Below are 57,671 nucleotides of genomic sequence, written 5' to 3' on the forward strand. Positions count from 1 at the left end.
ACAAACCCTTCATCCGCTTGCGGTAGCAACACGTAAACACTAACATTCTCAGCAGTCTTACGCACCCTGGCAGCCTTACCTCCATTAGCAACACTAGCAGCGCTTACTGTTACAGTAATCGTGACAGAATCCCCGGGAAGATACGACTCCTCAACCTTAGTCTCAGTGGATATGACCGGGTTAGCTTCTAACTCTAAACCTGTCGCAAAACCAGCGGGTGTCTTAGTGTTAAACAAACCCATAGTCGCTGCAACAACATCACGCAACAACACGTTTGAAACACTACGCGCCACCAAGCTAGCAACCTGCGCACTAACAGTATTTGCTGACGCTGCGGAAGAAGCAACGGTTCTAGATGTAGACTGCCCGGTTGTAGACTGGTCAAGCGCTCCCGCCGGCTGCGGCGTAACCAAAACCCCCAACACCAAACCCAACACGAGCATAGTAGACGCGATACTACGCGCCCCGTAAAACCCTGAAACCAATCGTTTCAAAACAAACCCCCCTTAATCAGGAATACCTTACAGCAATTAAGAGTACCCCCCCCCCCCCGAATAAATCAAATCAAAAACCACACACATAAAAAACAGTGCATACAATCTAAACGCAGAGAACCCCTCGAACTCGCACGAACGAATCCAAGGGGTTCTCTGAACTGTCGTGTTAAAGCACAGATACCTTACTACTGCGGCGGCGGTGAGCGGTGATAATCACAACACCAGCTCCCAAAAGAACAAAAACACCACCCAACAACGGTACAACCGTTCCCACGGCACCAGTGTTCGCCAATACCCTACCACCAGTTGTTACACTATCACCCACAGGAGTCTCCGCAGGCACAGGCACAGGCACTACCGGAGTGTCCGGTGTCACTGGTGCTTCCGGCACAACAGGCACAACAGGCGCAGGTGCTGGTGCTGGCTCAGGCGCTGGTGCTGGCTCAGGCGCTGGTGCTGGCTCAGGCGCTGGTGCTGGCTCAGGCATTGGTTCAGGTGCTGGTGGAGTATCCACAACAACCTTCAACCCCACAGTCACAGTAGTAGTATCCTCCGTCACCCTAACTGTCTGCGCAACCGGAACTTGAGTCTCTAGCTGCCAATCCACGGGAGTCTCAACCCCATTAACGGTCACAGTACAAGTGCTACCCTTGTAAACACCCTGGGATAACTGCTTCGCAGTGCTATTGTTTGGGTACTGGAAATCATACTCAAACGTACTGCTAACATTCTCACCACCTGGCACGGTGCAAGTTAGTGTTCCAGAAACCTTAACAATACCGGTCCAAGAATCACTCCCTGTGAAATCAAACACCGCCGCAACAGTAGCTTTTTCCTCTCTAACCTTAAACGAGGTACCAGAATAATTATCTTCCGTTTTAGCATCCTGCACATCTTCAGGAGAAGTGGCAAAAGCACCCGTTAGAATCCTCTGCTCACTCTGCTTCGTTTTCTGCAGACCGGCCTCACCCGTTACCGTGAACACCAAACCACCGCCTGCGGGGATGCTCTCAACCACAGTGGTTAAGAAACCCGTCTCATCATACGACCACTCAGTCGGGCATTCAGCCCCACCCGATGCCATACACGATGGTTTTAATGTTTCACCAGTGCGAATAAACCCTTCCGCTTCTGACGGTAGGAACAGTTGCACATTAACCTTCTTAGCCTCACTACCCTTCACGTTTACCGTTGAAGTGATCGCGACAGCGTCACCTGGAAGATACTCTTTCTTATCCACCTTAGTCTCGGTAGAAACATCGGTTTTAACGGTGACTTTCAACGGCACAGTCACGGTAGTATTATCCTCCGTCACCCTAACCATTTGGGTCACTGGGACTTGAGTGCCCAACCCCCAACCCACGGGAGTATCAACCCTCGTAACAGTTACAGTACAAGTGCTGCCCTTGTAAACATCCCCGGATAACTGCTGCGCAGTGCTATTGTTTGGTGACTGGACATCATACTCAAACGCACTGCTAACATTCTCACCACCTGGCACGGTGCAAGTTAGTGTTCCAGAAACCTTAACACTACCAGTCCAGGACTCACTCCCGTTGAAGTCAAACAATGCTGCAACAGGCACCTGCTGTTCTGTAACGGTAAACGAAGCACCAGAATAATTATCTTCCGTTTTAGCATCCTGCACATCTTCAGGAGAAGTGGCAAAAGCACCCGTTAGAATCCTCTGCTCACTCTGCTTCGTTTTCTGCAACCCAGCTTTACCGGTTACTGTGAACACTAGACTACCCCCTGCGGGGATGCTCTCAACCACGGTGGTTAAATACCCAGAAGAACCTATCTCGCTATACTCCCAATCAGCATCCGGGCATTTTGCGTTACCAGTTGCCGTGCATTGGGGTTTCAACTCTCCAGTGTGAATAAACCCCTCTCCTGCTGATGGTAGGAACAGTTGAACCTGAACCTTTTCAGCTTTCTTTTTTGCTACGCTTACTGTTGAAGTAATCGTAACAGTGTCACCAGGAAGATACGTTTTAGATTCACTATCAACCATGGTTGTAGTTGAAACATCGGTTCTAGCGGTAACTTTCAACGGCACAGTCACGGTATCATTCTGTATTACTCGCTTCTGTACTATCACCGGGTTCACCCCCTCCCACATCCAATCAGCAGGAGTATCACCCTTATGAACAGTCACAGTACAAGTACTACCTTTTACAACCTGTTGCGGATCAACCCATTGCACAGGCCCCTGATCATCACTGTTAAACACAGCAGTTTTATTAAACGAACTATTAACATCACTACCGCCTGGCACAGTACATTTAAGCATTCCATTGAAACCAACACTACCGGTCCAGGGTTCACTCCCGGTGAGATCAAACAACGCTGTAACAGTCACATTCTCCTTTTTAACGGTAAACGAAGCATTAGAATAATTATTCATCGCATTGGCATCATTGCCTACGGCAGCTTCGGCATTCGCTATTATCCCATTTCCATCCTGATTCGTCTTTTGTACGCCAGCTACACCTGTTATCTTGAACTCTAAACTACCGTTAGCGGGTATTCTAGTAGCAGTCACATCCAGCGAACTAATAAGCGCATCATAATTCCATGGAGCATCCGGACATTGTGCGCCACCTGCTGGGGTGCATATTGGTGCTCCTGTTTGTTTAGTAGCAATAAACCCTTCTGAAGCCTGCGGTAATAGCACGAAAACTTTAACATTCTTGGCTTCGCTGCCTGTTGCTTTTACTGTTACAGTGATCGTGACAGTATCACCAGGAAGATACGATTTAGATTCACTATCAACACTAGTCTCGGTGGATATGTCAGCGGCGGTGGGGTTAGTTTTTGATTCTAAACGTGTTGCAAAACCAGCGGGTGTCTTAGTGTTAAACAAACCCATAGTCGCTGCAACAACATCACGCAACAACACGTTTGAAACACTACGCGCCACCAGGCTAGCAACCTGCGCACTAACAGTATTTGCTGACGCTGCGGAAGAAGCAACGGTTCTAGTTGTAGACTGCCCGGTCTGCCCGGTTGTAGTCTGCCCGAATGCTGTCGCTTGTGGTGTAACCAGAAACCCTAACACCAGACCCAACACGAGCATAGTAGACGCGATACTACGCGCCCCGTAAAACCCTGAAACCAATCGTTTCAAAACAAACCCCCCTTAATCAGGAATACCTTACAATAATTAAGAGTACCCCCCCCCCCCCCGGATAAATCAAGTTAAAAACCACACACACAATACAACCCCGCCTACCAAGCGGTAATTGCGAGCAAACAGGATATTGCTCACGGAATGCTGAAATCTGAAAAACCTCTCGGGCGGATCACCTTAAAAAGAATAATTTTTGGTGTGCTGCTTATAACCGCTGTGGTTCTCCTCGCAATCAGCGTGCGCCGTGATGTTCGCTTAGAGAATATTGGCGGCATTGCGATAACTCTAATTCTGCTTGTTCCTGCTATTTTCAACACGCTAGCCCCGCTGACGGTGAAGCTAGTAATGCACACCTGGCTCGCGCCGCTGCGCGGCAACTGGTGGATATGGTTTTAGCTAAGCGCTTTGCGCTCAAAAAAGCCGCAGCAACAACGCTTATTGTGTCACCCCTGGCTTTTGTTATCGGAATTGTATCCGGATACTCCGGGTTTTATGAAACACTACGGGCAGCATTGCAATCCATTGGTAAAAGTTTAGCCACACAAAACTATATTGTTTTGGCAATTATTTTTGATGCGCCGCTGGTTTTGCTTATGGTCTCATCCGTTGCGGGAATTGTGATGACCGGCAGAGGGCGCGAGCTTGATTTCAAGAAGCTGCAGCTGCACGGCGCAAGCAGCACGGGAATTACTGCAACAGCCTTTTTTGAGGCTGTAATATACGCAGTGACCGCAACAATAGCCGGACTGTGCGCGGGAGCATTTGCAAGCCTCACAAGCTGGTGGATTATGCTTGGCAAAGTTCCTGACGCGGTAATCAGGTTTGATCCCGAACCGGTGATATGCGTTGCCGCCGGTGGGAAGTTTGTTCGTTATTATCGCAGCGACCCTGCCAACACTTGTTTACACGTTAAAACACACCTAGCGCACACACAATATTTATTACTAGAATATGTAGCTATGACGAGTAAACGCGCGCGCCTTAATCCGGTCACGGTTATCGGAGAACTCCTGCTTGTTTCCGGGCTTGCAGTGCTTGGGTTCATGCTCTGGCAGCCGTGGTACACAACAACCGTTGTTGCCAAAGAGCAGTCAGCCGCCGCCCGTGAAGTAGCGGCCGAGTGGCAAAAGAAAACACTCTCAGCACCCGCAGTGCCAGCTGCGGAAAACACTGTTATTCCGGTGGCGCGCCCTGGTGGCTACGGCGAACCGTTCGGAGTTTTATATGTGCCAGCTTTTGGCGAAAACTGGGCCAATAAGGTATCTTCCGGCGAGCCCATACTGCCACTGCTCAACGACCGCAACAACGGAGTCGCACACTACAGCGAAACCAACCTGCCCGGCGAATACGGCAATTTTGCGCTCGCCGCACACCGCAGCGGCGGTCGCGCCACCCCGTTTAAAGACATTGATTTCTTACGCGTTGGCGACTCTGTTTACTTTGAAACAGAGGATGGCTGGTACACCTACAAATTCCGCAACTTCGAATACGTGCTGCCCGCAGAGGTCGATACGCTAAACCCCTTCCCCCATTTTGAAGGCACACCGGGGCAGGATTCCATTCTCACTTTCACAACCTGCAACCCCAAGTATTACGGCATCAACGAGCGCATGGTTGCCTACAGCGTGTTTGACAGTTTCACACCGCGAGCCGATGGCCCGCCAGCAGATATGATCCGCGATGTCCCTGCGCTCCAAGAGCAAGCGAGTTCCGCTCGCACAACAGACAGCGCCCCGGCGCATTTAGGGCTTCTGGCGCTAACCGCAATTGCCGGTATTATAGGGGGTAAATAGCTTATGTTCTCACTTATCTGGCGATTTCTACCGGGACCCGCGTGGCTGCGCGTGCTCGTTATTTTAGCCGCGATTGTCGGGCTGGTTTTTGCGCTGGTGTACTATATTTATCCGCTGGTGCAGGAAATTCTACCCGAACCACCAAGCACTGTTGAGGAATGAAACATGACAAAAGTACTCGTAATAGACAACTACGACAGTTTTGTCTACACTCTTGTCGGGTATCTCGAACAGCTTGGCGCAACCACCGAGGTTATTCGCAACGACGACCCCGCCGCAGCAAACATTAGCGAGCTGCTCGCCAAGTATGATGCGGTGCTAATCTCACCCGGACCGGGCAACCCGCAGCAGGCAGGTGCGACAATCCCGATTATCAAGCACGCCGCGGAGGTTGCAAAACCACTGCTCGGCGTGTGCCTGGGGCATCAGGCGCTCGCGGAAGCCTACGGTGCAAAGGTAACTCACGCAGAGCAGCTCCTGCACGGCAAAACCACCCCGGTAAATCACGAGGGTGACGGTTTTTTTGCGGACGTTCCAGCCAAGTTCAAAGCGACACGCTACCATTCGCTGGCCGTTGTGAAAAACACCCTTCCAGACGATCTGCTTGTTACCGCGAGCACCGATGACGGCGTGGTTATGGCCCTAAAACACCGCGAGCTGCCGCTCTACGGTGTGCAGTATCACCCGGAATCTGTGCTCACAGAATACGGCTATCAGCAGCTGGGTAACTGGCTTGAATCTGTTGGTGTTAAAGGCGCTGCGGCAAAAGCAAAAGAGCTTTCGGCAATAATTGGCAGCCAGCAAGATTAGCCCGCGGCAACGCTAACCGGCGAACGTTTACGGCGCACAATCCGCGCCAATAAGACACCCTTCGCCACTAATAAAGCGGATAATAACTGCTCGCACTGTGCTCTCGATGTCACAATACGCAGTGGCTCTAGCGCCCGCCAGCGCAGTACACAATATTAATATCGCTGCGCTGTGGCACATCACCCACAACCGACTGCTCAATAACGGTAACCCCGTTTTCAGGAATCGGGCACGCGCGCGGCTCAAGATTAACGTTCATCGCAAGCTCGTTGAGAATATCGCGCGCAACCTGCAAGCTATGACCTTTAACGTCTGGAACCGTAACTTTGCCGCTGGAGACAGTAACCGTCACAGTGCCGCCGCTCGGCACTGTTGCACCGGCAGCGGGATCCAATGCCAAAACCCGATCCTCCGCTATTGAAGTGTTATTTTCACGCGTGACAGCACCAACTGTAACCCCTATTTCACCGAGTTTCTGCTCAGCTTCCGCGAGCGTTAACCCGATCAGATCAGGAACTTTTTTACTGCTCGGCCCGCTTGAAACATAAACAGCAACGGTGTCACCCTTTACAAGATGAGCGCCAACTGCCGGATCAACCCGCGTAACTTTGCCCGATTCTATTTTGTCGTGCGGCTCATCAATAGGAACTGCAACCAGACCGAGATCGCGCAGCTGTTTCAGAGCATCCTCAGAAGAAACCATCACAATATCGGGAACGGTGCGCGAGTTCGCAGGGAAAAGCTCTTTGGGGGCAAGGTTTACAAGCCAGAACACAACCGCAACAACAACCGTTATCAGCGTTATTATTGATGCCCAGATCCACAAAACCGGCGGTCGAGACTGCGCCTTAGACGCAGCGCCGGCAGCTATCATCCGCTTGGTAGCAGTGTCCAGCTTGCTTGCGGCGGGAGCGGTCAGCGCAATCTCCTTAGTTGCAAGCTCGTGCTGCAGCGACGGCGGCATTTCTCCGTTTGCCGCCTGTTGCAGCGCACGTTTGAAGTCGCTGGCGCTCTGGAACCTGCGGGTGCGGTCTTTTATTAGCGCGTAGTTTACAACCGCGTTGAGCGGCGCTGAAATCTCACTGTTGCGCTCAACAGGAGCCACCGGGCGCTCTGAAACGTGCTGATACGCCACTGCAACAGCAGAATCCCCCCTGAACGGCACAATTCCCGTAAGCAGCTCGTACAGTAAAACACCGATTGAATACAGATCGGTGCGCGGATCCACCATTTCACCCTTGGCCTGCTCGGGTGAAAAATAAGCCGCGGTGCCAAGAATCTGGGTTGTCTGCTGGAGCGTGGAGGATGTATCTGAAACCGCACGGGCAATGCCGAAGTCCATAACCTTCACGTGCCCGGTCTCGGTGATCATAATGTTTGCCGGTTTAATATCCCGGTGCACAATCCCCGCGCGGTGTGAATACTCAAGAGCCGCCAGCACCGCAGTTGTGATGCGGCACGCCTCTTTAATGCTCACGCGGCTCTCACTGAGGTGCTCGCGTAAGTTACACCCGGCAACATACTCCATAACAATAAACGGCAATTTTTTAGGTCCTGTTGCGGTTTGAACTATATCATCCCCCGCGTCAAGCACGCGCACAATAGACGGATGCGCCATTCGCGCCGCAGCCTGCGCTTCCTGTCTGAACCTGTCGCGAAAAGTCTCGTCTTCAGCGAGATCCGCTTTCATAATTTTGATCGCAACCTGCCTGCCTAGCTTGGTGTCAACTCCGCGATAAACGGTCGCCATTCCACCCTGCCCTATAAATTCGCCGAGTTTATAGCGATCACCCAGAATACGACCGTCAATAGTAAAGTTACTCTGTGCCATTTACTCTTAAACTCTGTCTAAAATACCGCCGTGAAACTCTAGTCGCGTGAATCCGGAAGGTTGCTGTCACTGTTGGTGTTCGTGCCACTGTTACTTTCCGAAGCCTGCCTGCTCACGATTTTCACCGTTGTTTCAGCGGAGAACTCTGACTGCCTGTCAGAAATACCCTCACGACCGCACACAACCGCGTACGAAACAGAAACTTTACCGGGAGCATCAGCACGCACTGTTGCGCTCCTACCCGTGCCGGGTTCGCTAACCGTTGTGCCCGATCCGCTCACCTGCAGCTTGTAGCTTGTAACGGTTGTGCCAGCAGGGCACGCGGCGCTCTGGTCTTGCCACCTCACGGTAAACTGCTCGCCCGGAACAACCTGCTCAGGCGCGTGCGGCGCTTCCGCTGGCGCAATTGCCTCGCCGTAGCGGGTGGCAACGCTCAGCACAATCCGCTTGCTCAGCTCAACTTTAGTGCCGGTTGGTGACACGTCGATTACTGTGCCGACCTCTGAATCGTTAGCGGGAGCAGCGTCAACGCACTGCACAGAGGTAAATCCCGCCGCAGCGAGTTTACCGCGAGCCTGCTCACAGTTTAGACCCTTCAGCTCTGTCGCGTTTACCGCACCGGTTTTAACCTCGGGTTCTTTTTTAACCTCGGACTCTTTTTTAACCTCGGGTTTTTTTACCTGGGTTGTTTCATCAGGTTTGGCTTCTTTATTAGCGTTTAACGCCATTACCGTACCACCCGCAATAAGCGCCAGCAACAGCACAAGCGCAACCAGCGGCCACGTCCAGCGGCCACGTTTTTTAGGCTCTTGCGTTCCCTGCGCGACAACCACCGCGTGATCGCCGTGCGCAGCAGCGGCGGCAACTCCAACCCCCGTCTGTGGCATCACGGATGTCGCCTGCAAATCAGCGCTCGCCGTACGCAGCAGCTGGGTTGCGGCATCATCCCCGGTTGCGAGCAACTGGGTTACGTCATCAACCTGCGGACCGAGCACCTGCGGCACATAACCGGCCGCAGTTTGCACATCGCCGCGGTGCAGCGCGGTTGCCGCGCGAGCGAGTTTATCAGCGGATTCGGGGCGATCCGCCGGCGATTTCGCCAGGCACGAATACACCAGATTCCGCACAGGAGCCGGTAAGGTAGGGTCAAGATCCGGTGGCGTATCGTTAATCTGTGCCATCGCGATCGCAACCTGCGAGTCGCCCGTAAACGGCCGCCTTCCCGCGAGACACTCGTACGCAACAACTCCCAGCGAGTAAATATCCGTCGCGGCGGTGGCTGTTTTGCCACTCGCCTGCTCGGGCGCAAGGTACTGCACCGTGCCCATAACCTGCCCGGTTGCCGTGAGCGGCACCTGGTCGGCAATACGCGCGATTCCAAAATCGGTGATCTTAACTCGCCCGTCAGGCGTAATCAGCAGATTACCCGGCTTAATATCACGGTGCACAAGCCCCGCATTGTGAGCTGCCTGCAGCGCCGTGGCGGTCTGCGCGGTAATTCCGAGCACTCTGTTAGCGGGCAATTTACCGTCGCGTTCAATAATCGACGAGAGCGGCTCGCCCGGCACCATTTCCATCACGATGAAAGCGGATCCCTGCTCTTCGCCGTAGTCAAAAACATTAGCAATACCCTCGTGGTTAACAAGCGCGGCGTGGCGCGCTTCGGCTCGGAAACGCTCCAGGAAGCCCGGGTCACCCATATACTCGTCTTTAAGTATCTTAATCGCCACGATACGCCCGATTATGCCGTCACGGGCTTTCCAAACCTCACCCATGCCGCCTATTGCAATACGAGAGCTTAATTCGTAACGTCCGCCAAAAACGATTCCTGCCACTGGTCTCATTTATTCAACACCGCTTCCATTACTTTTTTCCCAATTTGTGTAGGGAGTTGCCCGCTTTGCGCAGAGAAGTTATGCGCGACACCACCGCCCTCCTCAATAGCAACTGCAACCGCAACTTTTCTACCGTCTTTCTCGGCAAAACCTGTAAACCATATCGTATATGGCAAATCTTTACCGTTTTCATCTTTACCAACTTGCGCCGTACCCGTTTTGCCGCCAACGGTTGCACCGGCAATAGCGGCATTGCCTGCCAGACCGGATTCGTCAGTTACCGACCTCACGAGCAGTTCGCTCATTTTCGCGGCAGTATCTTGACTTATCGACCTAGCAAACTCTGTTGGTTTGTGCTCTGCAGTCGTCAACAAATCGGGTGTAATAATTTTATCAACTAAAGTTGGGGACATTTGCACACCCTTGTTTGCGATCGTAGCGCTCACAAGCGCCATCTGCAGCGGGGTAACACGCGCGTCAAACTGCCCAATAGAGGTGAGCGCAAGCTGCGCTGCACCCGTGGGCTGACCAATTGTGCTCGCCGTCACCTTCAACGGGATCTCATACTCGCGCCCAAACCCAAATGCCTTTGCGATATCTGGCAGGGCGTTCGGTGGCAGCTCGTTCACAATCTCGCCAAATGGAATATTGCACGAGCGCACCAAAGCCGTTGCGAGCGTAACCTTATCGCCGTTGTCACAGGCGCGCTGATGATAGTTACGCATAAAATCAACAGATCCGGGAAGCTGCCATTCCGCAGGGTCGGCAACCTCACTGTCAAGGTTATATTTGCCAGATTCCAGCGCAGCAGCGGTTGTCAGCACCTTAAACACCGAACCTGGGATGTACAGGTTACCCGCAATAGCCCTGTTGTACAGGGGATTATTGGTATCCGCTACCAACTCGTTGTAATTCTTAATAACCGTCGCGCTCTCGTTGGCAGACAGCTTAGCAGGATCATAGCTAGGCGTTGAAGCGAGCGCCAAAATCTTGCCGGTCTCGGGGTCAAGCGCAACAATCGACCCCTGCAAACCCTGCAGCTGCTCAAACGCGGCTTTTTGCACCGCATCATCAACCGTCAGCTGCACAGAATTGCCCTGCGGATGCTGATCGCTGAAAATCCGGCTAAGGCGGCTGAAAAACTGCCCGCCAGTGGCACCAGAAAGCTCCTCGTTCAAAACCCGCTCGATGCCAGACGAGCCCTGATAGTGTGAGAAATATCCCGTAATCGGGGCGTAAATTTCGCCGTTTTTATACTCGCGCCCGAACTTGTAAAAGTCATCCCGCGTCACAGAATACGCGATCGGGTCACCGTTGCTGGTCAAAATCGCCCCACGCTCAATATTGAAGGAGTTACGGGTTGTGCGCTCATTAAGCGGATTCGCCCGCAAAGAATCAACATACACAAACTGAATCATTGTAAGCGCCACAAACAGCGCCAAGAACATCACAAAAATCGTGCGAGTAACTGTTTTTAACTGTTTATTCATGAGCGGATCACCAGCTTAGGACGGTTGCGCACCGAGTTTGACATCAGCATTAAGAGCGCGACTATAATCCAGTTTGCCATAAGCGAAGATCCGCCCGCAGCAAGAAACGGGGTTGTAAGACCCGTTAGCGGGATCACACGAGTAACGCCACCTACAACAACGAAAACCTGCAGCGCAATGGTAAAAGAAAGCCCCAGCGCGAGAAGCTTACCAAAATCATCCTGCCCGGCAAAGCTGATCCGCATCCCACGCGACACGAGCAGCAGATACCCCAGCAAAACAAAGGCAACCCCAACAAGACCGAGTTCTTCTGCGATGCTCGGCACAATATAATCACTGCGTGACAGCGGTGTTAGCCCGGGGTATCCAGCGCCCAGACCCGCTCCCGTAATACCGCCGTTTGCCATGCCGAACAGCCCCTGCACCAGCTGGTAGCTTGCTCCCTGCGCATCACGGAAAGGATCAAGCCAGTTCTCAAAGCGCTCGCCCACGTAGCTCAGGGTGCGAGCAGCGATTACTCCGCCCAGCACAAACAGGGAAACTCCGAGTATCACCCAGCTAATCCGCCCCGTAGCAACATAGAGCACCGCCAGGAAAAGCCCAAAAATAAGCACGGATGTGCCCAACTCTCGCTGGAACACGAGCACTCCCATTGCTATCGCCCAGATTACAAACAGCGGGCCCAGATCACGAGCGCGCGGCAGCAGCACCGGCCCGATTTTCTTGCCCACAATTGAGAGCGCGTCGCGATTACGCATTAAATACCCGGCAAAAAATACGGTAAGCCCAATTTTTGCAAGCTCAACCGGCTGAAAAACCAGCGGTCCAATTGAAATCCACTGTTTTGCGCCGCCAGCTTCAAGCCCCAACCCGGGCACGAGCGGCAGCAGCATCAGAACTATCGCAACAATGCCGAAAATATAGGTATAGCGCAGCAAAACCCGATGATTTTTCAGCAGCACCAGGGTTAATCCGGCGAGCACAACCGCGAGCACCGCCCATACCAGCTGCCGCACACTCGCCGAACTAAACCCGATAGGGTCGCCAGTTCCCAGGTCGATGCGGTAAATCAGCGCGATCCCAATACTGTTCAGAAAAACTGCCAGGGGCAGAATCAGCGGATCCGCCTGCGGCGCGATCCACCGCAAAACAAAGTGCAGCACCAGCACGGCAAGCGCAAAAGCGCTTCCTGCAACGAACAGATTGCCCGTCAGCTCACCCCGCACCTGCAGATCGGTGATAATAACCGCCGCCGCGCCGATGCCGAGCGCAACAAGCACCAGCACAAACTCGAGCAGACGCAGCATTCGTGAGGCTTTGAGCGCGTTAATCCGCGCCATAACAACCTCGCTGCGCGCATCGTCAGCAAAACTGCGCTTCTTAGCGATTGCCGCACTCTGGCTAGCCATTAAGGTCACCTCCTAACCGCAACACAATATCTCGCGCCTCTTTTAGCGACTTTGCCGGCAGCGAACGGTGCACCTGCCGCTGCTCGAACGGGTCAAGATCGGTGAGCGGAATGCCAGTGTCTTCTGCAACATGACTTAACTCTATACCAATAATGTTTTGTTTCACACCCTGGTAGATCACAACATTGCCATCGGCGGTGCCCACATAGTAGCGGGTTTGCGTCCACTTATAAGCCAAAGTGCCCGCGCCACACATCAACAACGCCACGAGCAGCAAGCTAGTTGCCCAGTAGAGCCTGCGTTGGCGATTACGCTTGCGCGTTTCCGCGATAAGCTGCGCGAGATACTCATCAACCCGCGGCTGGAACTCCGACTCAGCAACGGGCGTTGCACGTTTGCGCCCAAACTTCAACTTCGAGAGCTTTTGTGATGGCTGCAAACTGCTTGTTGACTGCTCATTGGCAGCGGATCCAACAAACCTGTGCGTTGGCAGCGATTTTGTGTCGGTGGTCTTGCTCTCCTCAGCCGGGCTAGCGACCGCTTCAGCAACCTCAACGAGCGCAACCGTCACATTATCTGGCGCACCGTTATTGAGGGCGCGCTGCACAAGTTTTTCTGTTGTGAGGTCGATTTTCTTGAGATCTTGCAGCTCAGCCCTGATTGCGCGCTCGCTAACGTATCCGCACAGACCGTCAGAACAGAGCAGCCACACATCACCCGGATATGTTTGCTCAACCAGCACATCAACCTCTGGCTCGGTCTCAACATCGCCCAGCACGCGCATTAGTACGCTGCGGCGCGGATGCATCTTTGCTTCTTCTTCGGTTATCTGCCCGCTGTCAATAAGCCGCTGCACAAAGGTGTGATCGGAGGTGATCTGTTTTAGCTCGCCGTTGCGGAAACGGTAGATTCGAGAGTCGCCAATGTGCGCGATGCCGATTTTGTCTGCAATCGTGAAAAATCCGCTAAAAGTTGTTCCCAGCCCGGCAAGCTCTGGGCGCTCGTGCACGGCGTTGGAGAGCACCCTGTTTGCGTCAACAACCCGCTCACTCAGCGCGAATGCGGCGGCATCGGCGGAATTAAAAACCTTGCCGTCTATTTTAGCGACGTACTGCGCTGTTAGCGCGCTGGCAACGTCACCACCCGCGTGACCTCCCATACCATCGGCAACAAAAAACAGGCGCTCCCCGGTGTACCCGGAGTCCTGATTGTTGCTGCGCACCATACCGACGTGCGACAGAATTGCGCTTCGGTAAGAATAAGTCAAACTACGGCCTCAATTCAAAAGTTGTTTTGCCGATGGTCACGGGAACAAAAATTGCCAGCGGCATACTCCCCACAACTTTTTGCCCGTTAACCCTGGTGCCGTTTGTGGAGTCAAGGTCTGTGAGCACCCAACCGTCAGCCTGACGCTCCAGTTTAGCGTGGTGTGTGGATGTGTACTCATCGACTATCGAAAGCGTCGAGTCCGGCGAGCGCCCGATGGTTAAAATATCTTCGTCAAGGATTATTTCAGTGCCGTTGGCCGCCCCCGAGGTGATCATCAGCTTCCTCGCGCTGGCGGCGCTGCCCGCTCCCGGCAGCGCGCTGTCAGAAATTTCTGCACCCCCGGAAGGAGCTATAAAAGCCGGCGTTTCAACAACTCCGACCGCGACACCAGTCTCGCCGCCCGCCTTTATTTTGCGCACTGGGGCGCCGAATAAATCGCTGCGCATAGCATAAACTATGGCGATAATAAATATCCATAAAAGCGCCAGGAAGCCAAAACGTAAAATTAAAAATGTTAGTTCGCTCATATCTCTACGCTCCTAAACTATCAGCTTTCGCGCCGATAACGGGTGAAAACCTGAAGCGCAACGCGGTTTTGCCAATATAAACAACCGTATCGGGCCGCAGCTTGGTCTCTCTAAAACGCTGTCCGTTAATTTTTGATCCGTTAGTTGAGCCCAGGTCGCGCAGCACGCCGCTTTTACCGTGCCACACTATTTCGAGGTGCTTCCTGCTGGCGGCCGCATCCACGATCCGCACATCACACTCGCTGCCGCGACCCACAACCGTAACACCGTGAGAGAGCGGATAGCTATTGCCATCGAGCTGCAAGACTAGCTGCCAGCCCGTTGCCGCATCTGGTTTGCGCGCCTCAATTTCAATTGCGCCGACCGGGATACCGCGCCGGTGCTGCAGCACAACCGCAACCGGACTCAGCAGTTGATAGCTCTGCGCTGCGGCGTACTCTGCGATCATTTGCGCGAGCTCGTCTGTGAGCAAAATGCCGTGTGCTTTTAGGTTTTTTAGGTCTTCTGCCGCCAGATTAACAACGAAAATACTCGGCGCAATCACGCGCTCGCGGTCGAGCGCAACCGCGTTAACATCAAGCTCTCGTTTCAGCGCAGCAGCAACCTCGACGGGCTGCACACCGCTGCGGAAAGTGCGCGCAAACGCACCGTTTACCGTGCGCTCAATGCCGCGTTCAATTTTAGTAATTAAACCCACGTAGCGCCTCCTTGATCATAAATCGGTTTTAGCCTGCTTATTTATTAAATCAACAACTTTACAGGATACATCTCAGAATATGCTACCGACTCTGGCTGAAAGCGTCGCAAATGAACTGTTGTGCCGCCGCGCACACCGCCGGGCGCAGTTCTGCCACCGTGCCAGACAGCACCCGCACCCGCACCCGCGATCCTGCCAGCACCCATGCCAGCATCCACCCCCGCGAACCCGCCAGCAAGCGGATCCCGTATTGCGCTCCACCGCTCCGATCTGGTAAAGTTCTCAACCGAGCTAGAAATCTTTAGCTCGCACGCGCGAGTGGCGGAATTGGTAGACGCGCTGGCTTCAGGTGTCAGTGCTCGCAAGAGCGTGGGGGTTCAAGTCCCCCCTCGCGCACAATAAAACACCGAGCACAATCTCGCTGCACAGCAGGCGATTGTGTGCTGTGTGCAAACAAGCTTGTATTTCAGCTAAAATATTACACATGGTTAAAAAAGAACTAACTGCCCGCAAGCAAGCTAAACTTGCCCGCAAAGAACTTAAAGAAAAAGCTAAACAGTCCGGTCACTTAGCGCCAAACCCAATCTGGTTTAAACCCGTGATGCTGGGTTTCATGCTGCTCGGACTGGTGTGGATTGTGCTCTACTACATCACAAGCGCAACCCTGGCACTGCCGGTGCCGCAGTTTGGGCAGTGGAATATTTTCGTGGGCTTTGGCTTTATTATGATCGGGTTTCTAATGACAACCCGCTGGCGCTAGTGATCCGCTCCCGCATTCACATCTAAAACAACAGATAAAACGTAACAAAAACAGCAATCAGCACCGCGCTAACAGCGCCGTACATAAGCGGTCTGACACTGTTTTGTCGTTGCACGCTGCTACCTGCCCGCCAGCACAGCAGCATTAGCGCCGCACCGGTTATAAAACCGCCCAGGTGTCCCTGCCAGGAGATATTCATGCCCGGCAAAAACGCGATAACCGTGTTGAGACCCAAAAACACGAGCAGCCCCGTAACGTTTATTTTTCGTTTGTAAGAAATAACTATAAACGCCCCGATAACACCAAAGACCGCGCCCGACGCGCCCAGCGTTGCCGTGCTAAACAGCCCGTGATCGAGCAGCGCAATAAGCGTGATTGCCGCGGTTCCGCCGATTCCAGCAAGCAGAAACAGTATCCCGTAATAGCGACGACCAAGCGTTCTTTCGAGCTGCGCGCCAAACAGCCAGAGCGTGATCATATTAAAAAGCAGGTGCATCACACTGCCCTGCGAGTGCGCAAAAACAGAGGTGACTATGCGCCAGGGCTGAAAATCCAGACTGGTGGCGTGCCAGGGAATATACCAGAGCGCGCCGGTGAGCTGCGGCATCAACTGCTGCCCGACCCACACGAGCACGCAGAGTGCCATTATTGCGTAGGTGACAACCGGCATGTCACTGCTTGTCAGGGATTTCACGGCGGATCGCGCTCCGCGCTGAAACCGCGCAACTTTCGGAGGCATCAGCTCAGCAACGCAGGCGGGGCAGATCAACCCTACCGGGCGCGGCTGCTGGCAGTCGTTACAGACGGTATTCCCGCAACGCTGGCAGAGCGTAAAACTGTTTCTGCCCGGATGCCTATAGCAGCTATCAGCATCGCTGTAGTCTGCCATTTCGCCGTACTCTGGTATCCGCACCATTAGTATCTCCCGTTTTGTTGTTTAAAGCGGGTGTGGCAGCGCGCAAAGGCGTGTCACACCCGATTCTAAAAATTGCAACGCTACAGTTTTTCGATTACAACACCGGTGATTGTGACATCTTCTAGCGGACGATCCTGCGCGCCGGTTGCAACAGCTGCGATCGCATCAACAACCTTGCGTGACTCATCATCAGCAACCTCGCCAAAAATAGTGTGCTTGCCGGTTAGGTACATTGGCTCGCTGGTTGTGATAAAGAACTGCGACCCGTTGGTGCCTGCGAGGCGACCGGTCATATCGGGGCGCTTGCCGGCGTTAGCCATTGCGAGCTGGTATTTCTTGTCGAACACGAGCTCCGGGTGGATCTCATCGTCAAAGGTGTAACCGGGACCGCCCGTACCGGTACCGGTTGGGTCGCCACCCTGAATCATAAAGCTTTTAATAATGCGGTGGAAGATCACGCCGTCATAAAAACCTTTTTCTGCCAGGTCGATAAAGTTTTGCACTGTTTTGGGCGCGTGATCGCCGAACAGGCTGACTACAATATCGCCGTGATTGGTTGAAATAGTTGCTTTTGCAGTTGGAATAGTCATGTCTAATATTGTAAACGGTGATCTTAAACAAAACCCCTGGCGACCATTCAGAATCACAGTGTATCGTTTATAATATCCGTACAAATCAATCGAGCATTTGGAGAGTGCAATGTCATTATCCCGCAAAAATAAACGCGAGCTTAAAAAATTACGCAAACTCGTTGGCGTTGTTCTTGATGAACAGCGAGATGTAATTGATCATGCCGGCGTTGTTCTGTCAGAGGCTGGCAATCAGGCTAAAAAATTGAGCAACCAGCATCTTCTGCCACGCGTTGCTAAAGCCTATAAGACGGTTAGTCCAACCGTTGAGCGTGGGCTCGCAAATCTTATCAAGTTCAGTCAGGGGCTAGGCGACAAAATGCCGCCGCTTGCAGAGCAGACGGTTTTGCGCGCAATCAACGCTGCAAACAGCACCGGCAACAAGAATCTTGCTAAGTCTATCCGCAAGTTCGCAGAAAAGAACGGTGTTATCAAAAAGCGCAACACGCCAGGCAAAACCCTCGCTATTCTGGCGGGTATTGGTGTCGCAGCGGCTGTTGGGTACTCACTGTGGCAGTCATTCCGCGACGACGAAGATATTTGGCTAGCTCCAGAAAAACAGTAAGCTAAGCGTTACTAATCCGCGCCTCGTAGTTTTCTAGCTGCCGGGCGCGGACTTTTTATCCCCGGGCAGCCCCCCGGCCACAAATTTCCTAAACAAGAACCGCTTAACCTCGCCGGGCAGCAGGCGGTAAACCATTTTAATTAGGCAATTGCGCACAAACTCCACTGGCGAAATAAACCTTATCTGCAGCATTTTGCGCTGCATTCGCCACTCGGTGCGTAAAACCTGCCATCCGCCGCGGCGCGAGTACGCACCCTGTCCGACCCGGTATTTCACGAGCGGGCGCGCAATGTTATCGACCTTCGCACCAGCCAGCAGCATTCTCACCGCGAGCCAGTAATCTTCCATTGTGCCCATCTCCTGGTATCCGCCGACGGCTTGCACAGTGGCAACCCGGTACATCATAGTAGGGTGGTTAAAAGGTGCGTGAGTACGCGCGTGAGCGCGAATCCGCTCTGCCCCCACCGGAGGCACTCGCAAAGTGGAAACAGTGTCGGGGTCTGATACGAACTCCGCCATACCAGTACCAACAAGGTCTAGACCGTGCTGCTGCAAAAACTGCCACTGCGTTGCGAATCTATCAGGGACGGATACATCGTCGGCATCCATGCGCGCAGCAAACTCGCACGAAACCCGCTCCAGCCCCGCGTTCAGAGCCGCGGCAAGCCCCCGGTTCTCGGGCAGGGTAACGATTTGCACGGGCACCGGGCTGGTTGTCACAAACTCTGCGATGGCAGCTGCTAGCTCTCGCGAAACCGCACCGTCTTTAACGAGTACTATTTCGGCGGGGATCAAGGTTTGCTCGCGCACACAACTGTTTAGCGCCGTCAGCAACAGTTCAGACGTATCGCGGTGATAAACCGAGATCAGCAACGCAAAAGGGGCGCGCTGCGGCGCTGCAACGCCCTCTGACACGCTCACTGTTTCCTCCTGCGCTTTGTAAGCCTGAAAGTATCGGCATCAGAATTTTTGAGCACCTCTGCAATCGCGTGCGGCACTTCAGCATTCTGCAGCGCCTGTGCATTTGTTTCAGGCTTAGTGGTAATACCTTCGCGCAGCCCCTCCAGGAAATACTGCAACAGGGCGGAGCGATCGGTGCTTTTAATAAACGTGCGCAGCCAGCGCCGCACAGACGCCCCCGTGTAGGCGACACGCTCCCAGGGCTGCAGCGCACGCGAGCGCGTAAACACCCAGATTTTATTGCGCACCTCAAACTTAAAACGAGCGCCAGGGTTAGTGTCGCTCGATTTTGCGGTGGCGGTTTTGTGAGTAACAACAGAATCCAGCACGCACAAACCCCGCGCGCCGTTCAGCAGCCTCGCAGAATACTCAAAATCATCATTCCACAGGAAATAAGAAGCCACGGGAAGCCCCTCTTGCAGCACTCTCGATGTGCGTAAAAACGCCGAAACAAAAGAGATCGAGCGGATCTCCATACAGTTGCTTGCCTCAGCCCTGAGCCGTTCAGCCCGCCTCGCTCCTATTTTTGGTTTGGGGGTGTTCATCGGGTGATCGCTGCCGTCCACCCACTCCACACGCGAGCCCATAACCGCAAGATGATCCGGTCCCGCGGCCGCATACTTGGAGTGCGCCCTGACCGCGTTTCCCAGCGCGGTCGGGTGCGGAATTGTGTCATCATCCATAACCCAAATCCAGTCACTAACACCCTGCCTGCTGTTATCGCCGCCGTTGTTTAGCGCGGTGGGAACCAGCGCCGCAGCAATACCCACGGCAAAGCCACCAGCGCCGCCGGTGTTCTCGTCAAGATCAATTAGCTCGACCGTAACCTCGCGCGGCCACAGCCCCAGCGCATCGGCAGCGTACTCAACAGATCCGTCCGTGCTCGCGTTATCAACCACGATTATTCTCTCGGGCCAGACCGTCTGCCGCGACAACGCGTGCAAGCTTTCTTTTAACCGGTGTTTGCGATTGTGTGAAACAATCACCGCGGTAACGCTCACCGTTTCTTTAATTCTGTCTTCTCTAAAACCAATCACTGCTTTTACCCCTCTACTGATGCCCGCACAACACCCTCCCGCACCAAACGCTGCGCCTCATTAAAATCTGGGTATTCCGGGTCAATCGCAGGCGGCGACAACTCCACCCGCACCGGCTCGTGCTCTTTAGCCTTACCAGCCAAATCAACAAAGCGCCCAAACATGGACGACGGAATATCGGTTTCCGCCAAATACTCGCCGCTGTTTAGGATGTCTTGGAAGCGCAGCAGCACGTTTTGCGGGGTCATCTGCTTCAAAATCGCCGTCTGCAGCTCATGCTGGCGTTCCATGCGGTCATAGTCGCCACGAGCGGATCCGTATCTCGAGCGTGCATACCAGAGCGCGTTATACCCGTTCAGCTGCTGCACTCCCGGCTCAATATATCCCTCAACGCCATAGCCGGAAGCGTCACCGCCGATCGGGATGCGCTCTTTAACGTGCATCTGCACCCCGCCGAGCGCGTCAATCAGCTTCGCAAAACCGTCCATATTAACGAGCACATAAAACTGCACTTTCAGGCCCGTCACACCGCTCACAGCGTCTTTTGTTGCCTCAACACCGGGAGATGAGGCGCGCCCGCTAGCATCCGGGTACAGTTCAGGGTTGAAATATTCTGCCTCGGCGTACAGGCTGTTGAGCCAACAGCGACCAGTGTTGCATCCGCCATCAACGCCAAAACCGTTAGGGTGCAGGGTGTACATGGGACTGTCTTGCGGGAAGGGAACATCCGCCATTTCACGCGGCAGACCAATTATTGTAGACTGCCCGGTTTTAGCATCAACGCTGATTAGCGAGATACTGTCGGGACGCAAACCCTCGCGATCCGGGGCTGCATCAGCGCCCAGCAGCAGTATGTTGTAGCGCCCTTCAACCGGCGCAACCACCGGGGCTTTATTGGCAAAAAGCGTGTCGATTAGGTTGCGACCCGCGCCGATAGTGCTTGTTGTCCATGCCGCGGCGCAAACCTGCGCCAGGGTTAAAATCACCGCGAGCGAAGCGATCACGGGACGCCAGTTCACAGCAACCCTGTTAAGCCTTATTAAACACAGCGTGTCAAAGCCTAAAATCAGCCAGACCAGACCGTAAAACACCATCGCAATCTGCAGCCCTAAAAGCGCCCAGGTGTTAGTAAAAAAAGTTAGCGCGAGCGCGCGATCAACCAGGAAAAAAACTAGCGCGCACAGCCCCAACACAACAAACAGCAGCATTGCGCCAAGCCCAAACCTGCCCAGCCCGCGTTTACCCGCGAGAATCTGCGCGCTTCCAGGAATCAGAAACCCCAGCAAAACAAGCCAGCGCGCCCGCTTCGTCATAAAAACCGCAGAACTCACATTCGGATACCGCAGCGGCAAGCGGAGCTGTGCGCTTAGATTCATGGCGTTTCTTGAGCGGAGCCAAGATATCCGCCAGGATTCTGCGATTGCCATTTCCAACTGTCGCGGCAGGCCTGCTCGAGTGACAGCTCGGTGCGCCAGTTTAGCTCGCGATTGGCTTTTGCCGGATTCGCCACCACCTCAGCAACGTCGCCACTGCGCGGCGGCGCTACATCGTAGGCAATTTTACGCCCGCTAACCTGCTCAAACGCGGCAATCACCTCAAACACGCTAGAACCCTCGCCAGAGCCGAGGTTGTACGCGGTAACCCCCGCCTGCGCATGCTCAAGAGCCGCAGCGTGCCCCGCCGCAAGATCCATCACGTGGATATAGTCACGCACTCCCGTGCCATCTTTTGTTTTGTAGCCGTCGCCAAAAACGCTCAATTTTGCCCGCTTACCAACAGCAACCTGCGACACAAACGGCATCAGATTGTTGGGGATGCCGCTTGGATCCTCACCTATCTGACCCGACGGGTGCGCGCCAACCGGGTTGAAATAGCGCAACAGCACCGCTGCAAGATCGCCCTGCGCCACCGCCGCATCTCGAATAATCTGCTCAATCATCGCCTTCGACCAGCCGTAAGGGTTAGTAAGCCCCACACCAACAGGCTGTGTTTCGTCGATCGGCAGCGCCTGCGGGTCGCCGTAAACGGTCGCGGAGCTTGAAAACACAAGTGTTTTAATGCCGCGCTCACGAATCTGATCGAGCACGTTCAACGCGGAATTAATATTAACACGGTAATAGCGGATCGGCTCCGCCACAGACTCACCAACCGCCTTTAACCCTGCAAAGTGGATCACAGCATCCGCATTAAGACCGGCAAATGCCTTAGCAGCTGCGACAGAATCGGTCAGATCGGCCTCTCGCAGCTCAATATTTGCGCCCGTTATCGCGCGCACTCGCTCAACAGCGGCGGGGTGCGAGTTTGAAAAATCGTCAATAATCGTCACAGTGTGCCCGCGTTCTGCGAGCACAACCGCAGTATGAGAACCAATATAGCCAGCACCACCCGTTAAAATTACATGCATAAATAATAGAATAAAACAAAACACTGAATAATAGCGATTAATCAGCCCGGATATGGAAAACTCGGGCGCTGTATCCCTTAAAAGAAACTTCGTTTAGTAGCGTAAACTAATCCCCGAATAGAGCGCAAGGAGCGAAATAAGTGGCTGTGATTAACCTAATAGGTGCTGTTTTTGACGCCGCCGCCGAGCAGGCATAACTTTTGGTGACGACACAGAGCTTGGCGCAAAACTGTGCGAGCTGTTTGCCGCGCAAAGCACCGAACTTAGCCGACTCAAAACACTGGCGGCTAATCGCTCGCAAGTTCACAGCTGGGAAGGCACATCCCGGCTGCTGCGGGAACTGCACGCAACGCTGTAGGAATGTTGCGCTGCGGGTGCGGGTTCGCCGAGCGGATGCTCGGTTACCGTCGCACAGGATGGCTGCGCGGGAAAATTACACCGCTACGGTTTAACGGCGGCAACTTCGCGCTGCGGGCGCGCGCACTACCCTCGCTAAACTCACACTACTGTTGCTCGATTTGCGCCAGCAGTGCCTTTTCTTTTTGCGCCACGGCGGATGCCAGATCCACCGCGTACTCGTCAAGCTTCTGCGACAGCAGCGGATCAAACGCACCGAGCATTTTTGCCGCCAAAATTGCCGCGTTTTTAGCCGCTCCGATTGCAACCGTCGCAACGGGCACGCCCGCGGGCATCTGCACAATTGACAGCAGCGAATCAAGCCCGTCAAGCTGTTTCAGCGGCACAGGCACCCCAATAACCGGCAGCGTTGTGAGTGATGCAATCATGCCTGGCAGGTGCGCCGCGCCGCCCGCCGCCGCGATAATAACCTTAATGCCACGCTCGGCGGCCGATTTGCCATACGCGAACATAACCTCGGGGGTACGATGCGCACTCACAACCTTGACCTCGTGTGCGATGCCGAAGAACTCTAGGGTTGCAACCGCATCCGCCATTACCCGATAGTCAGAATCAGAGCCCATAATCACGCCCACAAGCGGTTTATTGTTTAGATCTGTCATCCTTTAATTCTAGCTACTAAGCGTCAAAAAGCCGTGCGGCGGCGTGCGCATCCGCCAAAACCCGGCTCAGATTGTCGCCCGTGACCGTAACGTGCCCGACCTTGCGCCCGGGTCTGGATGCTTTGCCGTAGCTGTGCACCTTAGCCGCGGGATACTGTGCCAGAACCTGCTGGTACTGCGACAGCATGGATCCGGCAGACGGGCCGCCGAGCACGTTTATCATAACCGCAACGGGTGCGGTCATTGCAACCTCGCCCAGCGGGAGATTACAAACAGCGCGCAAATGCTGCTCAAACTGGCTTGTGACGCTCCCCTCGATTGTAAAATGCCCCGAATTGTGAGGGCGCATTGCTAGCTCATTGACCAGCAGATCGCCGTTAGCGCACTCAAACATTTCAACCGCCACAACACCCACAGCACCCGCGCCCTCGGCAATAGTTTTGCCTATTTGCGCCGCGCGCGAGCTGGTGTCGTACCCGTCGAGCACCGGCGCGGGGGCAATAACCTCTGCGCAAACACCGTTTTTTTGCACGGTCTCAACCAGTGGCCAAACGCGCATTTCACCGTCGGGACGGCGCGCCACCAGCTGCGACACTTCGCGTTTAAAATTAACCAGCTCCTCGGCCAGCAGCGCGTCGCCGGGAGCTAACTCGCGCAGCCAGTCTGCGACCTCGACTACCCCGGTGATAACACGCACGCCCTTTCCGTCGTACCCGCCGCGCAGTGTTTTAACAACCGCTTTACCGCCGCACTCGGCGAGAAAATCAGCAAGCTCAGTCTCGTTTTTGACGGGCATCCATTTGGGGGTTGCAACTTTTAGCTCAACGAGTTTTTCACGCATTAAAAGCTTATTCTGCGCATACTGTAATGCCTGGGGCGGCGGATAAACCGCGTGTCCGCGCGCTTGTAGCTCTGTCAGAATCGTGCCCGGCACATGCTCGTGATCAAACGTTACAACATCGACGTTTGCGGCAAAATCAAGCACCGTTTGCAGGTCGCGATAGTCGCCAACGGCGTCAGCCGCGCGAGCGGCGCTCATGCCTTCAGATTCTGCCAGAACTGAGATTTCAAGCCCCAGGTGCAGTGCGGGCGGAACCATCATACGCGCAAGCTGACCCCCGCCGATCACTCCCACACGGATGCGCTGCGGGGTTTCCGTTTTATTTTTTGTTTCACATTCAATCATTACTGCTCCTCTGAAATATTTTAGCGCCGCTTAAGGTGCGGGCGGGGTTTTCTTTGTGTTCTCTAAGGTTTTGGTGTGTGCTTAGCGCGCCGGACCTGCGGGACACAGCTGGCGCGCTTAACCTGCCAGATGCGCTTAATCTGCTGAGCGCGCCAGAAAAGCCAGACCTACCGAGCGCGGTTTGCCACCTTCTCCTGATTTTTTCTTGTGTGCGACTAATCATTTTTTGCGCCATTTCAAGCAAAGAAATGATTGTGTACAGCTCTTTAATTCGCCGCACCCTGCCTAGGATACTGCGTCTGGTGGCGAGCTCTGCCGCGAGAATATCCCATACTGCATCAGGCACTCGCGCATCAGCCCCGGTATCGGTCGGTGCAAAATTAATCAAATTAGCATGTTCAGCGAGCACTTTTGCCCCGGGAGATCCTATTATTTCAGCGATCTTAAGGCGCGGCAGCATTAGTTGCGCGGGTGCCAAAACACGCGCGTCTAAGGCTCTGTCAACAAGCTCACGCCATGCTGCAAGCACCCTGACGGACGCTTCGCCGCGCCGCCTAACTCGCCAGCGCAAAATCTTAATAAGCGGCACAATCAACAGCAGCAGCGCGATTGGCAGAATAACCGCCAGCACTCGCGCAATTGCCCCGAGAATAACCAGCAATTTTGCCACGAAATCGTATCTCAGATGCGGCTCTAGAGCATTTTCACCGTCCGCTCCCAGGTTCTGCGGCGGGCTTGTTTTTTGAAGCGTGTGTGCGGGAGGCAAGGTATTGAACTCGGGCAGTTTCACGCCAACCGCTGTGCTTATCGGTTTATCCTTTATTTGCGGGCTGACATCATAGCTCAGCCACTCGCCCTGTTTGTTTTGCACCTCAACCCAGGCGGCAATATTTTCGCCGCGGCACACTCCTTCGCGACAGGCTGGCACACCCGGCACATCGGTTTTCAACCTAGCACCGACAACAACCCGCGAATCATAGCCCAGAGCGCGGGCGAGCAAAGCCGCAGCACTCGCAAACTGCTCGTCATCTCCCACCGCCGCAACAAGCTGCGCACTGGAGTTTGTGCCGCTCGCACCTGCGCCAGCGCCAGCGCTGCCCGTGCCAGTGACGCTGCCGCCATCCGAACCACCCACACTGCCTGCGTCGACGCTGCCACCCGCACCGCTGAACTGCTGTTCTTTGCTGTTTAACCGCTCAAACATTTGCTCTATACGCGCCTGCGAATGCCCGCCCGCGGCCGACACAAACTCCAGACCGGCAACGCCATCAAGCCAGTTGCTTCTGCCTCCGTCAAGTGTTAGCGCGTGGCTTAAATATCCGCGCGAAGCAAGCCTCTTAAACAGCTGCTCTAAATCTGTTATCTCGTTGCCCAGCTGTTGCGCCATAAGCCATTTTTGCAGCTGCGGATACTCTGTCAGTGGCAGCTCATAAACCTCCTCGGTTTTAGCCGCAGTTAGCGAATTTGTCACGGTAATTCCGACCGTGTATTCATCGCCCGGTTGCAAACTTGCCACCCGCTCATTCATCCCGCGCCCAACGGGCACAAGCAGCGCTGTGCCAAGACTCTGCGACCTGTAAAAACGGTTGTTTTCGTGACCTGCGCCCAATTTATCAAACACCGGAGCACCCGTAATCACGCCCGTGTGCGGCAACCAGTTTTGCAGATAGTCTGAGGCTATACGCACTCGCAGTTCTGCGTCGCGCCGTTCAAAATTAAACAGCCCGCCAGCAAGCCGCGTGAAGTGTGTTTTTTCTGAAACGGTGAAGTTAACCCCGTTGTACTCGTTGAAAACCGCGATCCGTAGGCGATCCGCATTTTCTGGCGCGCCCTGCACGCTAAACAGCTCAGATTTTAAACGCGCGTCTGATTTGGTATCTCTATAGCTTTTCAGCAGGTTATTGCTGTTTGCCGAGGTTATTGGGATGGTCACGCTATCTCGTGCAACCCGGCGCTGCAGCTCCCCTGTAAGCGTGGTAATTACAAGGGTTGTCACAACCGTAATTGCGACGATTGTAAAACCGCCCGTGAGTACTCCGCGCACAATTCTAGTGGATCCGCCAAGCGCTATTGCGCGCCCGTACGCTAGTGCCTGGCGACGCTCGCGAGTGCTGAAAAACCAGACCCAGATAACAGCCACAAGCGCGGTTGCGCCCCAGATCGCGCTCTCATACGGAGCTTTTATATGCACTCCGAAAATTTGCGCGGCATCGCTCACCCGACTGCTTCCAAACACCGCACTAAACAGCACCGGTGGCGCAAACCAGAGCGCCGCCCAGTGTTGCTTAGCGCGGCGCGCGATAAAAGTTAACGCATATCCCAAAGCCGCAACAAACACCGTTACCGCGTATGGAATTAGCACCGTTTGGTAGTCGCCTGCGGGTAGGTCGATGGTTAAAAGTTTTTTCCACCCGGTTACAACGGCGCTTAAACCATCCAGAATATGCACTAAAGACCCGGGCAGCCGCTCCACAACCTGCGGCACAGCAAGCGGAATTACAACCGCAACAAAAAACGTGAAAAAAAGTCCAACTAATAACAGGCGAGATATTTTCTGTGCTTTTAGCAGCGCGCAGAGCACTAACGTTACGGTTGTGATCACAGCCGCAAGCGGGATTATTCGCCAGTTTGCATATAGCGGGGCACAGGCGAAAATCGCGCTAAAAATTATTACGAGCCCACCCGCCGCAAACAGTAAATATTCTTTTCGACTCATGCCGGCCCGCCAAAATACGTGAGCATATCTGTCAGCTCGCCGATCGTGATAACAGCCCTGCCGCGCAAGCGCTGTGCAGCTGTATCCTCCTGCGCCGCTGCGCGCACCACGCTCATATTTGCAGAATTAACCGCCAGCGGCGCAAGCTCACGCAATAAAACGGCGTTTCCCATCCCCGCAGTGCCCGTTACATAAACGGTTGTTGTAAAATCTTTATTAAGCGCCTGCGCCATATTTTGAGCCACCAACCGCAAATTGGCGGGCTGCGCACTCGGGTACAGCCCGCACAGCTCATCAAGCAGTGTTTCGCCCGTGTCGTACTGCAGAATCCGATATCCGCCGCGCGCTGCGCCGCCGACCACCGCAAAAACAGCGCCGCGCATCTCTTTTGCGCTCGCCACAGCAATTGACGCAATGGCGCTTAAAGCGAGCTCGAAATCATCCGCATCCGTGTACGAACCTGCGGTAATATCAAGCACAAAAAGCGTTTTTGCGCTCTGCGTCTGTGTAAACTGCTTAACCTTTAATTTGCCCGTGCGCGCGGTCGATCGCCAGTCTAAGTGCCGCTGCTGATCCCCGGGCTGATAGTCACGAATTGCGTGAAACGCGAAATCAGAATCCGTGAGCTTGCTGCCGTTAACCCCCTCAAGGTTTGGCACAAACCCAACAGACGCGAGATTCAAAGGCACGGTTTCCGGATGCACAAAAATGGTCTGCCCAATGTGCCACACGGTTTCACGCTTAAACAACCCGAGCGGATCGCTCCGCATAATCTTCAAAGGCCCCACGTTAAGCACCCCGCGCGGCAAACTGCGCAGCTCCAGGGGCAGCAGAGCTGCCGCCGAGCTTGCCAGTGCAGGGGCGGTGTATTTCAGAATCGCACTCCCGGCGGTAAGCTCCAACTCGGTTGCTGGCTGCGCACGTTTTGCGGAGTTTAGAAGCCTTAAGTTGCCGCTTAGGTTGCTTCCCGCAACCGTGCGAGAGCGCCCAAAAAATAGCTCAGGAGTGTAGTCGCGCCCACCCAACAGAAAGGGCAGCGCAATAATCAAAACGGTTGCGCAGGCGAGCATAATAAAAAACGCCTCTTGCCAGCCACCAAACACAACCGCAAAAAAACAGATTCCAAACAAAATAATAATGGTCCACCCGAGAGCGGTCACGGTTTCCACAATAAACCGGAGCAGCACCCGCCATTTAAGCGTGCGAGACCCTGTCGCACCATCCGCCGGTGCGACACGCTCAGGAAGCTGCTGCGCAAACTGCGAATCTGCCATTATCGCTACTGTCTGCCACCCTGCCGCACTGAAGTCTCGGTTGGTGCTGCCGTATTTCGCAAAATCTCCTGCACCACCTGCGCGGTTGAAATCCCATTATAAACCGCATCCGCCGATAAAATTAGGCGGTGCGCTAAAACACTCTGTGCGAGTTCTGAAACGTCTTCGGGTAAAACGTAATTTCTGCCGCGGATCAGCGCCCACGCGCGCGCTAAGCTCAGCAGCGCAATACCGGCGCGCACACTAGCTCCGGAAGCAAGCTCAACAACCGTTCTGGTTGAAATAATTATCCGCTGCACATAGTCGATAACCGGGGCACTAACGTAAATGTTTGAGGCCAATTCGCTAATTGCCGCAAGGTGTTTCGCCGATAGCACCGGCTGTTTTATTTCTGGCACGCCGTGACCTGCGAGGATCTGGGTGAGCGCAATTTCATCGGGAAATCCGATAGATGTTTTCACCATAAACCTATCGAGCTGCGCCTCAGGAAGTTCGTATGTGCCGGCCTGTTCAACCGGGTTTTGTGTTGCCACAACCATAAACGGGGCTTTTAGCCGGTACTGTTTATTATCGACAGTAACCTGTTTTTCTTGCATTGCTTCAAGCAGTGCCGCCTGTGTTTTAGGGCTGGCCCTGTTTATTTCATCAGCTAAAACAATGTTCGCAAAAATCGGTCCGGGGTGAAACTCAAAAGAGTTTTTCACCTGGTTGTAAACGCTCGACCCTGTAATATCACCGGGCAACAAATCGGGGGTAAACTGAATTCGCGAGCTCTCCGCCTCAACTACCTGCGCCACTGCGCGAGCCAAAAGGGTTTTACCCGTGCCAGGCGTGTCTTCAAGCAGTAAGTGCCCGCCCGCAACAAGAGTTGCAAGCGCAAGCTCTACTGTGTACCGTTTGCCGAGCAACATCTGTGAAACCGCGTCAGCGGCGGTTGTCAGGTATCCGCTCGCAGCAGCTGCCTGATCCGCTGAAACCATGCTGTTTATTTGCATAGGTTATTTTCCCTCCGAATTACCCTGTTTTAACACTTGTGACAATAGGCTCTGTGAAACCCGCAACGCTGATTGTCACGAATCCGTCATCGTTTTTGCCGTAGCTAACCGTTGCGCCGCCAGTTTTCAATTCGGTAATATGATCCGCCAGCTCCTCAGGAGTGGCGACCTGCTGCACGTCACTGTCAATTACAATTGAAACAGGGGCTGCGCCCACGTTTTCACCCCTGGCAGCAACTGCAACCGCCTCGGATTTTCTGCCAGCAAACTCTCTAATCGCGGTAATTTGCGGTTTACGAGTGTCCGCCTCTAGCTTAAAACTGCTGTGCTCTACCCCGTTAATAATATAGCTGACCTTGCCCTCACCTGTTGGCTGCGGCTCAGCAATAACCCGCGCACTGAACCTGCGCCCGCTGTTGTCGTCCGCCGTTAAAGGTGATATTTGGTAGCTCAGACCGGTTGGAGTCGGCACTTTGCCGACGATAAACTGTTGCGGATCACTCTGTGCGATGCCCCATTTGTTTTTAACGCACCCCACAACGCTTATTGAGGATCCGGCATCTCCCGGCACAGTCAACTCGGCAGAAGGCTCGCTGGGCACGCAAACGCCAGATGTGCTAACGCCGTAAAACGTGCTCTCGTCCACGCCGCCGCGCGCTGTTATTTTAACCCGTACCGTGTTTTCAGACTCGTCTCTATCAAGCTGCTGCACCTGCACAAGATGTGGCGCTGTGCTAACTCGCACGATTTTAATAATGGGCTCACTCTCCTGCTGCCCAAACACTGGAGGCGGTGCAAACTTACTAACGGGGTGTAGCCTAACCTCGTGCTCACCCTCGCGCAGCTGCAGTAAAATCTTGTTTGTTGCGCCGCCGTGCCGCTGCGCTCTGCCCCTGTCTACGCTCACGTCGTAGCCGACAATATCAGCGCTACCACCGAGAAGCTGCAGCTCTAAATCACCAAACTCTGAGGTTGCGCTAGTTTGGGTTATTTTCACCTGGGGAGTCTGTGGCTGTTCAAACGCCCACCCCACAACCTGGGCCGATCTGGCAGACTCACCAACCTCGTTTACCGCGATCGCAGCAAAACTGTGCTCTTGTCCGGTTACAAGACCTGTTACCCGGCACTCATAGACCAGCGCGTTACGCTGCGCACACGTTACTTGACCAGCACTTTCGCTATACAGTTTCACCTCTGACACGGGCGGATAACTCTGCTCGTTGTTAATCGTAACGTTAAAAACTGCGCTGTTAGCGGTGTAAGCGGTTTGCACAACGGTTACAGGGGGCTTCGGAACCCCTTTTAAGTCAAGCTCAATTGCGCCCGAGCCCAACCGGTTTTGCGCGTCACTCACAATAAAACCAGCGCTGCACCTAAGACCTGCGGTTTTATCTTTAGGCTCAAAAATAATTCTGTTAGCAAGCTGCCTAAAATTACCTGCAGTCGCGCAGTTGCCGCTCTCAACGCGCTGCAGTTTCAACCCTGCTCCGCGGCTGCCAGCAAAAGGATCAAACTCACCGGGAACACCGATCGCAAGCGCGGCGCACTCAGCGTTAGTTATGCACCGCATTTGCACGATTCCGCCGCGCGGGGCAAGCTCACTAACCTGTCCTATTTTCACAACCAGGGGCGCTTGCAACTGCCCCGCGCTCACCGGTAGCGCAACTTTTGAGCCGGATACCGCATCCGCCGCAATATCTAGCTGTAGAATGTGCCCCTGCAGGCTAGTGCGCACACTCTGCGTGTCAGCGCCAACTCTAAACTGCAGGGCGGAACTGTCTCCAACACTTCCTCCCAGCCAGCGCACCATATCTGTGAGGTTTATTGTTTTTACACTCCCCGGTTGCGCGGTAACGTGCATTTCACGCAGCTCAGGAACGGGCTGTTTGGGCACAACATTAATTTTTATTGCGAGTTTAGTGTATGTTGTTTGCCCGGCAACTCGCGCCTCAATAACGCAAACATCATGCCACGGCGCGCCACTGCCAGCGGTATACATAACCTGCCCGTTTTTAATTTCGCAGCGTGATCCCGCGCGCAAAGTGCGCGACACTCTGTCAACAAACTGCAGCGTATCTCCCGGAGATGTTTCAATAATATCCTCAAGTGCCTGCGTCACGGTTTCATTCTCAGCCGCCGATAAACCTTCAAAACTATTTCTCAGCGTTAGCCTCAGGTCATCAAGCGGCGGCACGAACATAAACCCGTAGCTCACAACATCCTGCCCCGCGCTGTCTTTGCCCGCGAGCTTAAACACAACCTGATCCCCAGCAGGATTATAACTACCCCTAATAAAGTGCCCCTCAACACTGTATTTAGCGGCGTTATCACCAACAAGACTCAGCTCTAAGCCCGCGGTATTACCACTCAGCCAGCGCACTTTACCCGCAACAACATTAATTCCCGCACGCTCCAGCTGGGTGCGCTCGCTAACGCTCAAAACAGTGTCGTAAACGGTTGCGGGCTGCGGCTGCACACGCCCCGTTGTTTGCACCGTCAAAAGCCCCTCACTGCTACTCCCGGTGAGCCTAGAGCGCACCTCATAGCGGTAAACAGTTGTCGCCGCGTGCGCCAGGGTTTTAACAGTGACCTTACCAGCCTCAAGCTCTGAGGTGTCAAGCAGCGCCCGCATTTTTTTGTATTCCGGGTGCGAATCACCTCCGGGCAGCTGCGGCTCAATACTGACAAGCTCCAACACGCCACCGCTCGGATCGCTGTCATTATCAAGCGGATACAACGCAACCGCGTTTTCCACACCCTCAGCTACCCGCACATAATCGTTATACACAATCGGCGCTGTTGCCGCCTCGGCAACAACAAAAACCTGCAAATTCGCCGTGCCGCTACCCCCAAAAGCATCGCGCACCGTATATCCCAGGTTATAAACACCCGGTTCAACAGTGCTCGACGTGGCAACCCTAATGCCGCGCGCAGTCACAAAGGCGGTAATCCCCTCATGCTCAGCGGTAACATCCGTGATCCGCACCCTGTCACCGTCCGGGTCCACCCCGGAAACCGGGATCATCGCGGTCACATTCGACCCCGCAGCCAGGCGCACAGTCGTATTCTGCGGGAGCGGATCGCGGTTACCCGCGGCCTCTAAAACCGTAACCTTAACAACAGCGGTTTCAACCACTTCTGGATGGTTCGCCGCGCTCACGGTGTATTCCAGATTGTAAACACCCGGCTCTTTGGGCGCTAAATATCTGAGCGTATCGCCGGACACAAAGGCGAGATCGGAACCCTCCGCCGTTGTTGCGCCAACCTCGGGGTTAAGCACAAGATTTTCACCCCACGGCGAAACATCGTTTTCTAGAACTTTAATATCAACAATATTTCCCGCGCGCACAATTGCCTCGTCGGGTCTCGCAATAATCTGCGACGCAGTGTTTTCTGGCACCTCATACACGCTCACAACCCCGGTTGCGGTGTTTGTGCCGTCTGTTACCGTGGCCGTAATCTTGCCGATGCTGGCAATCGCTTTTGCCGCGCCCTGCCCGTTGCGATCCTCGTCGCCGTTCCGGTAGCGCACGCTATCGAAGTTTGACGCGGTCCCAGCTATTCTAAGTTTTGAATGCTCAATCGTGTCGGTGTAGAGTTGCGCGCCCGGTTCAGCTGCTGGAACTGCGCTTGTGAGCGCAAACACGCGGCTTGCGCTGCCCGACACCGCATCCGCCAGATCAACTGTAATATCAGAGTTCTTACGCACGTAGGCGCGCATCGGCTGCAGCGACAGCGCGCTCTTTTGTGCAGCAGCATACAGCCACACCGCACTCTCAATCTGCTGCCCCGTAACCGTGTCTATAACACTCACGCTCAGCGGTGTCACAAGCTCGCTTTGCGCCGTAACCAGGCTGCTGCCCGCCGCGTAATCATTGCTAATCAGCACCCCTGTTGCGGCCGAGGTGACGCTCTCAAGCCGGTAGCTGCCGGATCCGCCAACAACATATTTCAGCGGATCAATTTTCACTCGCTCACCAACCGTCGCGCTCACAGCCTGCGCCGCAAACCGCAACGGTGCTCCGGGCTGAGCTGTGACTGTCATCTCGTGAGATCCAACTGCGCCGCGCGAATCGTTCACCGCAACAACTGCCGCGAAACTACCCGGTTGCTGCGCATCAGTGTGTTGCACAGCAACCCGCCCGTCAGCTGCTATAACGGTTTTTAGCGGATCTTGCGGCTGTGCCTGCTGCACAGCCGCCAGCGTGATCGGATCCCCCTCGGGGTCAACCCAACCGTTCAAAACGTCGTAAACACTCATCCCGCCCGGCGCAATAGAGGGGCTTACAAACTCTGCACGGCAGTTGTTAACTCCGCACCAGACCGGCGGATTCTGCACGCTATCAGGCTGGATCGTAACTGTCACACCGACCTGTTCAGAGTTTAATACACCGTCGGTAACGCGATAGCTAAAACTGGCTGTACCGGTTGCCCCGGGCTTAGTCTGTAAAATCAACCGCTGCCGGTCACTGCTTATTTTCAGCTCACCAAACTCGGACGTAACCGCCGCAGTGTCGGCGGTGTCAATTGTGAGCACATCTTGCCGGTTTGGGTCAAAATCGTTTAACAGCACGGGCAGTTCAACTGTGCTGTCAGCGCGCGCGCCAAAGCTGTCCGCCGTTGCAACCGGAGGCTTTGAGTCGGGCGAATCTTCTAACACGTTTTCACCGGTGTCCACATCCGGCTGATCCGTCTGCTGCCACTGCGTCAGCGGCAGCGCTATGCCATCGGGCAGCTGCCAGATCCGCCCCGCAGCGGTGTCTGTCAGCACAGCGGTGTCACCGTTGCTGCTAATAACAAGCCTAGCAGGCTCAATTTCACTCTGCTGCACAGTTAGATTTTGGGTGCTATCTGGCTCGTCACTGCGCCAGAGCCGCACACTGTTGCCCGCAGCCCACGCGGCATATACTACGCCCGAAACAATCTCCGGCTTTGCCGGGGCGCCGCTAACCTGCGCAAGCTCTGAGAGCTGCCCACCGGCAACCTGATACAGCCCAGAATTGCTCACAACGGTTATATTTGCCGCTGCGGCGCTCGCTGGCGCAAGCCGCGCCGCGCCTCCGGGCACCTCCAGCGGATCGGTCGCATTCGGAACCCAAATATTCTTGTTTTCACTTAAAACAGCCCAGGAGTTACCGGCAAAAGTAACCTCATAACCTGCTGCGGATGCCGCCCGCTGCGGCAAATGAACCGTTTTCGCGTAGCTTTTATGAACCGCGTTGTATCTCACAACCGCATTATTAGCCTTGTCGTAGAGCATAACTTCGCCGCTCTCGGCAACCGCGGCCGCCACAAAATTAGCGGGATTCCCACTGTTTTGCGCAACTAGCAGAGCGCTCTCAATGTTTTTACGCACATCATCGCCCTGCCTAAAGTCAGCAACATAGGCTTGCCCGCCGCTTGTAATAAAAACTAACCACTGCGCGGCAGCGGCCATAGCCACGGTGTCTTCCGGCAGCGGAATATTGGCATCCGCCTCATTCTGATTGGCTTTAATATCTCGCGGATTAGCGGGATCCACCTGCCAAGCACGGGTATTCCCACTCGTTAAAACCATCGCCTGCCCGCGCAGCTGCACAACCGCGCTCGGCGCGGCAACACTGCGCACGGCATCAAGCTCGCCCGTTTTAGTGTTCACACGCGCATACTGCCCGACACTGCCGTTTTCACGCCACACCCACACGTCGCCGGGGCTGTGCGCCACCTGTTTAGCGTCAAACCCGCCGTGCATAACAGCGAGCGTGACCAGCAAAACCGCAACAAGCGCCCCGGCCACCACCGCAACAACCTGTTTCACAGTGAAACGCACCCGCTGTAACACTAGAACAACCCCAGCAGTCTCACGGCGGCCACGAGCACGCTAATTACCGCAACCCCCGCGACCGTATACACCGCATATCGCAGTTTTTTAGAACCCGAATCAGCCCGCAGCGCGACAGCCGGGCGCATCTTAAAAACAGACTGTGTAACCTCCGGGACGAGCTCTGCTGAGCCCCATATATCCTGCGGTTTGCGATCCGCCGCTGCCCGCTTGTTTGCCAGCCTGACGGCTTTTCGAGCGGATCGATCAGGCGCAAGCTGCAGCGAGGTTATGTTTGTTGCCTGCTCTGTGACCGCACCCTGCCCCGGCGTGTAAACATCACAGTACGTTACGGCGTACCCCAGCTTTTTCTGCGCGACCTGCAGCTCTGCCGCAAAATGCGCCATACTCGAATACCTAGCGGCGGGATTCTGCTGCAGCGCCCGCATAAATACTGGGTCGAGCACCTCAGCTTCCAGGCAGGGCAACGACTCATACTGCGCTTTAATAATGTTTTGCTGCCACGCTTTTGCGCGCTCTGCTAATGCTTTGTCTTGGGCACGCGGATCAAACAGCCGCCTGCCCGCCAATAACTGCCACAGCGTAATTGCGAGCGACCAAATATCACTCGCAACGGTTCCCGGTGTGTTGCGGCTAACGACTTCAGGGGCCGCCCACGGAATTGTGAGCGCGTGTTGCACACCTCCGTCTATTTTTCGCGTCTGAGCAGCGATGCCAAAGTCTGTTAGTGCCGCGTGCCCGCGCTGGTTTATCAGTATGTTTGTGGGCTTAATATCGCGGTGGATAATCCCCGCCCGGTGTGCGGTTTCAAGCGCGCCGGCGATCCGCACCCCGGTTGCTAAAACGGTTTCAGCCGATAGCTGTTGCGCTTCCAATCTGGTTGGTTTAATCTGCCTTGAGCACAGTTCCATAATTAGGCATGGTCTGCCATCTGCCGCAACTGCCACCTGGTACAGTGAAACCACTGCGGGATGATCCGCTATCGGGGCAAGCATCTGCACCTCGTGGATGAACTGCGTGTACGTCTCGGCGGTGTACTGTTTTGGCGCTTTTACCGCGACTGTGCGGTGCGGTAAATCTTGCGCGTATTTGTAAACATCGGCAAAGCCGCCCGAGCCAATATCAGCAAGATACTTAAAACCGGGCAGCAACGGTGGCGGCTGCCTGCGCGACCGTTTGTTTACTGCACCCGTTTCGTGATTGTTCATAACACGAATTAGTTTATCTCACTAAAATCCACGGGGCGAGATAAAAATCTCGCCCCGTATAACATCGTTTCTTAAACGATTTTAACTACCTGTTTGAAACCAAGCTCAACCGGAGTTTCGCGCTCAAACAGTGAAACCAGCACGGTGAGCTTGCCGCTTGCTGCGTTAATCTCGCTAATTGTGCCCGGCAGGCTTTCAAACGAACCGTCTTTGATTGTGACGGTCTCGCCAACCTTAAACTCAAACTCAACGTTACCGCTCGCAGCTGCTCGCGCAGCTGCATTAGATTTGTTCTCACCCTCAATTTCAACCGTGCTCTTGAGCATTTCGAAGGCTTCGGTGAGCCGCAGCGGCACAGGATCGTTAGCGTTACCAACAAATCCGGTCACGCCCGGGGTGTGTCGCACAACTGACCAGGTATCCTCAGTTAGTTCCATGCGCACCATTACATATCCCGGCACACGCACGCGGGTTATCATCTTGCGCTGCCCGTTTTTAACCTCCATAACATCTTCCATAGGAACCTGGATTTCGTAGATATCATCAACGGCGCCCATAACTTCACGCCGATTCCAGAGGTTCTGTTTTACTTTCCGCTCGTAGCCGGCATAGGTGTGGATAACATACCACTTACCAGGCTTCCGGCGTAGTTCTTTTTTGAATTCTTTATACGGATCAGCTGCAGCCTCAGCAGCTTCAGCTGCCTCACCGGCAGCAGCCGCGCTATCTATCTGCTCGGCAGCAGCCGCCTGCTGCGAATCATCCGCCGCAGATTCCGCTACAACAGCGTCTGTCTTGTTTTCTTCTTGAGAGTCTGCCATATAATCCACCTTATAAGTGCGATAGTTCAACCGTTACAGCTTATATTGCTGAACCAAAAATGGTTATAGCAAGCCAGCCAAATGCCTGGTCAAGCAACCATACAAACGCCATCATGATCAGCACAAACCCGAGCACCACCAGGAAATAGTTCCACAGTTGCTTCCGAGTCGGGGTTGTAACCTTTTTAAGCTCTGCAATAACCTCTTTAATAAAGAGCACTATGCGCATCACAAAATTAGGCTTCTTACCGCTCTGAGTTTGCCCGCTAATGGAAGCGGCAGACTGCACTTCGCTGCTACTCACTGACGTTCCTTTCCGTAATTCTGTTACGCATAATTAATGCGATCGCTCAAACTATTTTGCTTTGAGGAGCAGGGCGGACAGGACTCGAACCTGCAACCGACGGTTTTGGAGACCGTTGCGCTACCAATTGTGCCACCGCCCTAAACGCACTAGATAATCAAACTGAAACCAAGCTCACTTTGCGGACACGGCACTATTATCTAGTCACCGTTCAAGTCTACCCTGCCGCGCGCTATTTGTCGAACCATAATTATCTCAGCTACCGATTCTTAAACAGCTTAAACAGCTGCCGCTCACGAATCATACCGCAATACAGCAGCGCGCCGCAGTAAAATCCCGCCACAGCCGGCAAAATTGTGCGCAAGCCCAGCAGCATATAAACACCCTCAAACGGCTTAGTTACAACGCAGAAAATAACACTGCATAAAAACGCCAGCGCGATTACAGGCGCGATCCACCACGATATTTCAAGCCCCAGCATTGTGAGCAGGTTTTCTCTGCGCGCGCCCGCGTGCAGTATGCTAGCAAACTGCAGCCGCCGATGCCACACGTAAACAACGCCCAGACCTCCCGCGATCAGAAAGCCCACAAGCGGATGCAGCGCCGTGGCGCGGTCGTAAAAATCGTTCTCGTTAAACTGCGTTCCAAGGGTCGAGTTCAGCTGAAAATTTCTCAAAGCTGCAGAGAAAGATTATCTTTTTTACGCTTCCATCAATAGAATTAGTAGTGTGAACACTACAAAAACCCGATTGTCGCAGAAGATCTCCGCGATTGCAGAATCAGCAACGCTCAAGGTTGATGCCAAAGCAAAAGAGCTCAAAGCCAGCGGACGACCAATTATTAGCTATGCCGCGGGTGAACCAGATTTTGCAACGCCCGCACACATCGTAGCTGCCGCACGCGCAGCACTCGACGATCCCGCAAACTTCCGCTACACCGCAGCCGCAGGTCTGCCTGAGCTGCGGCAGGCAATTTCTGCCAAAACCGCAGAAACAACCAGAATCACGTATCCGCCCTCCCAAATAATTGTCACAAACGGCGGCAAACAGGCCGTTTACGAGGCTTTCCAGATTCTCTGCGACAGGGGCGACGAAGTTATTGTGCCCGGTCCCTTCTGGACAACCTACCCGGAAGCAATCGCACTCGCCGACGGCACAACAGTGCCCGTTTACGCAGGAGCCGAGCAGTGCTACAAGGTCACAGTAGCGCAGCTCGAAGCCGCGCGCACAGAAAAAACCAAGGCGCTGGTGTTTGTGTCACCGTCAAACCCAACCGGCGCGGTATACAGCCCGGAAGAAACAACCGCCATTGGGCGCTGGGCTTACGAGCACGGAATCTGGGTTATTACCGACGAAATTTACCAGGATCTAACCTATGGCGGCGTAACAGCTGTGAGCATCGTCAAAGCCGTGCCAGAGCTAGCCGAACAAACCCTAATCGTTAGCGGCGTTGCAAAAAGTTACGCCATGACAGGCTGGCGGCTCGGCTGGATTATCGGTCCGGCAGACGTTATGAAAGGCTGTGCCAACCTGCAATCGCACCTTGCCAGCAACGTTAACAACATCGCGCAGCGCGCTGCCATCGCGGCACTCACAGGGCCGGTTGCGCCGATTGACCAGATGCGCGAAGCATTCAACCGCCGCCGCAAACTAATTGTTACCGAGCTTAATAAGGTGCAGGGCTTCAACTGCCCCATGCCAGACGGCGCATTTTACGCGTATGCAGATGTTAGCGAAGCACTCGGGCGTGAGATCAACGGCAAAATCGCAAACACCTCACTCGAACTGGCGGATCTCATCCTCAGCGAAGCAGAAGTTGCTGCGGTGCCCGGCGAAGCATTCGGACCGAGCGGATACCTCCGCTTTAGCTACGCACTCGGAGACGAACCGCTGCTAGAGGGAATAAAGCGAATCCAACAACTGCTAGGCACTAAATAACCCCGGGTAAACCAATGCGGGCTGACTGTAGCAACAATCAGCCCGCATTTTTGGCGGAAGGTAAGGGATTCGAACCCTTGAGGCTTTCACCCGCTAGTTTTCAAGACTAGTTCCTTCGGCCGCTCGGACAACCTTCCGCGTCAAATTTTACCAGCAATACACTCCCCGCGCAATCTATTTTGCGCGGGGCACACCCCGCAACTCCCCTATAACACCCGCTTCAACGGCTCCCATTCGCGCAGTGCTCGCATTAAACCCCCCTCGGCAACACTGCCCGTAACCCGTGTTGCCGCGTTTTTGATCCGCTCTGATGCCTGCCCCATCGCAACCGCCGTGCCATGCGCAGCCGCCCACTCAATCATTTGCAGATCGTTATTACCGTCGCCCGCGGCAAAAACCCCCGCAGCTTGCACCCGCAGCGCCCTGCGCACCAGCTCGAGCGCCGTTGATTTATCAACATCCGCCCTGGTCGCATCAAGCCACACAGCCTCGCCAACGGCGTAAACAGTGTGATTAAGCCGCATCTCATCGGCGATATCTAAAAACTCCTGCGGCGTGTAGCCGTGCGAAACCGCGACCACGCGCGTGCCCTCGATCGTGAGCAGACGTTCATAGTCCACAAGCTCTCTGCGATTTGGCAGGGTTTTAAAAGGGATCTCGCGCATATAGTAAAAAACACCGTCGCCTCCCTCAACCGCGATATTAGCCTCCGGCAGTGTTTCCCGCAGTCGGCGCAGCATCGGTGACGGATCAAAGGTGCACACCCGGTGCTTCTCAAAAACTCCGCTCGGTTCGCTCCTGCGCAGCGTTACCGCGCCATTGCAGCAGACAAGCCACTGCAAGCTCAAGCCCAATTTTTCAACAACGGGCAGGGTTGCATCAAACGCCCGCCCCGTAGCAAGAACAATTTCAACGTGTGGCAGCGCATCAATTTTACGCAGTGTTTGAGCGAGATCAGCATCTATTGTTTCATCCTCGTGCAAAACCGTGCCGTCAAGGTCAAGCGCAATCATTAGCGCGCACGCTGCTCGAACCGCTGTCACATCGGAGGTCATAAATCCGCTCTCTTGTCGTTTTATTTTGCAGCCGTCGGGGTAAGCACGCGCAGCCCGCCCATGAACGGTCGCAGCGCTTCTGGCACCGTCACACTGCCGTCAGCCTGCTGGTGCGTCTCGAGAATCGCGGTGAGCCAGCGCGTGGTTGCAAGCGTCCCGTTAACAGTTGCCGCAACACTGGTTTTGCCGTTCTCGTTGCGGAATCGCGTGCCCAGCCGCCGCGCCTGATAGCTTGTGCAGTTGCTAGTGCTGGTCAGCTCACGATAAGTGTTTTGCGTTGGAATCCACGCTTCAATGTCAAACTTGCGCGCCGCGCTAGAACCCAGATCGCCAGCCGCAACGTCAACAACCCGATAGCTCAGCCCTAGCTCCTGCAACATCTGCTCCTGCATCTGCACGAGCTGCTCGTGCTCGACGGCGGCGTTTTCAGGGGTTGCGTACACGAACATTTCAAGCTTGTTAAACTGATGCACCCGAATAATACCTCGGGTGTCTTTGCCGTGAGATCCCGCCTCAGAACGGTAGCAGGTGGACCATCCGGCATAGCGGATACTGCCACCCTGCAGGTCAATTATTTCGTCGGCGTGAAACCCAGCGAGAGCAACCTCGCTCGTGCCAGTGAGGTACATATCCTGCTGCTGCAGGTGATAAACCTCGGCGGCGTGCTCGCCCAGAAAACCCGTGCCGTGCATAATTTCCGGCTTCACAAGAGTCGGGGTGATAACCGGGATAAAACCCGCGGCAAGCGCTTTTTGCAGCCCCAGGTTCATAATCGCAAGCTCGAGCAAGGCACCTACACCGCGCAAAAAGTAAAACCGCGCGCCAGAAACCTTAGCCCCGCGCTGCATATCTATTGCGCCGAGCATTTCGCCCAGCTCTAAATGGTCGCGGATCTCAAAATTAAACTGCGGTTTTTCGCCGTGTGTGCGCAGAGTCACAAAATTACTTTCATCGCCAGCCGGCACGTCTGCAAGCACAACATTTTCGATCCGCTCTGCCGCCTGCGCCGCCCGCTGCTGCGCCTGCGCCGCCCGCTGCTGCGCGCCTTTCACCTGCTGCGCGAGTTCTTTTACCTGCGCGATCAGCTCGGCTCGCACGGCGGGATCGGCCGCCTTAACTTTTGCATTAAACAGGTTCTGATTGGCGCGCAGGCTCTCGTATTCTGCCTGCGCCTGCCGCCACTGAGCATCCGCGGTAATTGCATCTTCAACAATTTGCGGATCGTTACCGCGGGCGCGCTGCGAAGCTCTTAAAATCTCAGGGTCGTGGCGCAACAGGGATAAATCAATCATGCTACGAGTTTAGCGGCAAATGCTATGTATAGGCTCAGGAAGAGACGGGTTGCGGCGGTGCGTGCGCGAATCTGCGACACCGCTCCTGAGCACGCACAACACGCCTGCGGGCGGCGACCATATAGCGCGCCTCGATGCTACAGCTCCCAGCGGGCGCAGTTAAATGCAGAGTGCTCCGCACTCGCCTACAAAAGCCCCTCGACCCAGGCGCTTGCCTCGCAGAAAGCACTGTCGCTGTATTTCGGATCTGATTTCACGCGCATATTATCCGCTCGCGGATAAGACCCGAGAAAAACCACTTCGGGGCTGTGCATTTTAAGTCCGATTAGCGCGTGACGCACCCGCTCTTCACGAATGTGCCCCTCCGTGTCAATAAAAAACCTGTAATTGCCCATCTGCTCGCCCGTGGGTCGCGACGCGATCTGCGTCAAATTAACCCCCCGCGCCGCAAACTGCTCGAGCAGAGTCAGCAACGAGCCAGAGCGATCCTCCGGCAGGGTCACAATCAAAGAGGTTTTATCACGCCCGGTAATTGCCCCCACTGGCTGTTTGCGCCCAACCAGGCAAAATCGCGTTTGCGCGTCAGGATTACTGCCCACATTATTATTGTGCACACGCACTTCAAAGCGGGAAGTGATATTGGGGGGCGCAATTGCCGCGTCTATCTGCGCGCTGCTGGCAAGCAGATCCGCCGCCGCCTGCGCGTTGCTGGTTGCGGGAATAAGCCTGTGACCGGGCAAATTGCTCTCGAGCCAGGCACGGCACTGCGCATAAGCCACCGGATGCGCCGCAACCGTTTGCACCCGAGACAGCTCGGCGCCGGGGCGCGTCACCAGCGCAAACCGTACCGGAACAAGATACTCGCCCAGAATCTGCAGCCCGGAAATCTGCGCCAGTGCGTCCTGCGCGGCAGAAACTCCGCCGTCAATCGAGTTTTCGATCGCGATCATGGCCGCATCGCTAATGTGCTCGCTCACGTTCAACAGGGCGCGCGTCACATTTGCCACGGGCAACCACTCCTGCCCCTGCGCCGCGGGCACCTGCCCTAGTGCAGCCTCGGTAAAAGTACCTGCCGGGCCGAGATAGCTGTAGCTGCGCAATTCGCTCACGCCGCGCCGGCTCTCGCTAACATCACGCCCGCTCCCATCACACCCGCTCACGCCGCGCCCGCCGCAGCATTCTGCGCAATCTGCGCCGCCGCTTCTTGCACGCGCCGCAAATGCTCGTCACCCAAAAACGACTCGGCATAAACCTTCATAACCGCTTCGGTTCCGGAGGGGCGGATCGCCGCCCAGGCGTGCTCTGTGCGAATCACAACGCCCCCGATGCCCACACCATTACCGGGAGCGGCAGTAAGCACCTCAACAATCGCATCACCGGCAAGCTCTCTTGCCCCGATATTTGCAGCAGACAGGTTTCTAAGCACCGCTTTTTGGGTAGCGGTGACCGGCATATCCACCCTGCCATACGCCGACTCGCCATAGCGCGCCACCAGCTCAGCATAGTACTGGCTCGGGCTCAGACCCGTTACCGCGTATATTTCCGCCGCGAGCAGGCACAACGCGATGCCGTCTTTATCGGTGCTCCAGACCTCGCCATCGCGTGCTAACAGGGTTGCTCCCGCGCTCTCCTCGCCCGCAAACACTATTTGCCGCGCTGCAAGACCGTCGGCAAACCACTTAAAGCCCACAGGAACCTCATACAGCGTCGCCTCGTGTGCGACCACGATTTTATCAATAATCGCAGATGAAACAATAGTTTTGCCAATTGTCGCGGGTCGCTGCCAGGCTTCGCGATGAGTTAGTAAATAATCAATACAAACGGCCAAAAAATGGTTCGGACTTAACAGCCCAGCATCGGCGGTCACAATTCCATGCCTGTCAGCATCCGCATCATTGGCAAGTATTAGCGGATAATCCAGCCCCGCTTCTGTAACGGTGCGCATTGCCATTGGCGACGACGGATCCATCCTGATTTTGCCGTCCCAGTCGAGGCTCATAAACGACCAGGTTTTGTCGATGCCCGACCCTAACAGTGTTAAATCAAGATCGTACGCTTTTTTAATTGCCACCCAGTAGGCTTCCGCCGCACCCCCCAGCGGATGAGCAGCAAACCTGAGCTTGCTGTCTTTGATTGCACGCATATCAACAACCTGCGCCAAATCTTGCACATAGTCACCGAGGAAATCATACGCAACAACCGTGCCGCGCGACACCCGGTTTTGCTCCGGTTTAGCCAACCACTCCTGCGCACCACCCGCCGCGCTAATCTCGCGCAAAAACTCGTTAGCGAGTCGCTCAATTTCAGCCGTTTCCGCTGTTCCCGCAGGACCTCCGTGCGGCAGATTGTATTTAATGCCACCATCCTGCGGCGGGTTATGGCTCGGTGTTAATAAAACACCGTCGGCCAGGTTCGCCGCATTTTCCGCCGCACCACCGACAAGCCCGCGATTGTGCTTAATAATCGCGCGGCTTAAAACCGGCGTTGGCACGTACTCGCCCGGCGCAGCACCGCGCACAGCAACCCCCAGTCGAGTGAACATCTCGAGCGCGCCCGGCAGCGCATACTCTGACAGCGGATGCGGATCCGCCCCTAAAAACAGCGGGCCGGTAATCCCGCAGTCCGCGCGATACTGCGCAATAGCAGCGCAAACCGCGAGTGTGTGCGCCTCGTTAAAACTGCCATTAAACGCGGTGCCGCGGTGCCCCGCAGTGCCAAAAGCGACGCGCTGTGATGCATCCTCAGGATCTGGGGTGATTGCGTAGTATGCGTGCCGCAGTTGTGCAAGATCCAACAGGGGCGCGTCCGCTGTTTTATTTTGGCTCATATTATATAGTTTGGCACGCAAGTTATAATAAAAGTTGGGTAAACCGTAACCACAGGCGCAAAAAATGTTTTACGCTGGCGAAAACGATCGAAATAATCCACCTAGGAGTAAAAATGGCTGAAAAAAATAATTCAAAAAACAGCGCGCGTGATCGTGTTAAATGCTGGCTAACAGATATGGACGGCGTGCTTGTGCACGAGCAAAAACCGATCCCGGGAGCTGCCGAGCTGCTAGATCACTGGCGCAAAAACGGGCAGGAATACCTGGTGCTCACCAATAATTCTATTTTTACGGCACGCGATCTCAGCGCGCGGCTCGCAGCCAGCGGCATTGCCGTGCCAGAAGACCGCATCTGGACCAGCGCGCTAGCAACCGCCACATTTTTGAAGGCACAAGCACCCGGCGGCACAGCATTCGTGCTGGGGGAGGCGGGGTTGCTAACAGCGCTGCACGAGGCCGGGTTTGTGATGACAGAATCGAACCCCGATTTTGTTGTTGTTGGTGAAACGCGCAACTACAGTTTTGACGCGATGACCAAGGCGATCCGTTTCATTAACGCGGGTGCGCGGTTTATTTCAACCAACCCCGACGCAACCGGACCCAGCGCTGACGGGCCGCTGCCAGCAACCGGCGCAATTAACGCGCTCATCACAAAGGCGAGCGGGCGCGTGCCTTACATTGTGGGCAAGCCAAACCCGATGATGTTCCGCTCTGCGCTCAACAAAATCGGCGCGCACTCAGAGAACACCGCGATGATCGGCGACCGCATGGACACCGATATTGTTGCGGGAATGGAAGCCGGGCTGCACACAATTCTCGTTAAAACGGGCATTGCGGATGAGCGCGAGATTCTGAAATACCCCTTCCGTCCCAATGAGGTTCTGGGATCGGTGGCGGATCTGCTACCGCGCTAGTTAACGCACTGCGGTATTAAGCACCGCGCTGCGGCGCGCCGCGCGAATTGAATCGCCGCGCGAGTTAGGTCGCCGCAGCATTGCGCACCGCCCGAGTTTGCAAAGCTCGCGCCGCCAGCTCTGACTCTGGCGGATACCCGATCTCCTCAAGGCTCAGCCCGTGCGCAGGCATCACAGTAAACCTGCTGGTGCGCTGCGCGCGCTCCTGCAATTCTTGCAGCTGCGGCAGTGTAATCCGCCCGCTTGCAACCGCAATCACACCGCCCACAAGCGCGCGCGCCATCGAGTGGCAGAAAGCGTCCGCCTGTATTCGCGCCGCGCGCACACCCGGCGCAACCTCGCGCCACTCAAAATACGTTAGCGTGCGCACGCTCGTTGCGCCCTCTCGCGCCTTGCAAAACGCCGCAAAATCGCGCAGCCCGAGCAGGCTTTGGCTCGCTTCTTGCAGCAGCTGCCAGTCAGGCTCACCAGGCAGAGTTACGGTGTGCCGGGCAGCGAGCGGATCGTACGCCCAGGCCGCGCAGATCCGGTACTCGTAGAGCCGCCAGAGCGCTCCGAAACGAGCGTCAAATTCCGGCACAGTGACCGCAATATCGCGAATAACAACATCGTTCGCGTTAAACCGCTTCAAAACCCCGTTAATTCGCCCCGCCCGGTCAAACCCCGTAACAGCGCCTTTTTTTAACAGCGTGGCGAGCTCATCCGCCGCAATATCAAAGTGCGCAACCTGCCTGCGGGCGTGCACGCCCGCGTCTGTGCGCCCCGCAACGGTCAGCTGTACAGGGTTATCGCTGCCACGGCGCAGAACAGTGTTGAGCGCGCGCTCAACCTCGCCCTGCACCGTGCGCAGCCCGGGTTGCGCAGCCCAACCGTGAAAATCAGTGCCCTCGTAACTGAGCACCATTTTTAAGCGGAGCATGCGCGCTACGCCGTTTTTTTACCGTGCCGCAGAATACGCAAAACATACTGCACCGCGATAAATCCCAAAAATACAGAAAATAAAATATTGCTCCACAAGGGCGTTAAAAACACCGCCAGTTGCACACTAAACGGACTCACAAAAGCCGCCGCAACCCCGATTATCAGTGGGATTTTTAGCTCGATTGTTTTTTGCTTAACGTTTTTGTACGACGCGCTAACAGCGCCAACAATTACCATTACCATAGAGGTGCCCTTAGCGATTAAATCGCTGGCACCAAATCCCGCGATCAGCACGGGAATTGCAACAATACCACCGCCAATTCCCAGCAGCGCAACCCCGATGCCCGGAATAATTCCAAATAAAATCAGCAGAACAAAAACGAGCGGGTTCATTTCGATTGTGTCCTGCCGGGCCGGAACAACCGTCCAGAGCGTGCCAATAGCGAAAATTAAAAACACCAAAAAACATATTTCGAGCGCGCGCAAACTCAGCCGGTGCAAAAATGCTGCGCCTATCCGCGAGCCAACAAAAACCCCACCGGCTAACGCCAACCCGGCGAGCCAGTCAACCCCGCCGTGCAGGGCGTAGCTAATAATGCTTACAAGCGCTGTTGGCAGCAGCGCAAAAGACGAGTTCGCCGCGGCAAGCCGCTGATTAAACCCGCACAAAAACACTAGCGCCGGCACGATAATTACACCGCCGCCGAGCCCAAACAGACCGCCAAAAAACCCCGCGATCGCGCCAATTAAAATTAGCCTGGGCAGTGTTACTGCCGGCGTTATAGCACCATTTTGGGGTGCGGATGCAGCTTCTTGAACCATTTTTACAACCTTCCTAAACAACCGAAACTACTGCGGGTCCAGCCCCAGATCTGCCAGGTCAATCGCGTAGCGGTACTCGTACCCGGCAGTTTCTATACGAGCTTTGGCCGGGGCATTGCGATCCACAACAACAGCTACCGCAACAACCTGCGCGCCCAGCTTTTCAAGAGCCGCAATCGCTTTTAACGGCGAACCACCCGTTGTCGAGGTGTCCTCAACAACAACAACTCGCTTGCCCGCCACATCGGGACCTTCAACCTGCCTGCCCCTGCCGTGATTTTTAGGCTCTTTGCGCACAACAAAAGAGTTCAGATTCTCACCGCGTTTTACGCTCTCGTGCATAATCGCGCTGGCAACGGGATCGGCACCCATGGTTAGCCCGCCAACTGCAACAACCCCGTCAATATCGGCGATCAAATCACACATAACCTCGCCAATTAGCGGCGCGGCACGATGGTCAAGGCTGAGCTTGCGCAGGTCTATGTAGTAGCTTGCTTTTTTGCCGCTGGTGAGCGTGAAATCCCCGTGAAAAACGGCCTCGCTTTTAATCAGCTCAATAAGTTTTGTTTTTGCGCTCATAAATTATCTCCCTTATTTATATTTTATAAAAACTAGCTTCTACCCGCGCGGCTGATCTGCACCATCTGCCCGCGCGGCACTATTTTAATCCGCTCCCGCTGGTTTTTCATGCCCAGCTCCTGCTCGGCAGCATCAAGCCGATGCCATCCCTCAATATCGGTGTACTCAACACCGCGCTCCCGCAGTAGCGACGTAATTTGTGGCGGATCGCCGGCATCCGCCGTGTGATGCCAGAGTTTGCCCCGCTGCCAGTCTACCACCAGGCACTCCAGGGTTTCGCGCGCGTCAGATTTTGTTGCGCCAATAAGCCCCACCGGACCTCGCTTGATCCAGCCGGTTGCGTATACCCCCGGCATAATTTCACCCGTGTTGCTCTGCACTCTGCCCGCAGTGTTTGGAATCACCCCGCGCGCGCTGTCAAACGGCACACCCGCCACGGCGGAACCGAAATACCCAACAGCTCGGTAAAGCGCCTGCACAGGAACTGTTTCAAAAACATCGGTGTCAATAACCCCGCCGCTGCCATCGGGTTTTGTGCGCTGTATTTTCAAAGCGCAAACCCTGCCCTGCTCGTCTTTTAGCACCGCAACCGGTTTTGCCCAGAAATGGAAAACCAGCTGCCGCGGCGCAGCACTCTCGCGCGCCGCCTGCTCGGCAAGCCACTTGCTGAAAATACGCGAAATAACGAGTATTTGCTTATTGGTGTTTTTTAAATTTTCGATATGCTCATCAGTTTGCGCAAAATCCTGCGGATCAAGCACCATATCAACGCCCGCAACCTCGCCCAGTTCGCGCAACTCGAGCGGTGTGAATTTCACCTGCAACGGTCCTTTGCGCCCAAAAATATGCAGTGTTTCAATCGGGTTTTGCGCGAACACCTCGCGCACATTATCTGGAATCTCAGTGCTCAGCATATCCGCCACGTGCTTAATGAGAACCCGCGAAATATCGAGCGCAACATTACCGTTACCGATAACGGCAACCGATCGCGCGTCAAGCGGCCAGTAGCGCGGCACGTCAGGGTGCCCGTCAAACCAGCTCACAAAAGCCGCCGCCCCAAAAGAGTACGCCGCGTCAATGCCGGGGATGTCAAGCGCCGCGTCTTTAACCGCGCCTGTTGCAAAAATAACCGCGTGATAGTGCTCGCGCAAATCGGCGAGCGTGATGTCCTGTCCGTAACACACATTGCCGAAAAATCGCACCGTGCCAGAGTCAAGCACCTCGCGCAGCGCTTTAATAATCGCTTTAATCCGCGGATGATCAGGCGCAACACCGTACCTCACAAGCCCGTAGGGGGCTGGTAGCTGCTCGAAAATATCGATCGTAACCGCCGCATCAGTAACGCTCTTGTGCAAAATATCGGCGGCGTATATACCAGCTGGCCCCGCGCCAATTATAGCAACCTTCAAAACCGGCTGTTGCTGCTCAGACACCGCTCACTCCCTAGCCAACCCGCTCAACGATTGTTTTCGCGAGTTTTTCAAGGGCGGTTTTAACCCGCCCGGCAGGCAAACTCGCCAGCGCTTGCACCGCGTCACCGGCAACCTTGTGAGCGCGCATTGCCGTTTGCGCAGTCACCTCGTGGCGATACAGCTCGGTGACTTCCTTATCCATAACGCTCGGGTCAGCTCCTGCGGCAACCGCAGCAACGCCCGTTTCGATCCGCCGCAATAGATCTGCATCAGCCGCATTTGTGGCGGCAGATTTGCGCAGCAGCAAAAGCGGCAGCGTTGTAACTCCGGCGCGCAAATCGGTGCCCGCGCGCTTACCCGTGTCTGCCGCTGCGGGCGACAGGTCGATAACATCATCAACAAGCTGAAAAGCAACCCCGATGCCCTCGCCGTAGGCTGTTAGCGGATCCAAAAACTCGCGCGGCGCACCACTCACCAGCGCACCCATCCGAGCCGCGCACGAAATCAGCGACCCGGTTTTATCGGCGAGCACCTGCAAATAAAAGCTCAGCTCGTCATCTTCGGTGCCCGGACCCACGGTTTCGTGCAACTGCCCCAGGCAAAGACGCTCAAAAGTTTCTGACTGCAGCAAAATTGCTTCTGCGCTCATATCCGCAACCAGGCGAGAAGCGCGCGCAAACAGCAGGTCACCGGCCAAAATAGCAACCGAATTGCTCCAGGCAAGGTGCGCGGTTTGCACCCCGCGCCTTGTGACCGCCTCATCCATCACGTCATCGTGGTAGAGCGACGCTAAATGAGTAATTTCAATGACCTGCGCCACGCGCCGCACCTGTTCGGTTGGCCCGGAACCAAGCTCGCTCACAAGCAATAGCAGGAGCGGACGGATCCGCTTTCCCCCTGCCGCGGCAAGGTATTTTGCGGCAGCATCCGCTATTGGTGAGGCAAAGCGGATCTGCGAGAGCAGCCCCGCTTCAACCAGCGCCAGCTCGCGCTCGAGTGCTTTTATATGGCGCTGGTGTGCCACCGACTGGAGCAGTTTTGCTGGCAGGGCTGAAGTTGCCGTTGTGATGTTTATTTTCTCGCTCATTTTTTGCTCGCCCCAGAGTTTTTTGGTGGCACAAAGCCGCGGTGCAGCGCAACAATTCCTCCCGCAAGATTGCGATATTTAACGCGCTCAAAACCTGCCTCTTGGAGCACCTGCGCGAGCTGCTCCTGCGCGGGCCATATTGAGATTGAATCTGCCAGATAATCGTAAGCGTCACCGTTATTGTTGAGAATCCAAGCTATGTACGGCGCAACTGAACGATTATAAAAAGCATACGGACGCTCAATTAGGCGGTGCGGCTGCGAGAACTCGCACACCACAATGCGCCCGCCGGGCTTTACCACGCGATACATTTCAGCGAGCGCTTTACCAACGTTATTAACATTGCGCAGCCCAAAAGAAATTGTTGCGGCATCAAAAAAATCGTCTGCAAAGGACAGTTCTGTTGCATCCGCCCACTCAAAACTGAGGTTTGGCACGCCCCGATATTTTTCGCGGGCAATATTTAACATTCCCTCAGAAAAATCAGCGCCAATAATGCGCGCGCCAGTTTTTGCCAGCGCACCCGATGAAAAACCAGTTCCCGCCGCAAGATCCAACACAATTTCGCCGGGGCGCGGATTAAGCGCTCTAACCGTAGCAATACGCCATAGCCTGTGCACGCCCAAAGAAAGCACGTCATTAGTTAAATCATAGCGCACAGAAATTGAATCAAACATACTCGACACTTCTGCGCCGATTTTAGTAGTTGCGTCAGCTCGATTCACACTCTCTATGCTACTCTGCCGGACTGTATTTTTGCAGCAAAATTAAGCGGCGGCGGGTAAACTTATACGCGCAAACGGTATTTAATTAGTCGACAACAGATTTTAGTTGGAAGAAACTTCGAGTATATTGGTCGCCAAACAGCTTATAGTTAAGAGCAACTGGTGCAACAAACGCGACCTGCTCTGCTACGCAGATAGCACGCACCCGCTGGTGTGGCTGCAGGCAAATTTAAGCGCTGTGGGAGTTGGTGAGATTGTAAGGCTCACCGCGAGCGGTGACGAGCGGATCACCCAGCTCAACAGCAAGTGGCAAGAGCTTGTGCGCGCCGCTCAAATACACGATTTCGTGAACGCCCCGCACAGCGGTCTCACCTCGTACGGCGCAATAACTTTTGCCGGTGCGAGCGCAACTAACTCGGTTTTAATTGTGCCCCAGGTTATTTTTGGCGAGTATCAGGGGCGGTATTTCAAAACCACCGTCACAGAGCGTGGCGCAAACTCTGCAGACAATCTGATTCCACAGCCCACGCCACTTGTGCCCTGGCAAGAAGTCGCCCTGCAACACGACCCGAATCAGGCAGAAACCAGCGACTATCTCGCAAAAGCGCGGCGCGCACTGGCAACGATTGACTCCGGGGAGCTTAAAAAAATTGTGCTCGCCAGGCAAACCAGCGCAGCTCTTCCGGTCAGAGCGGATCTGCGAGCGCCGCTTAAGTGGCTCTGGCGCAATTATCGCAACTGCACAACGTTCGCGATTGACGGATTTTTCGGGGCAACTCCCGAAACGATTGTGCGCAGCACAGATCGCAGTTTCGCTTCCCGCGTGCTCGCGGGGACCGTCCGCTTTAACCCGGAAGATCCGCTCGCAAACAGCGCCGCTGGCGATATCTTGAAAACAAGCCCCCGAATCAACAAAGAGCACGATTTTGCCACCCAAAGCGTGATTAACGCCCTTGCTCCGCTGGTTGATGAAATAAGCTGGAATCGCGATCCGCTGGTAATCGAGCTGCCGAACGTACTGCACCGCGCAACCAATATTCGCGCCAAAATTAAGCCGTGCTACAACAGCCTGGATCTGCTCGCGGCGATGCACCCAACCGCTGCGGTCGCTGGCACACCAACCGCCGCGGCAGTGCGGCTTATTGGTGAAATTGAAGATTTTGACCGGGCGCGTTACGCTGGCGCGGTGGGTTGGATCAACCAACACGGCGACGGGGAATGGGCGCTCGGGCTGCGGTGCGCGCAGGTGCATAGCACGGCAGGCGGCGCACAAATCACCGCAACTGCGGGCGGCGGATTAGTTGCCGGCTCTGATATTTTTGCCGAGCTCGCCGAAACCACCGTGAAAATGGTTCCGATCAGTCAGGCTCTAAAGAACGCTTAGGTGCTCAGGCTTCAAGTCTTCACGCATTTAGATATTCACGTGCTTAGGCACTCACCCAAGCGCTCAGTTCTGCGCCGGCAGTATTTTAACTTCTACTATCTGCGGCAGCTTAGGCGCGCTAATTAGCGCGGCGGCAAGCTCACCACGCGTTTTTATTTCGCGATAGTCCCACTCAAAAGACGCCGCTAAATTTTTAATACCCAGCTGCTGCGGGGTGCGCATAACCCGCTCGAAAATATCCGCCGCAGCGGTATTTTTAACCTCCAGTGAGTCAAAAATAGTTCCCCCGGAATCGTTCACAACAAAAATCTGTACTCTTGGCAAAGCCTCCCCCGGCGTTAGCGCCAGCGCGTTCGCGTCGTGCAGCAGGGCAAGATCTCCCAGTAAAACCCTGGTAATTCCAAGCGCCGCACCAACAGACCGCTGTTCTGTCACAGCGGCAACTCCCAAAGCCGTGCTCACAGTGCCGTCAATTCCCGCAACTCCGCGGTTTGAGTACACTCTAACGGGGCGCGAAGCTGCCACCCTGTCAAGATGCCGCACCATTCTAGATGCCGCCACAAACAGTTTGTCGTGCGACCACGAAGCCTGCCAAATATCCCGCGCCAGCATATCCCGAGTAATCGGCGTCCGCGCCGCCGCCAGCTCCTGCCGCGCATACTGGCTCAGCTCTTTATATCCTCTGGCGCGCACCAGCTCCACCTGCGGCTCGTGGATTGTTTCACATGAAACATCAAACGCGTGATCCGCTGCAATCCACATTCCCAACCAGCGATGATTTGCAAGCGGATCGTAATCCCGCGCGAGTGCTACACTGCGCACAACTCTTGCGTTGTTTGCCGCGTAATTTTCCGAGGTGTGCGCATCAACAACGATAATCTCGATAGCCGTATTTTGCGCAAGCGCATTCACCTCGCGCGTTAGTGTGGGATGCCCGAAAATAACAACGCGCTCAATTAGCTCTGTTGTTTCGGGATCTGCCAAAAGTTCTTGGTAGTGCTTAATGCTCTCCGTACCAATGCGTGCACCGCTCACAACCTCCGCAAGCAGGGGCAAATGCGCGCTGTGCGCAAATTCACTCGCCCGCGTGCCCGCGCCGCTGCCCGCAACAATCACGGTGCGTTTGTCACTGTGCAAAATATATTCAAGTGCCGCGCCATATATGCCCGCCTCGCAACTTGCACTTTCCTCTGCTGCGCCGTTCCATTTTTCTCCTGTATCACGGCTAACACTAGCGCCCGCAGCACCACTCACGCACTCATTTGTGCACGTCGTGGAAAACTCCGCGCTCTGCGCATCACACACCGCGTAACTCGCGCACTCACGCACGAACCGCTGCGCCGCGTCCGTTAAATCTGATGACAGCGGATCTCGCAACCGCACATTTAACTGCACCGGACCGCCAGCTTCTCCGTTAAACTGACCGCCGGTTTTTTTGTAAAGCGCCGCAACTCGCGCGCACAAACGCGACAACTCGCCGTCACCACTGCGCACGCCAGCACCGCCATCACCCGCGCCAGCACCACTTTCAACACCATCAGCACAAACATCAACACTAGTATCAGCGGCATCAGCGCCGACACCCACTCCAACACCAGCACCCGCATCAATACCGGCAAAATCAACGGTTCGCGGCGCGACATAGTCTTCACAGTCCCTTAAAAAATCCGCAAAAACAGTGCTTTGTTTAATCGTCTGGCTCGCCCTGATACCGTGCAACTCGGGAGGGCGATCCGCTGTCACCAAAAACAACGGCACTCTTGCCGCGTGCGCCTCCATAACGGCCGGCGCGAGATTTGCAACGGCAGTGCCGCTGGTCACCAGCACTGCTGCGGCAACACCACTCGCCCTGCCAATGCCGAGCGCAAAAAAAGCCGCCGATCGCTCATCAACTCGCACGTGCAGGCGCAGCTCCTCACGCTGCTCTCGCCGTGCAATTTCGAGCGCCAGCGCCTGCGAGCGCGATCCTGGCGAAACAACAAAGTGACGCACTCCCGCACGCACAAGCGTTTCAACGATTGCCGCGGCGATAACGCTCGCTGGAACATTAACGGGCTTGTGCAAGCGCTAATCCTTTGAGTCGGGATTATCTGTCGCGCCTGTCTCATCCGCCACACCAGAATCACCAGCACCGACCGCACCCGAATCGCTCGCAGCTACCGCGTTAAAATCACCCACTTCAGGCAGGCTCTGCGGCTCTCTGCCACCAGTGGCATTAACACTAAACCCTGGCATATTAAACTCTTCTTCCTCAAGCTGCCGCAGCCGCTCTTCAAGACTGCGAATTCGCTCGTCAGAATCGCTCTCCAACCGCCTTTTTGGGCTTTCAGCGGCACTCCCAAGAGCACCCTCCCCATTTCTTCCTGAGGGCATAAATCCGCCAGTTCCCGAATTCGCGTCGTCATTCATATCTTTGCCAAGAGAAAACCAGAGCACAGCACCAATCACCGGTATTAAAGCCAGCGCAACCCACGCGGGTTTAGGAAAAACTTTAATTCTGGCGTTATTTGTAAGCAGCACGTCAACAGCCGTGTACAGCGCCACAGCAAACGCCAGAACTCCCAAGATTAGAAATAAACGCACCATATAAAAGATTGTACCCGTTTTATTCTTATGATTTTCAGGCAAAATGGGGATTCTTTGAGCTAGGCTGAATTATATGAGCGCAAAAAAAGCATGGCTTCTTTACACATTTTACAGACTATTATTTTTTGCTGTTCCGCTGGCGCTAATTTTGCTGCTATTGCCGCGCCATATGCTGGTAGGTCTTAACTGGGGAATTTTCTTCGCGGTTGCCTGCTCTGCCTTAATTTCACTGTCCCTCTCGGTGCTCTTCCTATCAAAACTGCGCCACCGTGCCGCGGCCGGCATTGCAGAATGGCGCAGTAACTCGCACACAACGGACAGCGGATTTGAAGACAGCGTCATGGAGCAAGATGAGTTCCAACAAAATCAGGGGAACTGAAAACTCACGCAACAACCGAAAATCACAGTCCAAAAGCGCAATAAAAAACCATAAAACACAGCAAAACTAGAGAACCCGAGCACAGGCTAAAAATCATCGGCATATCGGCGTCATCGTCACCCCATGCGCTCTCTAGCAACTCCAGGTTCAGGTCGCACACAACCGGAACATGATCGCTAGGCTTAATCTCGGGGTGCGATCCGCTCTCTAAAATCCGCTCATCGCGCACAATTTCTGACCCGGTGACAGCGCCGCTAAACTCGGCAGAGCCTAAAATAAAATCAATCCGCATTCCAAGATTACGATCAAACTTGTTCTGCTGATAATCCCAAAACGTGTATCCCTGCGGGTTATCGGCTCGCGTAACATCGGTTAAAAACTCGGTAAAACGCGCAAATTCAGCCCTTTCAGCCTCTGACACGTGGGTGCTTACGCCCTCAACAAAAGACGGATCGCCCATATCCTGCGACCAAGGCGCAATATTAAAATCGCCCATCAAAGCCAGCGGCACGGCAGGATTCTCCCGCAACCAGATTTTTGTGTGCTCACGCAGTTTAGCAAGCCACTCTAATTTATACGCATAGTGCGGATTATCCAGGCTGCGACCGTTGGGCACGTACAGGCTCCAAAGGCGCACACCCTCAACGCTCACCCCGAGCGCGCGAGCTTCCTGCGGCAACCCGTTTAAGCCCGTCAGCTGACAATGCTCCTGCCCTTTAACGGGCACGCCAAAACCCGGCTGCCCCGCAAACGCGCGCGTAATTTCGCTCATCTCGTACCGGCTCGCAAAAGCAACACCGTTCCACTGGTTGAAACCGTGCGCAACTACTTGATAGCCCGCCGCCTCAAACTTATCCATCGGAAACTGCTCAGGCCGACACTTTATCTCCTGCATCGCAAGCACATCAATATCGGCGCGGCGCAAAAAATCAATAACCCTATCGGCTCTTGTGCGAATAGAATTAACGTTCCAGGTGGCAATGCGCATTCTCAAGTACGCTACTCTTCCTCGTCCGCTTCCTCCACCGCGGCAGGAACACAAACAGCCTTCTGCTGCAACGCGCGATCTGCCGCATCAACGCTCCACGGCACAGCAACCTGCGATTCCGGCACCAGCTCAGCTGCCAGTTTGAGCAGAGCCGCATCCGCCGCATCCGCCCCCGCACTCGAGTTGTTGAGCGCGATAACCATTGTGAACCCGGTTGCCGGATCGGTGTAGGCAGCAGAAATAGTGCCCGGCAGCCATCCCGCGCGACCGCGCAGCGGACCTACTTTAGTGGCTCCTAAAACTATTTCACGGTGCGGCAGCTCACCCTCTGCAACGGGCTCAACTGCGCTAGTTTCCTTGCCGTCTTTATCTCGCGGCGGATTAACAAGGCTCGCCGGCTGGTTTAGCGCCTCAAAATCTTTCGCCCTGCCAAACTTGCCACCAAACAGCGCCGTGTAGAAACTGTGAATGTCGTGCACGGTGGTCACGCTCGCACCGCCCGGCACAAAGGCAGGAGACACGCTCTCAAGTTGCGCAGGCTCCGCATCGCAGTTCGGCTCGGCAACGCCACCCGGATACGCAATCGGCTTTAATGAATTTTCGGGCAGCTCATTGTTTGAATTATAAATTTCCGGGTAAAAAGTATCTTTTAGCTCGATTTTTCCGTAAATATAATCTTTTAATAAACTCTGCGTGCGCTTGGCGGTTTTTATTTTTGCAGCTCTCACGATCAAAATATTATCCGCCTCGCTTAAATACCTGTTAACTCCCGCGTGCGGCAGCGGCGAATTAGCCAGAGCCTGCGCCAGTATCTCATTTATCTGCCACGGACGCTGCGGGTTTTTAGCGGTGTACTC

The 57,671-nt window shown here is 54.8% G+C and carries 50 protein-coding genes and 3 tRNA genes (1 of these 53 running past the window's edge); 11 read left to right on the forward strand and 42 right to left on the reverse strand.

From position 1 onward, the window contains the following. Both KJY78_RS05605 and KJY78_RS05610 read right to left on the reverse strand, forming a co-directional pair. Positions 1–494, reverse strand: a 494-nt coding sequence (locus KJY78_RS05605; protein WP_214337628.1) for a hypothetical protein, incomplete at its 3' end; no start/stop codon positions are given. 169 nt (positions 495–663) lie between these two features. After that, a complete protein-coding gene (locus tag KJY78_RS05610) occupies positions 664–3,627 on the reverse strand; it encodes a hypothetical protein (RefSeq protein WP_214337629.1) in 2,964 nt (987 codons plus the stop codon). Positions 3,628–3,771: 144 nt separating this feature from the next. On the opposite strand from KJY78_RS05610, the gene KJY78_RS05615 reads away from it, so the two are divergent. The 4 genes from KJY78_RS05615 to KJY78_RS05630 are packed head-to-tail and all read left to right on the forward strand — an operon-like array spanning position 3,772 to position 6,233. Further along, positions 3,772–4,026, forward strand: a complete 255-nt coding sequence (locus tag KJY78_RS05615) for a hypothetical protein (RefSeq protein ID WP_214337630.1) — start codon at positions 3,772–3,774, stop codon at positions 4,024–4,026. Next, positions 4,017–5,423 (forward strand): class E sortase, encoded by a 1,407-nt coding sequence (locus KJY78_RS06620; protein WP_250544215.1) that lies wholly within the window; start codon positions 4,017–4,019, stop codon positions 5,421–5,423. Before KJY78_RS05615 ends, KJY78_RS06620 begins: the two co-directional genes overlap by 10 nt. Positions 5,424–5,426: 3 nt before the next feature. Beyond that, the gene (locus KJY78_RS05625) at positions 5,427–5,585 is read left to right on the forward strand and encodes a hypothetical protein (RefSeq protein ID WP_214337631.1); all 159 of its coding nucleotides are present in this window, start codon (positions 5,427–5,429) and stop codon (positions 5,583–5,585) included. A gap of 3 nt (positions 5,586–5,588) precedes the next feature. Further along, a complete protein-coding gene (locus KJY78_RS05630) occupies positions 5,589–6,233 on the forward strand; it encodes an anthranilate synthase component II (RefSeq protein ID WP_214337632.1) in 645 nt (214 codons plus the stop codon). Positions 6,234–6,360: 127 nt separating this feature from the next. Here KJY78_RS05630 and pknB read toward each other — a convergent pair whose 3' ends face one another. From pknB to KJY78_RS05670, 8 genes are all read right to left on the reverse strand, one after another. Continuing rightward, positions 6,361–8,064: a Stk1 family PASTA domain-containing Ser/Thr kinase gene (pknB, locus tag KJY78_RS05635; protein WP_214337633.1), complete on the reverse strand. Its 1,704-nt coding sequence runs from the start codon at positions 8,062–8,064 to the stop codon at positions 6,361–6,363. A 38-nt stretch (positions 8,065–8,102) separates the two neighbouring features. After that, positions 8,103–9,908: a protein kinase domain-containing protein gene (locus KJY78_RS05640; protein ID WP_214337634.1), complete on the reverse strand. Its 1,806-nt coding sequence runs from the start codon at positions 9,906–9,908 to the stop codon at positions 8,103–8,105. Then, positions 9,905–11,389, reverse strand: a complete 1,485-nt coding sequence (locus KJY78_RS05645; RefSeq protein WP_214337635.1) for a peptidoglycan D,D-transpeptidase FtsI family protein — start codon at positions 11,387–11,389, stop codon at positions 9,905–9,907. Before KJY78_RS05645 ends, KJY78_RS05640 begins: the two co-directional genes overlap by 4 nt. After that, entirely contained in the window at positions 11,386–12,798 is a 1,413-nt protein-coding gene (locus tag KJY78_RS05650; RefSeq protein ID WP_214337636.1) for an FtsW/RodA/SpoVE family cell cycle protein, read from the reverse strand. The genes KJY78_RS05645 and KJY78_RS05650 overlap by 4 nt, the downstream gene beginning before the upstream one ends. Continuing rightward, positions 12,791–14,065, reverse strand: coding sequence for a PP2C family protein-serine/threonine phosphatase (locus tag KJY78_RS05655; RefSeq protein WP_214337637.1), 1,275 nt, complete (start codon positions 14,063–14,065; stop codon positions 12,791–12,793). The genes KJY78_RS05650 and KJY78_RS05655 overlap by 8 nt, the downstream gene beginning before the upstream one ends. Before the next feature lies 1 nt (position 14,066). Further along, on the reverse strand, positions 14,067–14,594 hold the full coding sequence (locus KJY78_RS05660) for an FHA domain-containing protein FhaB/FipA (protein ID WP_214337638.1): 528 nt from the start codon (positions 14,592–14,594) through the stop codon (positions 14,067–14,069). A gap of 4 nt (positions 14,595–14,598) precedes the next feature. After that, a complete protein-coding gene (locus tag KJY78_RS06825; RefSeq protein ID WP_214337639.1) occupies positions 14,599–15,291 on the reverse strand; it encodes an FHA domain-containing protein in 693 nt (230 codons plus the stop codon). Between the two features lie 82 nt (positions 15,292–15,373). Continuing rightward, complete coding sequence (locus KJY78_RS05670; protein WP_214337640.1) at positions 15,374–15,577, reverse strand: hypothetical protein; 204 nt, start codon at positions 15,575–15,577, stop codon at positions 15,374–15,376. Between the two features lie 26 nt (positions 15,578–15,603). Between KJY78_RS05670 and KJY78_RS05675 the strand changes: the two genes are divergently transcribed. Beyond that, positions 15,604–15,687, forward strand: a tRNA-Leu gene (locus KJY78_RS05675). 88 nt (positions 15,688–15,775) lie between these two features. Next, positions 15,776–16,051: a cell division protein CrgA gene (locus KJY78_RS05680; protein WP_214337641.1), complete on the forward strand. Its 276-nt coding sequence runs from the start codon at positions 15,776–15,778 to the stop codon at positions 16,049–16,051. A gap of 22 nt (positions 16,052–16,073) precedes the next feature. On the opposite strand, the gene KJY78_RS05685 is transcribed toward KJY78_RS05680, so the two are convergent. Both KJY78_RS05685 and KJY78_RS05690 read right to left on the reverse strand, forming a co-directional pair. Beyond that, on the reverse strand, positions 16,074–16,967 hold the full coding sequence (locus KJY78_RS05685) for a rhomboid family intramembrane serine protease (RefSeq protein WP_214337642.1): 894 nt from the start codon (positions 16,965–16,967) through the stop codon (positions 16,074–16,076). Positions 16,968–17,047: 80 nt separating this feature from the next. Next, positions 17,048–17,557 carry a peptidylprolyl isomerase gene (locus tag KJY78_RS05690; RefSeq protein ID WP_214337643.1) on the reverse strand — a complete coding sequence of 170 codons (510 nt, stop codon included), beginning with the start codon at positions 17,555–17,557 and terminating at the stop codon, positions 17,048–17,050. 109 nt (positions 17,558–17,666) lie between these two features. On the opposite strand from KJY78_RS05690, the gene KJY78_RS05695 reads away from it, so the two are divergent. After that, the gene (locus tag KJY78_RS05695) at positions 17,667–18,161 is read left to right on the forward strand and encodes a DNA/RNA helicase (RefSeq protein ID WP_214337644.1); all 495 of its coding nucleotides are present in this window, start codon (positions 17,667–17,669) and stop codon (positions 18,159–18,161) included. Positions 18,162–18,194: 33 nt separating this feature from the next. Here KJY78_RS05695 and KJY78_RS05700 read toward each other — a convergent pair whose 3' ends face one another. The 15 genes from KJY78_RS05700 to KJY78_RS05770 all read right to left on the reverse strand — a co-directional run bounded on the left by KJY78_RS05700 (position 18,195) and on the right by KJY78_RS05770 (position 38,582). Beyond that, complete coding sequence (locus tag KJY78_RS05700) at positions 18,195–19,082, reverse strand: glycosyltransferase (RefSeq protein WP_348771211.1); 888 nt, start codon at positions 19,080–19,082, stop codon at positions 18,195–18,197. Further along, a complete protein-coding gene (locus tag KJY78_RS05705; RefSeq protein WP_348771212.1) occupies positions 19,079–20,158 on the reverse strand; it encodes a glycosyltransferase in 1,080 nt (359 codons plus the stop codon). Before KJY78_RS05705 ends, KJY78_RS05700 begins: the two co-directional genes overlap by 4 nt. Positions 20,159–20,163: 5 nt before the next feature. After that, positions 20,164–21,534, reverse strand: coding sequence for an LCP family protein (locus tag KJY78_RS05710; protein WP_214337645.1), 1,371 nt, complete (start codon positions 21,532–21,534; stop codon positions 20,164–20,166). Beyond that, positions 21,531–22,562, reverse strand: coding sequence for a UDP-glucose 4-epimerase GalE (galE, locus tag KJY78_RS05715; RefSeq protein WP_214337646.1), 1,032 nt, complete (start codon positions 22,560–22,562; stop codon positions 21,531–21,533). The genes KJY78_RS05710 and galE overlap by 4 nt, the downstream gene beginning before the upstream one ends. Positions 22,563–23,065: 503 nt before the next feature. Next, on the reverse strand, positions 23,066–23,581 hold the full coding sequence (gene purE, locus KJY78_RS05720) for a 5-(carboxyamino)imidazole ribonucleotide mutase (protein WP_214337647.1): 516 nt from the start codon (positions 23,579–23,581) through the stop codon (positions 23,066–23,068). Positions 23,582–23,597: 16 nt separating this feature from the next. Continuing rightward, a complete protein-coding gene (locus KJY78_RS05725) occupies positions 23,598–24,767 on the reverse strand; it encodes a 5-(carboxyamino)imidazole ribonucleotide synthase (protein ID WP_214337648.1) in 1,170 nt (389 codons plus the stop codon). Then, positions 24,760–27,483: a transglutaminase domain-containing protein gene (locus tag KJY78_RS05730; protein ID WP_214337649.1), complete on the reverse strand. Its 2,724-nt coding sequence runs from the start codon at positions 27,481–27,483 to the stop codon at positions 24,760–24,762. The genes KJY78_RS05725 and KJY78_RS05730 overlap by 8 nt, the downstream gene beginning before the upstream one ends. After that, complete coding sequence (locus tag KJY78_RS05735; RefSeq protein ID WP_214337650.1) at positions 27,480–28,757, reverse strand: DUF58 domain-containing protein; 1,278 nt, start codon at positions 28,755–28,757, stop codon at positions 27,480–27,482. Before KJY78_RS05735 ends, KJY78_RS05730 begins: the two co-directional genes overlap by 4 nt. Positions 28,758–28,762: 5 nt before the next feature. Next, entirely contained in the window at positions 28,763–29,752 is a 990-nt protein-coding gene (locus KJY78_RS05740) for an AAA family ATPase (RefSeq protein ID WP_214337651.1), read from the reverse strand. 19 nt (positions 29,753–29,771) lie between these two features. Beyond that, the gene (locus KJY78_RS05745; protein ID WP_214337652.1) at positions 29,772–35,549 is read right to left on the reverse strand and encodes an Ig-like domain-containing protein; all 5,778 of its coding nucleotides are present in this window, start codon (positions 35,547–35,549) and stop codon (positions 29,772–29,774) included. Positions 35,550–35,572: 23 nt separating this feature from the next. Then, positions 35,573–36,781 carry a serine/threonine-protein kinase gene (locus KJY78_RS05750; RefSeq protein WP_214337653.1) on the reverse strand — a complete coding sequence of 403 codons (1,209 nt, stop codon included), beginning with the start codon at positions 36,779–36,781 and terminating at the stop codon, positions 35,573–35,575. 71 nt (positions 36,782–36,852) lie between these two features. Beyond that, positions 36,853–37,602: a transcription termination/antitermination protein NusG gene (gene nusG, locus KJY78_RS05755; protein WP_214337654.1), complete on the reverse strand. Its 750-nt coding sequence runs from the start codon at positions 37,600–37,602 to the stop codon at positions 36,853–36,855. A 40-nt stretch (positions 37,603–37,642) separates the two neighbouring features. Then, positions 37,643–37,906 (reverse strand): preprotein translocase subunit SecE, encoded by a 264-nt coding sequence (secE, locus tag KJY78_RS05760; protein ID WP_214337655.1) that lies wholly within the window; start codon positions 37,904–37,906, stop codon positions 37,643–37,645. A gap of 69 nt (positions 37,907–37,975) precedes the next feature. After that, positions 37,976–38,048: transfer RNA gene (locus tag KJY78_RS05765), tRNA-Trp, on the reverse strand. A 117-nt stretch (positions 38,049–38,165) separates the two neighbouring features. Beyond that, positions 38,166–38,582, reverse strand: a complete 417-nt coding sequence (locus KJY78_RS05770; RefSeq protein ID WP_214337656.1) for a hypothetical protein — start codon at positions 38,580–38,582, stop codon at positions 38,166–38,168. 52 nt (positions 38,583–38,634) lie between these two features. Between KJY78_RS05770 and KJY78_RS05775 the strand changes: the two genes are divergently transcribed. Then, on the forward strand, positions 38,635–39,843 hold the full coding sequence (locus tag KJY78_RS05775) for a pyridoxal phosphate-dependent aminotransferase (RefSeq protein ID WP_214337657.1): 1,209 nt from the start codon (positions 38,635–38,637) through the stop codon (positions 39,841–39,843). A 51-nt stretch (positions 39,844–39,894) separates the two neighbouring features. Here KJY78_RS05775 and KJY78_RS05780 read toward each other — a convergent pair. From KJY78_RS05780 to KJY78_RS05800, 5 genes are all read right to left on the reverse strand, one after another. After that, positions 39,895–39,980: transfer RNA gene (locus tag KJY78_RS05780), tRNA-Ser, on the reverse strand. 69 nt (positions 39,981–40,049) lie between these two features. Then, a complete protein-coding gene (locus KJY78_RS05785; RefSeq protein ID WP_214337658.1) occupies positions 40,050–40,886 on the reverse strand; it encodes an HAD family hydrolase in 837 nt (278 codons plus the stop codon). A 32-nt stretch (positions 40,887–40,918) separates the two neighbouring features. Further along, positions 40,919–42,190, reverse strand: coding sequence for a serine--tRNA ligase (gene serS / locus KJY78_RS05790; protein ID WP_214337659.1), 1,272 nt, complete (start codon positions 42,188–42,190; stop codon positions 40,919–40,921). 185 nt (positions 42,191–42,375) lie between these two features. Beyond that, complete coding sequence (pheA, locus tag KJY78_RS05795; protein ID WP_214337676.1) at positions 42,376–43,299, reverse strand: prephenate dehydratase; 924 nt, start codon at positions 43,297–43,299, stop codon at positions 42,376–42,378. Positions 43,300–43,346: 47 nt separating this feature from the next. Further along, complete coding sequence (locus KJY78_RS05800) at positions 43,347–45,017, reverse strand: phosphohexomutase domain-containing protein (RefSeq protein WP_214337660.1); 1,671 nt, start codon at positions 45,015–45,017, stop codon at positions 43,347–43,349. Positions 45,018–45,130: 113 nt separating this feature from the next. Here KJY78_RS05800 and KJY78_RS05805 point away from each other — a divergent pair, with 113 nt between their 5' ends. Further along, positions 45,131–45,931, forward strand: a complete 801-nt coding sequence (locus tag KJY78_RS05805) for an HAD-IIA family hydrolase (protein WP_214337661.1) — start codon at positions 45,131–45,133, stop codon at positions 45,929–45,931. A 64-nt stretch (positions 45,932–45,995) separates the two neighbouring features. On the opposite strand, the gene KJY78_RS05810 is transcribed toward KJY78_RS05805, so the two are convergent. From KJY78_RS05810 to KJY78_RS05835, 6 genes are read right to left on the reverse strand one after another with little or no spacing between them, the layout of a single operon-like run. Beyond that, entirely contained in the window at positions 45,996–46,850 is an 855-nt protein-coding gene (locus KJY78_RS05810; RefSeq protein WP_214337662.1) for a tRNA pseudouridine synthase A, read from the reverse strand. A 5-nt stretch (positions 46,851–46,855) separates the two neighbouring features. Further along, on the reverse strand, positions 46,856–47,674 hold the full coding sequence (locus KJY78_RS05815) for a sulfite exporter TauE/SafE family protein (RefSeq protein WP_214337663.1): 819 nt from the start codon (positions 47,672–47,674) through the stop codon (positions 46,856–46,858). 27 nt (positions 47,675–47,701) lie between these two features. Continuing rightward, positions 47,702–48,253: an orotate phosphoribosyltransferase gene (gene pyrE / locus KJY78_RS05820; protein WP_214337664.1), complete on the reverse strand. Its 552-nt coding sequence runs from the start codon at positions 48,251–48,253 to the stop codon at positions 47,702–47,704. A gap of 32 nt (positions 48,254–48,285) precedes the next feature. Further along, entirely contained in the window at positions 48,286–49,686 is a 1,401-nt protein-coding gene (locus KJY78_RS05825; RefSeq protein ID WP_348771213.1) for an FAD-dependent oxidoreductase, read from the reverse strand. A 10-nt stretch (positions 49,687–49,696) separates the two neighbouring features. Beyond that, complete coding sequence (locus KJY78_RS05830; RefSeq protein WP_214337665.1) at positions 49,697–50,752, reverse strand: polyprenyl synthetase family protein; 1,056 nt, start codon at positions 50,750–50,752, stop codon at positions 49,697–49,699. After that, entirely contained in the window at positions 50,749–51,477 is a 729-nt protein-coding gene (locus tag KJY78_RS05835) for a class I SAM-dependent methyltransferase (protein ID WP_348771214.1), read from the reverse strand. The genes KJY78_RS05830 and KJY78_RS05835 overlap by 4 nt, the downstream gene beginning before the upstream one ends. Positions 51,478–51,604: 127 nt before the next feature. Between KJY78_RS05835 and KJY78_RS05840 the strand changes: the two genes are divergently transcribed. After that, positions 51,605–52,861, forward strand: a complete 1,257-nt coding sequence (locus KJY78_RS05840; RefSeq protein ID WP_214337666.1) for an isochorismate synthase — start codon at positions 51,605–51,607, stop codon at positions 52,859–52,861. A 63-nt stretch (positions 52,862–52,924) separates the two neighbouring features. Here KJY78_RS05840 and KJY78_RS05845 read toward each other — a convergent pair whose 3' ends face one another. Beyond that, complete coding sequence (locus tag KJY78_RS05845; RefSeq protein WP_214337667.1) at positions 52,925–54,925, reverse strand: thiamine pyrophosphate-binding protein; 2,001 nt, start codon at positions 54,923–54,925, stop codon at positions 52,925–52,927. A gap of 3 nt (positions 54,926–54,928) precedes the next feature. Further along, the gene (locus tag KJY78_RS05850) at positions 54,929–55,447 is read right to left on the reverse strand and encodes a PLD nuclease N-terminal domain-containing protein (protein ID WP_214337668.1); all 519 of its coding nucleotides are present in this window, start codon (positions 55,445–55,447) and stop codon (positions 54,929–54,931) included. A gap of 73 nt (positions 55,448–55,520) precedes the next feature. Here KJY78_RS05850 and KJY78_RS05855 point away from each other — a divergent pair, with 73 nt between their 5' ends. Then, on the forward strand, positions 55,521–55,826 hold the full coding sequence (locus KJY78_RS05855; RefSeq protein WP_214337669.1) for a DUF4229 domain-containing protein: 306 nt from the start codon (positions 55,521–55,523) through the stop codon (positions 55,824–55,826). 22 nt (positions 55,827–55,848) lie between these two features. Here the strand turns inward: KJY78_RS05855 and KJY78_RS05860 are convergent, their stop codons facing one another. Together KJY78_RS05860 and KJY78_RS05865 are read right to left on the reverse strand one after the other, a co-directional pair. After that, on the reverse strand, positions 55,849–56,814 hold the full coding sequence (locus KJY78_RS05860) for an exodeoxyribonuclease III (RefSeq protein WP_214337670.1): 966 nt from the start codon (positions 56,812–56,814) through the stop codon (positions 55,849–55,851). Between the two features lie 11 nt (positions 56,815–56,825). Continuing rightward, on the reverse strand, positions 56,826–57,671 hold the 3' portion of the coding sequence (locus tag KJY78_RS05865) for a serine hydrolase domain-containing protein (RefSeq protein WP_214337671.1). 453 nt of this gene lie beyond the right edge of the window; 846 of the gene's 1,299 nt are visible here — the last part of the coding sequence; its start codon lies beyond the right edge, outside the window; its stop codon occupies positions 56,826–56,828.

Source organism: Canibacter zhuwentaonis, assembly GCF_018531145.1.
In the GTDB taxonomy this organism is placed as follows: domain Bacteria; phylum Actinomycetota; class Actinomycetes; order Actinomycetales; family Microbacteriaceae; genus Canibacter; species Canibacter zhuwentaonis.

Coding starts and splice junctions, on each gene's coding strand:
- KJY78_RS05730 (WP_214337649.1), bottom strand. CDS start 27,483: ATGAGTCGAAAAGAATATTTACTGTTTGCGGCGGGTGGGCTCGTAATA.
- KJY78_RS05710 (WP_214337645.1), bottom strand. CDS start 21,534: ATGAATCTAAGCGCACAGCTCCGCTTGCCGCTGCGGTATCCGAATGTG.
- KJY78_RS05685 (WP_214337642.1), bottom strand. CDS start 16,967: ATGGTGCGGATACCAGAGTACGGCGAAATGGCAGACTACAGCGATGCT.
- KJY78_RS05815 (WP_214337663.1), bottom strand. CDS start 47,674: ATGGTTCAAGAAGCTGCATCCGCACCCCAAAATGGTGCTATAACGCCG.
- KJY78_RS05830 (WP_214337665.1), bottom strand. CDS start 50,752: ATGAGCGAGAAAATAAACATCACAACGGCAACTTCAGCCCTGCCAGCA.
- galE (WP_214337646.1), bottom strand. CDS start 22,562: ATGCATGTAATTTTAACGGGTGGTGCTGGCTATATTGGTTCTCATACT.
- nusG (WP_214337654.1), bottom strand. CDS start 37,602: ATGGCAGACTCTCAAGAAGAAAACAAGACAGACGCTGTTGTAGCGGAA.
- purE (WP_214337647.1), bottom strand. CDS start 23,581: ATGACAGATCTAAACAATAAACCGCTTGTGGGCGTGATTATGGGCTCT.
- KJY78_RS05695 (WP_214337644.1), top strand. CDS start 17,667: ATGTCATTATCCCGCAAAAATAAACGCGAGCTTAAAAAATTACGCAAA.
- KJY78_RS05855 (WP_214337669.1), top strand. CDS start 55,521: ATGAGCGCAAAAAAAGCATGGCTTCTTTACACATTTTACAGACTATTA.
- KJY78_RS05850 (WP_214337668.1), bottom strand. CDS start 55,447: ATGGTGCGTTTATTTCTAATCTTGGGAGTTCTGGCGTTTGCTGTGGCG.
- KJY78_RS05690 (WP_214337643.1), bottom strand. CDS start 17,557: ATGACTATTCCAACTGCAAAAGCAACTATTTCAACCAATCACGGCGAT.
- serS (WP_214337659.1), bottom strand. CDS start 42,190: ATGATTGATTTATCCCTGTTGCGCCACGACCCTGAGATTTTAAGAGCT.
- KJY78_RS05810 (WP_214337662.1), bottom strand. CDS start 46,850: ATGCTCCGCTTAAAAATGGTGCTCAGTTACGAGGGCACTGATTTTCAC.
- pyrE (WP_214337664.1), bottom strand. CDS start 48,253: ATGAGCGCAAAAACAAAACTTATTGAGCTGATTAAAAGCGAGGCCGTT.
- KJY78_RS05625 (WP_214337631.1), top strand. CDS start 5,427: ATGTTCTCACTTATCTGGCGATTTCTACCGGGACCCGCGTGGCTGCGC.
- KJY78_RS05740 (WP_214337651.1), bottom strand. CDS start 29,752: ATGCAAATAAACAGCATGGTTTCAGCGGATCAGGCAGCTGCTGCGAGC.
- pknB (WP_214337633.1), bottom strand. CDS start 8,064: ATGGCACAGAGTAACTTTACTATTGACGGTCGTATTCTGGGTGATCGC.
- KJY78_RS05650 (WP_214337636.1), bottom strand. CDS start 12,798: ATGGCTAGCCAGAGTGCGGCAATCGCTAAGAAGCGCAGTTTTGCTGAC.
- KJY78_RS05805 (WP_214337661.1), top strand. CDS start 45,131: ATGGCTGAAAAAAATAATTCAAAAAACAGCGCGCGTGATCGTGTTAAA.
- KJY78_RS05630 (WP_214337632.1), top strand. CDS start 5,589: ATGACAAAAGTACTCGTAATAGACAACTACGACAGTTTTGTCTACACT.
- KJY78_RS05645 (WP_214337635.1), bottom strand. CDS start 11,389: ATGAATAAACAGTTAAAAACAGTTACTCGCACGATTTTTGTGATGTTC.
- KJY78_RS05615 (WP_214337630.1), top strand. CDS start 3,772: ATGCTGAAATCTGAAAAACCTCTCGGGCGGATCACCTTAAAAAGAATA.
- KJY78_RS05660 (WP_214337638.1), bottom strand. CDS start 14,594: ATGAGCGAACTAACATTTTTAATTTTACGTTTTGGCTTCCTGGCGCTT.
- KJY78_RS05750 (WP_214337653.1), bottom strand. CDS start 36,781: ATGAACAATCACGAAACGGGTGCAGTAAACAAACGGTCGCGCAGGCAG.
- KJY78_RS05640 (WP_214337634.1), bottom strand. CDS start 9,908: ATGAGACCAGTGGCAGGAATCGTTTTTGGCGGACGTTACGAATTAAGC.
- KJY78_RS06620 (WP_250544215.1), top strand. CDS start 4,017: ATGGTTTTAGCTAAGCGCTTTGCGCTCAAAAAAGCCGCAGCAACAACG.
- KJY78_RS05680 (WP_214337641.1), top strand. CDS start 15,776: ATGGTTAAAAAAGAACTAACTGCCCGCAAGCAAGCTAAACTTGCCCGC.
- KJY78_RS05735 (WP_214337650.1), bottom strand. CDS start 28,757: ATGGCAGATTCGCAGTTTGCGCAGCAGCTTCCTGAGCGTGTCGCACCG.
- KJY78_RS05725 (WP_214337648.1), bottom strand. CDS start 24,767: ATGATTGAATGTGAAACAAAAAATAAAACGGAAACCCCGCAGCGCATC.
- KJY78_RS05860 (WP_214337670.1), bottom strand. CDS start 56,814: ATGCGCATTGCCACCTGGAACGTTAATTCTATTCGCACAAGAGCCGAT.
- KJY78_RS05800 (WP_214337660.1), bottom strand. CDS start 45,017: ATGAGCCAAAATAAAACAGCGGACGCGCCCCTGTTGGATCTTGCACAA.